Origin of the sequence: Chelatococcus composti, assembly GCF_014201415.1 — a bacterium.
GTDB lineage: Bacteria > Pseudomonadota > Alphaproteobacteria > Rhizobiales > Beijerinckiaceae > Chelatococcus_A > Chelatococcus_A composti.
This window is the reverse complement of sequence record NZ_JACHEH010000003.1, coordinates 390,231-445,947: the sequence shown is the minus strand read 5'-3', so window position 1 is coordinate 445,947 and position 55,717 is coordinate 390,231. Positions and strand designations below refer to the sequence as shown.

Annotated in this window: 51 protein-coding genes (2 of these 51 only partly in view); 27 read left to right on the top strand and 24 right to left on the bottom strand. The window is 68.2% G+C overall.

Annotated features, from left to right (window positions below; all coding sequences use genetic code 11):
* Both dnaG and HNQ73_RS08330 read right to left on the bottom strand, forming a co-directional pair.
* On the bottom strand, positions 1-1,731 hold the 5' portion of the coding sequence (gene dnaG, locus HNQ73_RS08335) for a DNA primase (protein WP_183334122.1). The gene continues 237 nt to the left of window position 1, outside the view; only the first 1,731 of its 1,968 coding nucleotides appear in the window; the start codon lies at positions 1,729-1,731; its stop codon lies off the left edge, out of view.
* Between the two features lie 195 nt (positions 1,732-1,926).
* Positions 1,927-2,379, bottom strand: coding sequence for a GatB/YqeY domain-containing protein (locus tag HNQ73_RS08330; protein WP_183334120.1), 453 nt, complete (start codon positions 2,377-2,379; stop codon positions 1,927-1,929).
* Between the two features lie 166 nt (positions 2,380-2,545).
* Here HNQ73_RS08330 and carA point away from each other — a divergent pair, with 166 nt between their 5' ends.
* From carA to HNQ73_RS08310, 4 genes are all read left to right on the top strand, one after another.
* Positions 2,546-3,754 carry a glutamine-hydrolyzing carbamoyl-phosphate synthase small subunit gene (gene carA, locus HNQ73_RS08325; protein ID WP_183334336.1) on the top strand — a complete coding sequence of 403 codons (1,209 nt, stop codon included), beginning with the start codon at positions 2,546-2,548 and terminating at the stop codon, positions 3,752-3,754.
* A 313-nt stretch (positions 3,755-4,067) separates the two neighbouring features.
* Complete coding sequence (carB, locus tag HNQ73_RS08320; protein ID WP_183334118.1) at positions 4,068-7,394, top strand: carbamoyl-phosphate synthase large subunit; 3,327 nt, start codon at positions 4,068-4,070, stop codon at positions 7,392-7,394.
* A 94-nt stretch (positions 7,395-7,488) separates the two neighbouring features.
* On the top strand, positions 7,489-7,962 hold the full coding sequence (greA, locus tag HNQ73_RS08315) for a transcription elongation factor GreA (RefSeq protein WP_183334110.1): 474 nt from the start codon (positions 7,489-7,491) through the stop codon (positions 7,960-7,962).
* Positions 7,963-7,984: 22 nt separating this feature from the next.
* A complete protein-coding gene (locus HNQ73_RS08310) occupies positions 7,985-8,539 on the top strand; it encodes a hypothetical protein (RefSeq protein ID WP_244649962.1) in 555 nt (184 codons plus the stop codon).
* A gap of 84 nt (positions 8,540-8,623) precedes the next feature.
* Here the strand turns inward: HNQ73_RS08310 and HNQ73_RS08305 are convergent, their stop codons facing one another.
* Positions 8,624-9,094: an Lrp/AsnC family transcriptional regulator gene (locus tag HNQ73_RS08305; protein ID WP_183334108.1), complete on the bottom strand. Its 471-nt coding sequence runs from the start codon at positions 9,092-9,094 to the stop codon at positions 8,624-8,626.
* A 114-nt stretch (positions 9,095-9,208) separates the two neighbouring features.
* On the opposite strand from HNQ73_RS08305, the gene HNQ73_RS08300 reads away from it, so the two are divergent.
* The 3 genes from HNQ73_RS08300 to HNQ73_RS08290 all read left to right on the top strand — a co-directional run bounded on the left by HNQ73_RS08300 (position 9,209) and on the right by HNQ73_RS08290 (position 12,168).
* Positions 9,209-10,213, top strand: coding sequence for a mitochondrial fission ELM1 family protein (locus tag HNQ73_RS08300; RefSeq protein ID WP_183334106.1), 1,005 nt, complete (start codon positions 9,209-9,211; stop codon positions 10,211-10,213).
* Between the two features lie 26 nt (positions 10,214-10,239).
* Complete coding sequence (trxB, locus tag HNQ73_RS08295) at positions 10,240-11,202, top strand: thioredoxin-disulfide reductase (protein WP_183334104.1); 963 nt, start codon at positions 10,240-10,242, stop codon at positions 11,200-11,202.
* A 75-nt stretch (positions 11,203-11,277) separates the two neighbouring features.
* Positions 11,278-12,168 (top strand): LysR family transcriptional regulator, encoded by an 891-nt coding sequence (locus HNQ73_RS08290; protein WP_183334102.1) that lies wholly within the window; start codon positions 11,278-11,280, stop codon positions 12,166-12,168.
* 578 nt (positions 12,169-12,746) lie between these two features.
* Here HNQ73_RS08290 and msrP read toward each other — a convergent pair.
* The 8 genes from msrP to HNQ73_RS08250 form a co-directional block, all read right to left on the bottom strand.
* Positions 12,747-13,694 (bottom strand): protein-methionine-sulfoxide reductase catalytic subunit MsrP, encoded by a 948-nt coding sequence (gene msrP / locus HNQ73_RS08285; RefSeq protein WP_183334100.1) that lies wholly within the window; start codon positions 13,692-13,694, stop codon positions 12,747-12,749.
* A gap of 88 nt (positions 13,695-13,782) precedes the next feature.
* The gene (locus HNQ73_RS08280; RefSeq protein WP_183334098.1) at positions 13,783-15,513 is read right to left on the bottom strand and encodes an AMP-binding protein; all 1,731 of its coding nucleotides are present in this window, start codon (positions 15,511-15,513) and stop codon (positions 13,783-13,785) included.
* A 246-nt stretch (positions 15,514-15,759) separates the two neighbouring features.
* A complete protein-coding gene (locus HNQ73_RS08275) occupies positions 15,760-17,814 on the bottom strand; it encodes an elongation factor G (protein ID WP_183334096.1) in 2,055 nt (684 codons plus the stop codon).
* Between the two features lie 116 nt (positions 17,815-17,930).
* Entirely contained in the window at positions 17,931-18,755 is an 825-nt protein-coding gene (locus HNQ73_RS08270) for an ABC transporter permease (protein WP_183334094.1), read from the bottom strand.
* Entirely contained in the window at positions 18,748-19,539 is a 792-nt protein-coding gene (locus HNQ73_RS08265; RefSeq protein ID WP_183334092.1) for an ABC transporter ATP-binding protein, read from the bottom strand. The genes HNQ73_RS08270 and HNQ73_RS08265 overlap by 8 nt, the downstream gene beginning before the upstream one ends.
* Before the next feature lie 72 nt (positions 19,540-19,611).
* Positions 19,612-20,646 carry an ABC transporter substrate-binding protein gene (locus tag HNQ73_RS08260; RefSeq protein ID WP_183334090.1) on the bottom strand — a complete coding sequence of 345 codons (1,035 nt, stop codon included), beginning with the start codon at positions 20,644-20,646 and terminating at the stop codon, positions 19,612-19,614.
* Between the two features lie 165 nt (positions 20,647-20,811).
* On the bottom strand, positions 20,812-21,324 hold the full coding sequence (locus tag HNQ73_RS08255; protein WP_183334088.1) for a DUF992 domain-containing protein: 513 nt from the start codon (positions 21,322-21,324) through the stop codon (positions 20,812-20,814).
* Positions 21,325-21,469: 145 nt separating this feature from the next.
* Positions 21,470-22,672: a pyridoxal phosphate-dependent aminotransferase gene (locus tag HNQ73_RS08250; protein WP_183334086.1), complete on the bottom strand. Its 1,203-nt coding sequence runs from the start codon at positions 22,670-22,672 to the stop codon at positions 21,470-21,472.
* A 296-nt stretch (positions 22,673-22,968) separates the two neighbouring features.
* Here HNQ73_RS08250 and HNQ73_RS08245 point away from each other — a divergent pair, with 296 nt between their 5' ends.
* Positions 22,969-23,187 (top strand): hypothetical protein, encoded by a 219-nt coding sequence (locus HNQ73_RS08245; RefSeq protein WP_183334084.1) that lies wholly within the window; start codon positions 22,969-22,971, stop codon positions 23,185-23,187.
* Between the two features lie 134 nt (positions 23,188-23,321).
* Positions 23,322-24,473: a PQQ-dependent sugar dehydrogenase gene (locus HNQ73_RS08240; RefSeq protein ID WP_183334082.1), complete on the top strand. Its 1,152-nt coding sequence runs from the start codon at positions 23,322-23,324 to the stop codon at positions 24,471-24,473.
* On the opposite strand, the gene HNQ73_RS08235 is transcribed toward HNQ73_RS08240, so the two are convergent.
* From HNQ73_RS08235 to HNQ73_RS08220, 4 genes are all read right to left on the bottom strand, one after another.
* Complete coding sequence (locus HNQ73_RS08235; protein ID WP_183334080.1) at positions 24,474-24,848, bottom strand: DMT family protein; 375 nt, start codon at positions 24,846-24,848, stop codon at positions 24,474-24,476.
* Between the two features lie 74 nt (positions 24,849-24,922).
* On the bottom strand, positions 24,923-25,807 hold the full coding sequence (locus tag HNQ73_RS08230) for a hypothetical protein (protein ID WP_183334078.1): 885 nt from the start codon (positions 25,805-25,807) through the stop codon (positions 24,923-24,925).
* Positions 25,808-25,940: 133 nt separating this feature from the next.
* On the bottom strand, positions 25,941-26,273 hold the full coding sequence (locus tag HNQ73_RS08225) for a SemiSWEET family sugar transporter (RefSeq protein ID WP_338077621.1): 333 nt from the start codon (positions 26,271-26,273) through the stop codon (positions 25,941-25,943).
* A gap of 89 nt (positions 26,274-26,362) precedes the next feature.
* Positions 26,363-27,022 carry a class I SAM-dependent methyltransferase gene (locus HNQ73_RS08220; RefSeq protein WP_183334076.1) on the bottom strand — a complete coding sequence of 220 codons (660 nt, stop codon included), beginning with the start codon at positions 27,020-27,022 and terminating at the stop codon, positions 26,363-26,365.
* A gap of 166 nt (positions 27,023-27,188) precedes the next feature.
* Here HNQ73_RS08220 and uvrB point away from each other — a divergent pair, with 166 nt between their 5' ends.
* Both uvrB and HNQ73_RS08210 read left to right on the top strand, forming a co-directional pair.
* Positions 27,189-29,792, top strand: a complete 2,604-nt coding sequence (uvrB, locus tag HNQ73_RS08215; protein WP_183334074.1) for an excinuclease ABC subunit UvrB — start codon at positions 27,189-27,191, stop codon at positions 29,790-29,792.
* Between the two features lie 133 nt (positions 29,793-29,925).
* Positions 29,926-30,486, top strand: a complete 561-nt coding sequence (locus HNQ73_RS08210) for an NADPH-dependent FMN reductase (RefSeq protein WP_183334072.1) — start codon at positions 29,926-29,928, stop codon at positions 30,484-30,486.
* Position 30,487: 1 nt separating this feature from the next.
* Here HNQ73_RS08210 and chrA read toward each other — a convergent pair whose 3' ends face one another.
* Complete coding sequence (gene chrA, locus HNQ73_RS08205) at positions 30,488-31,894, bottom strand: chromate efflux transporter (RefSeq protein WP_183334070.1); 1,407 nt, start codon at positions 31,892-31,894, stop codon at positions 30,488-30,490.
* A gap of 276 nt (positions 31,895-32,170) precedes the next feature.
* Here chrA and HNQ73_RS08200 point away from each other — a divergent pair, with 276 nt between their 5' ends.
* Positions 32,171-32,446: a hypothetical protein gene (locus HNQ73_RS08200; RefSeq protein WP_183334068.1), complete on the top strand. Its 276-nt coding sequence runs from the start codon at positions 32,171-32,173 to the stop codon at positions 32,444-32,446.
* A gap of 146 nt (positions 32,447-32,592) precedes the next feature.
* Complete coding sequence (locus tag HNQ73_RS08195) at positions 32,593-32,862, top strand: hypothetical protein (protein WP_183334066.1); 270 nt, start codon at positions 32,593-32,595, stop codon at positions 32,860-32,862.
* An 11-nt stretch (positions 32,863-32,873) separates the two neighbouring features.
* Here HNQ73_RS08195 and HNQ73_RS08190 read toward each other — a convergent pair whose 3' ends face one another.
* Both HNQ73_RS08190 and HNQ73_RS08185 read right to left on the bottom strand, forming a co-directional pair.
* Complete coding sequence (locus HNQ73_RS08190; protein WP_183334064.1) at positions 32,874-34,109, bottom strand: lytic murein transglycosylase; 1,236 nt, start codon at positions 34,107-34,109, stop codon at positions 32,874-32,876.
* Positions 34,110-34,196: 87 nt separating this feature from the next.
* Entirely contained in the window at positions 34,197-35,183 is a 987-nt protein-coding gene (locus HNQ73_RS08185) for a Tim44 domain-containing protein (protein WP_183334325.1), read from the bottom strand.
* 365 nt (positions 35,184-35,548) lie between these two features.
* Here HNQ73_RS08185 and HNQ73_RS08180 point away from each other — a divergent pair, with 365 nt between their 5' ends.
* Positions 35,549-35,701: a hypothetical protein gene (locus HNQ73_RS08180; RefSeq protein WP_183334062.1), complete on the top strand. Its 153-nt coding sequence runs from the start codon at positions 35,549-35,551 to the stop codon at positions 35,699-35,701.
* A gap of 677 nt (positions 35,702-36,378) precedes the next feature.
* On the top strand, positions 36,379-37,503 hold the full coding sequence (locus tag HNQ73_RS08175; RefSeq protein ID WP_244649964.1) for an extensin-like domain-containing protein: 1,125 nt from the start codon (positions 36,379-36,381) through the stop codon (positions 37,501-37,503).
* Here HNQ73_RS08175 and dapB read toward each other — a convergent pair whose 3' ends face one another.
* Positions 37,504-38,307, bottom strand: a complete 804-nt coding sequence (gene dapB / locus HNQ73_RS08170) for a 4-hydroxy-tetrahydrodipicolinate reductase (RefSeq protein WP_183334060.1) — start codon at positions 38,305-38,307, stop codon at positions 37,504-37,506.
* A gap of 170 nt (positions 38,308-38,477) precedes the next feature.
* Positions 38,478-42,074, bottom strand: a complete 3,597-nt coding sequence (locus tag HNQ73_RS08165; protein WP_183334058.1) for a hydantoinase B/oxoprolinase family protein — start codon at positions 42,072-42,074, stop codon at positions 38,478-38,480.
* Between the two features lie 217 nt (positions 42,075-42,291).
* On the opposite strand from HNQ73_RS08165, the gene HNQ73_RS08160 reads away from it, so the two are divergent.
* From HNQ73_RS08160 to HNQ73_RS08125, 8 genes are all read left to right on the top strand, one after another.
* The gene (locus tag HNQ73_RS08160; RefSeq protein WP_183334056.1) at positions 42,292-43,269 is read left to right on the top strand and encodes a TRAP transporter substrate-binding protein; all 978 of its coding nucleotides are present in this window, start codon (positions 42,292-42,294) and stop codon (positions 43,267-43,269) included.
* Between the two features lie 167 nt (positions 43,270-43,436).
* The gene (locus HNQ73_RS08155) at positions 43,437-43,994 is read left to right on the top strand and encodes a TRAP transporter small permease (RefSeq protein WP_183334054.1); all 558 of its coding nucleotides are present in this window, start codon (positions 43,437-43,439) and stop codon (positions 43,992-43,994) included.
* Between the two features lie 3 nt (positions 43,995-43,997).
* A complete protein-coding gene (locus HNQ73_RS08150) occupies positions 43,998-45,305 on the top strand; it encodes a TRAP transporter large permease (protein ID WP_183334052.1) in 1,308 nt (435 codons plus the stop codon).
* A gap of 20 nt (positions 45,306-45,325) precedes the next feature.
* The gene (locus tag HNQ73_RS08145; RefSeq protein ID WP_183334050.1) at positions 45,326-45,880 is read left to right on the top strand and encodes a winged helix DNA-binding protein; all 555 of its coding nucleotides are present in this window, start codon (positions 45,326-45,328) and stop codon (positions 45,878-45,880) included.
* An 84-nt stretch (positions 45,881-45,964) separates the two neighbouring features.
* Positions 45,965-46,447, top strand: coding sequence for a hypothetical protein (locus HNQ73_RS08140; protein WP_183334048.1), 483 nt, complete (start codon positions 45,965-45,967; stop codon positions 46,445-46,447).
* Positions 46,448-46,457: 10 nt separating this feature from the next.
* Entirely contained in the window at positions 46,458-47,156 is a 699-nt protein-coding gene (locus HNQ73_RS08135) for a ribonuclease T2 family protein (RefSeq protein ID WP_183334046.1), read from the top strand.
* Positions 47,157-47,169: 13 nt separating this feature from the next.
* Positions 47,170-48,018 (top strand): 23S rRNA (adenine(2030)-N(6))-methyltransferase RlmJ, encoded by an 849-nt coding sequence (locus HNQ73_RS08130; protein ID WP_183334044.1) that lies wholly within the window; start codon positions 47,170-47,172, stop codon positions 48,016-48,018.
* 144 nt (positions 48,019-48,162) lie between these two features.
* Positions 48,163-48,765 carry a glutathione S-transferase gene (locus HNQ73_RS08125; protein WP_183334042.1) on the top strand — a complete coding sequence of 201 codons (603 nt, stop codon included), beginning with the start codon at positions 48,163-48,165 and terminating at the stop codon, positions 48,763-48,765.
* Positions 48,766-48,869: 104 nt separating this feature from the next.
* Here HNQ73_RS08125 and HNQ73_RS08120 read toward each other — a convergent pair whose 3' ends face one another.
* Complete coding sequence (locus HNQ73_RS08120) at positions 48,870-49,547, bottom strand: outer membrane protein (protein ID WP_183334040.1); 678 nt, start codon at positions 49,545-49,547, stop codon at positions 48,870-48,872.
* 492 nt (positions 49,548-50,039) lie between these two features.
* Between HNQ73_RS08120 and HNQ73_RS08115 the strand changes: the two genes are divergently transcribed.
* Entirely contained in the window at positions 50,040-50,834 is a 795-nt protein-coding gene (locus tag HNQ73_RS08115; protein ID WP_183334039.1) for a glycosyltransferase family 2 protein, read from the top strand.
* Here the strand turns inward: HNQ73_RS08115 and pgeF are convergent.
* From pgeF to lgt, 3 genes are read right to left on the bottom strand one after another with little or no spacing between them, the layout of a single operon-like run.
* Complete coding sequence (gene pgeF, locus HNQ73_RS08110; RefSeq protein ID WP_183334037.1) at positions 50,824-51,633, bottom strand: peptidoglycan editing factor PgeF; 810 nt, start codon at positions 51,631-51,633, stop codon at positions 50,824-50,826. The genes HNQ73_RS08115 and pgeF overlap by 11 nt on opposite strands.
* Positions 51,630-52,742: a class I SAM-dependent methyltransferase gene (locus tag HNQ73_RS08105; protein ID WP_183334035.1), complete on the bottom strand. Its 1,113-nt coding sequence runs from the start codon at positions 52,740-52,742 to the stop codon at positions 51,630-51,632. The genes pgeF and HNQ73_RS08105 overlap by 4 nt, the downstream gene beginning before the upstream one ends.
* Positions 52,739-53,614 carry a prolipoprotein diacylglyceryl transferase gene (gene lgt, locus HNQ73_RS08100; protein ID WP_183334032.1) on the bottom strand — a complete coding sequence of 292 codons (876 nt, stop codon included), beginning with the start codon at positions 53,612-53,614 and terminating at the stop codon, positions 52,739-52,741. Before lgt ends, HNQ73_RS08105 begins: the two co-directional genes overlap by 4 nt.
* Before the next feature lie 244 nt (positions 53,615-53,858).
* Here lgt and HNQ73_RS08095 point away from each other — a divergent pair, with 244 nt between their 5' ends.
* The 3 genes from HNQ73_RS08095 to HNQ73_RS08085 all read left to right on the top strand — a co-directional run.
* Entirely contained in the window at positions 53,859-54,137 is a 279-nt protein-coding gene (locus HNQ73_RS08095) for an accessory factor UbiK family protein (protein ID WP_183334030.1), read from the top strand.
* A 69-nt stretch (positions 54,138-54,206) separates the two neighbouring features.
* Entirely contained in the window at positions 54,207-54,869 is a 663-nt protein-coding gene (gene nfi / locus HNQ73_RS08090) for a deoxyribonuclease V (RefSeq protein WP_183334028.1), read from the top strand.
* Positions 54,870-55,004: 135 nt separating this feature from the next.
* Positions 55,005-55,717, top strand: partial view of a MaoC family dehydratase gene (locus HNQ73_RS08085; RefSeq protein ID WP_183334027.1) — the 5' portion only. 307 nt of this gene lie beyond the right edge of the window; only the first 713 of its 1,020 coding nucleotides appear in the window; it begins with the start codon at positions 55,005-55,007; the stop codon falls past the right edge of the window.

Below are 55,717 nucleotides of genomic sequence, written 5' to 3'. Positions count from 1 at the left end.
GGCTTCCGATTCAAGTACCCAAGCGTCGCCGGGGCGCACTGCGCGGCGGAAGCGCTCCATCACGGGGCCAAGCCCGGCGCGCTCCAGCCGCGCGGCGATGACGGCGCCATCGCTGATCCCCTCCGCCGCCGCATCGACCAGCGCGGCCCTGAAGCGCTCTGCCTGGGCGTCAGCAAAATCGAGCGTGGCGATGGTCTCGCCATGCTCCTCCAGCAGGCGCGGATGGACGAGCAGCGTCATGAGGATCAAGGCCTCACGCGGGGAAACGGTCGGCTCGCTGGACGCGAACAGCGGATGGCGCGCAAGCAGCGGGCTCGCCTTCGGCATCGGGGCGACGGCGGCCGTGTGTGCGCCCGCGCCGCCCCGCCAGCCGCCCGCCGCGCGGCCATAGCCGCGCGCGCCGGCGCCCTCGCGCCCGCGCCAAGGCCTGCCGCGGCCGCCCGCGGCCACCGGCACGGCACCGGCAGGGGCGAGCTCCCCGAGGCGCGCCATCAATTCTGCGCGATAGTGCCGGCGAAGCACCTCGTCGCGGATCTGGCCGAGCACCTCGCCGATGCGCCGCTCCAGCGCCGCACGCCGCTCCGGCGTGTCGAACGGTCCGGCCTCCAGCTCCCGCGCCCACAGCATGTCGGAGAGCGGCCGCGCCTGCGCCAGCACAGCCTCCATCGCCGCCGGCCCGCGGCTGCGCACGAGGTCATCCGGATCCTGCCCCTCGGGCAGCAGTGCAAAGCGCAGCGATTTGCCGGGCTGCAGCACGGGCAGCGCCACGTCGATGGCGCGGAAGGCGGCACGCTGTCCGGCCTTGTCGCCGTCGAAGCACAGGATCGGCTCGTCAGCCATGCGCCACAAAAGGCCGAGCTGCTCCTCTGTCAGTGCCGTGCCGAGCGGCGCGACCGCGTGATGGATGCCCGCCGCGCTGAGGGAGATGACGTCGACGTAGCCCTCGACGGCGATGACCGTCCCCCTCTCGTGCGCCGCCTTGCGGGCGTGATGGTGGTTGTAGAGCAGCCGCCCCTTGTGGAAGAGCGGCGTCTCGGGCGAGTTGAGGTATTTTGCCGGCACGTCGGCGCTCATCGCCCGTCCGCCGAAGGCGACCACGCGCCCCCGCATGTCGGCAATGGGAAACATCACCCGGTCGCGGAAACGATCATAGGGGACGGCGACGTCCTCGCCCGTCACGAGCAGCCCCGCCTCGATCATCATCTCGGCCGGCACGCCCTTGCCGGCGAGGTGATCGCGCAGCGCGAAGCGGTCGGCCGGCGCATAGCCGATGCGGAAGCGCCGCTGGATTTCCGGCCCGAGGCCGCGGCCGGCGAGATAGTCCCGCGCCTTCGCCCCTTCGGGCCCGGCGAGCATCGCCTCGAAGAAGGCGGCGGCAAGTTCCAGCACATCGTGCAGGCTCTTGCGCTTCTCCTCCTGGGCCGCCGCCTCGCGCGAGGCCTTAGGCAGCGTCACCCCTGCCTCGGCCGCGAGCCGCTCCACCGCCTCGGGAAAGGAAAGCCCCTCTACCTCCATCAGGAAGGTGAAGATGTCGCCGTGCTTGCCGGAGGAGAAGCAGTGATAGAAGCCCTTCTGGTCGTTGACGTAGAAGGACGGGGTCTTCTCCGGGTTGAAGGGCGACAGGCCCTTCCACTCCCGTCCCGCCTTGATGAGCCGCACGCGCTTGCCCACCACCGCCGACACCGGCAGCCGCGCCCTGATCTCGTCGAGGATGGAAGGCGGAAAGCGCAACCCGCTTGTCTCCTGCAAATGCCGCCCGGCGCCTCATTCTAGCGTGGCCGGCGCGCTTGTCGCGTGCAGCCGGCGCACAACTGACTGTCCACACCGGAGCGCAGGCAGGTCCGCCCGCCAGCTGCTTTTCGGCAACGCCTTCGGCGCGTTATCCACTGAACTCACAGGCGCCGGAAAAAACCGGCCACCGCGGGGTCAGCCGGCGAGCTTGGCCTTCACCATGGCGCTCGCCTTGGCGAAATCCATGCGACCGGCATATTTCGCCTTCAGCGCGCCGATGACCTTGCCCATGTCCTTGATGCCGGCAGCGCCCGTCTCGGCAATGGCGGCGTCGATGGCCGCGCCGACCTCCGCCTCGTCCATCTGCTGCGGCAGGAAGGAGGCAATGACGGCGATCTCGGCCCTCTCCTGCTCCGCCAGCTCCGGCCGCCCGCCCTTCTCGTAGATCTCGGCCGACTCCTGGCGCTGCTTGATCATCTTCTGCAGCATGGCGAGGATCTCCTCCTCGCTCGCCTCGGTCCGGCCGGCGCCGCGCGCCTCGATGTCCTTCTCCTTCAGCGCGGCCTGGATGAGCCGCACGGTCGCGAGCCGTGGCTTGTCGCCCGCCCGCATGGCTTCCTTCATGGCCTCTGTGAAGCGTGCGCGCATGACGATCCTCTCTTGGTTGTGACATCCATCACGACAAGTACATTGACGCCGGCGCCCGCGCTTCTTAGGTTCCGCCGCCAGTGGCGCGGACGGTCGCAGGCGGCCGGCCCGATTTTTCATGGCCGGACGTGATGGCGTCGGCCGAGGGCTTAAACTGATCATGGCGATGCTGCAAGACGACGCAATGGCGGGCGGTTGGGAAGAGCCGCGCGCGACCGCTGTCCTCGTCCTGGCGGACGGCACCGTGCTCGAGGGCTTCGGCCTCGGGGCGATCGGGGAATCGACCGGCGAGGTCTGTTTCAACACCGCGATGACGGGCTACGAGGAGATTCTCACGGATCCCTCCTACGCCGGGCAGATCATCACCTTCACCTTTCCCCACATCGGCAATGTCGGCGTCAACGACGAGGATATCGAGACGGTCAACATGGCCGGCTCGGCCGAGGTGCGCGGCATCGTCGTCCACGCCGACGTGACAGAGCCCTCGAACTGGCGCGCTACACGCCACCTCGACGCCTGGCTCAAGGCACGCGGCATCGTCGGCCTGTCCGGCATCGACACCAGGGCGCTCACCGCCCTCATCCGCGAGAAGGGCATGCCCAATGCCGTCATCGCGCACGATCCCACCGGCAACTTCGACATCGAGCGCCTGAAGAAGCGCGCCGCCGAGGTCCCCTCCATGGACGGGCTCGACCTCGTGCCCCTCGTCGGCACCACGCAGCGATACGAGTGGGACGAGACCACCTGGACGCTCGGCAAGGGCTACGGCCGGCGTGAGGGCGAGGCGAGGCACCACGTCGTCGCCATCGACTACGGCGTCAAGCGCAACATCCTGCGCCTGCTTGCGGCGCGCGGCTGCAAGGTCACGGTGGTGCCGGCGACGGCGACCGCCGAGGAGGTGCTCGCCCTTTCGCCCGACGGCGTCTTCCTCTCCAACGGTCCGGGCGACCCGGCCGCCACCGGCGAATATGCCGTGCCGCTGATCCGCGCCCTGCTCGACCGCAAGGTGCCGACCTTCGGCATCTGCCTCGGCCACCAGATGCTCGGTCTCGCGGTGGGAGCGAAGACCGTCAAGATGCACCAGGGCCATCACGGCGCGAACCACCCGGTCAAAGACTACACCACCGGCAAGGTGGAGATCGTGTCCATGAACCACGGCTTCGCCATCGACCGCGACAGCCTGCCAGACAATGTGGAGGAGACGCACGTCTCGCTCTTCGACGGCTCCAACTGCGGCATCGCGCTGAAGGACCGCCCGGCCTTCTCTGTGCAGCACCACCCGGAAGCCTCGCCCGGCCCGCAGGACAGCCACTATCTCTTCGACCGTTTCGTCGAGATGATGGACAAGCACAAGGCCGCAGCCCGGCAGGGCTGAGGCACAGCGCCGGACCGGGGCAGGCCCGGCCCTTCCTGTCGCGTCAACGCTCGGGAACACGGCACGCGGCCTGCCCTGCTCCGCGGCCGACCGGACGCGCGACCGGGCCGGACCGGCCGCGCAGGCGCACCGCCCTTTCCACATCGGTGATTCTCGTCTAAGAGGGCCGGAACGTGGACGGAGCAGGACCCCGCCACGCTGCACACGGGGACGCGCTCCGGCTCTCATGGAAGGCCGACGGCGCGGCCTTTTTTTATGTGCCCGGCCGTGCCGCGCCGGGTGCCCAGATACGACGAAGACGCGAGCGACACGCATGCCCAAACGCACCGACATCGCCTCGATCCTCATCATCGGCGCCGGGCCGATCGTCATCGGACAGGCGTGCGAGTTCGACTATTCGGGCACCCAAGCCTGCAAGGCGCTCAAGGCGGAAGGCTATCGCATCATCCTCGTCAACTCGAACCCGGCGACGATCATGACCGATCCCGATCTCGCCGACGCGACCTATGTCGAGCCAATCACGCCCGAGATCGTCGCCAAGATCATCGAGAAGGAGCGCCCGGACGCGCTGCTGCCGACCATGGGCGGCCAGACGGCGCTCAACTGCGCCCTTGCGCTGAAGAAGATGGGCGTGCTCGAGAAGTTCGGCGTCGAGATGATCGGCGCCACAGCCGAGGCCATCGACAAGGCGGAGGACCGCGAGCTCTTCCGCGAGGCGATGACGCGCATCGGCCTCGAGACGCCCAAGTCGCACCACGTCGACAACCTGGCCGACGCGCTCAAGGCGCTCGACGACATCGGCCTGCCGGCCATCATCCGCCCCTCCTTCACCCTCGGCGGCTCGGGCGGCGGCATCGCCTACAACAAGGAAGAGTTCATCGACATCGTCGAGCGCGGCCTCGACGCCTCGCCCACCAACCAGGTGCTGATCGAGGAGAGCGTGCTCGGCTGGAAGGAGTACGAGATGGAGGTCGTCCGCGACAAGGCGGACAACTGCATCATCGTCTGCTCCATCGAGAACATCGACCCGATGGGCGTGCATACGGGCGATTCCATCACGGTGGCGCCGGCCCTGACGCTGACCGACAAGGAATACCAGATCATGCGGGACGCCTCGATCGCTGTCCTGCGCGAGATCGGCGTCGAGACGGGCGGCTCGAACGTGCAGTTCGCGGTCAACCCGGCCAACGGACGCATGATCGTCATCGAGATGAACCCGCGCGTCTCGCGCTCGTCAGCGCTGGCGTCGAAGGCCACGGGCTTCCCCATCGCCAAGGTCGCGGCCAAGCTCGCCGTCGGCTACACGCTCGACGAGATCGCCAACGACATCACGGGCGGGGCGACACCCGCCTCCTTCGAGCCCACCATCGACTACGTCGTCACCAAGATACCGCGCTTCGCCTTCGAGAAATTCCCGGGCGCCGAGCCGGTGCTGACGACCTCCATGAAGTCTGTCGGCGAGGCCATGGCCATCGGCCGCACCTTCCAGGAAAGCCTGCAGAAGGCGCTGCGTTCTCTTGAGACGGGCCTCACCGGCCTCGACGAGATCGAAATCCCCGGCCTTGGCCAGGGCGATGACAAGAACGCGATCAAGGCCGCCCTCGGCACGCCCACGCCCGAGCGTCTGCTCAAGGTCGCCCAGGCACTCCGGCTCGGCGTCGATCCCCAGCAGATCCACGAGACGTGCAAGATTGATCCGTGGTTCATTGCCCAGCTGCAGGGCATCGTCGAGACCGAGGCCAAGGTCCGCAAGTTCGGCCTGCCGACGACGCCCGGGGCCTTCCGCCAGCTCAAGGCCATGGGCTTCTCGGACGCACGCCTCGCCGTGCTGGCGGGCAAGAGCGAGGAGGAGGTGAAGACGCTGCGCCGCTCGCTCGGCGTGCGCCCGGTCTACAAGCGCATCGATACCTGCGCGGCCGAGTTCGCCTCGCCCACCGCCTACATGTACTCGACCTACGCCGCGCCCTTCGCCGGTGCCCCGGCGGACGAGGCCCGGCCCTCGGACGCGAAGAAGGTCATCATCCTCGGCGGCGGGCCGAACCGCATCGGCCAGGGCATCGAGTTCGACTACTGCTGCTGCCACGCGTGCTTCGCCCTCAACGAGGCGGGCTACGAGACCATCATGGTCAACTGCAACCCGGAGACGGTCTCGACCGACTACGACACCTCCGACCGGCTCTATTTCGAGCCGCTGACGGCGGAGGACGTGCTCGAGATCATCGAGACCGAGCAGCAGAACGGCACGCTGCACGGTGTCATCGTGCAGTTCGGCGGGCAGACGCCCCTGAAGCTCGCCCGCGCGCTGGAGGAGAACAAGGTGCCGATCCTCGGCACCTCGCCCGACGCCATCGACCTCGCCGAGGACCGCGACCGCTTCAAGCGGCTGCTCGACCGGCTCGGCCTCAAGCAGCCGAAGAACGGCATCGCCTATTCTGTCGAGCAGGCCCGGCTTGTGGCCGCCGAGGTGGGCCTGCCGCTCGTCGTGCGCCCGTCCTACGTGCTCGGCGGGCGGGCGATGGCCATCATCCGAGACGAGGACACGTTCGGCGACTACCTGCTCGGCACGCTGCCGGCGCTGGTGCCGCACGACATCAAGGCCCGCTACCCCAATGACAAGACGGGCCAGATCAACACCCTGCTCGGCAAGAACCCGCTGCTCTTCGACCGCTACCTCTCCGACGCCATCGAGGTGGATGTCGACTGCCTCGCCGACGGCAAGGACGTGTTCATCGCCGGCATCATGGAGCACATCGAGGAGGCGGGCATTCACTCCGGCGATTCTGCCTGCTCGCTGCCGCCGCGCTCTCTGTCGGCGGAAACGATTGCGGAACTCGAACGCCAGACGAAGGCGCTCGCGCTCGCGCTCGACGTCGGCGGCCTCATGAACGTCCAGTACGCCATCAAGGACGGCGACATCTACGTGCTCGAGGTCAACCCGCGCGCCTCGCGTACGGTCCCCTTCGTTGCCAAGGTCATCGGTGAGCCCATCGCCAAGATCGCGGCCCGCATCATGGCCGGCGAGAAGCTGGCCGACTTTGGCCTGAAGCCGAAGCAGCTGTCGCATATCGGCGTGAAGGAGGCGGTGTTCCCCTTCGCACGCTTCCCGGGCGTGGACGTCGTGCTCGGCCCGGAGATGCGCTCCACCGGCGAGGTCATCGGCCTCGACAGCTCCTTCGGCGTGGCCTTCGCCAAGAGCCAGCTCGGCGGCGGCACCAAGGTGCCCAAGGAGGGCACGGTCTTCGTCTCCGTGCGCGATGCGGACAAGGAGCGCATCCTGCCGGTGGTGAGGACCCTGGCCGAGCTTGGCTTCTCGGTGGTAGCCACGAGCGGCACCCAGCGCTTCCTCGCCGAAAACGGCGTGGCAGCCGAGCGCATCAACAAGGTACTCGAGGGGCGGCCTAACGTGGTCGATGCCATCAAGAACGGCTCGATCCACCTCGTTTTCAACACGACGGAAGGGGCCCAGGCGCTGCACGACTCGCGCGAACTGCGCCGCGCGGCCCTCTTGCATAAGGTCCCCTATTACACCACTCTTGCAGGTGCGGCCGCCGCTGCCGAGGGCATCAAGGCCTATCTCGCCGGCGACCTCAAGGTGCGAGCGTTGCAGGAGTATTGGCCGACCAGCTCGAAGAGCGCCTAGGAGACGCAGGCCGCAACACGTCGAGTTTCATCACGCGTCACGGGGTCCGGACTCCGGCCCCGGGCGGTGTCTTTGTTGTGAGAGAACGTACGCGATGGAAAAGATCCCGATGACCCCCTCTGGCTATGCGGCCCTTGAAGCGGAGCTCAGGCGCCGCCAGCAGGAGGAGCGTCCGCGCATCATCCAGGCGATCGCAGAGGCGCGTGCGCTCGGCGATCTGTCGGAGAACGCGGAGTACCACGCCGCCAAGGAAGCGCAGAGCCTCAACGAGGGCCGAATCCAGGAGCTGGAGAGCATCCTGTCCCGCGCCGACGTGATCGATCTCAGCAAGCTCAACGGCAAGACGGTGAAGTTCGGCGCCACCGTGACCCTCGTCGACGAGGACACGGAGGAGGAGAAGGTCTACCAGATCGTCGGGGAGCCCGAGGCCGACGTCCATTCCGGCCGGGTCTCCATCACCTCGCCCATCGCCCGCGCCCTCATCGGCAAGTCCGTCGGCGACAGCGTCGAGGTGGTGACTCCGGGCGGCGGAAAGTCGTACGAGATCATCAACGTCACCTTCGGCTGATCCGCCTTCCGGAGTTTTTCTGATGGCAGCGGTGTCGCGTCGTTACCTCCTCGGCCTGGCCGCGCTCGCCGGCACACTGGCGCTCGGCGCCTGTGTCACGCCGCAAACGTCACCGCTGCCGGCGGACGAGGCCGCGAACCTGCGCCTCTCTTCCATCTCGGTCGACGTCTCGGCGCTGGTCGCCCAGGGCCAGGGCCCCTTCGCCACGCTCGTCGGCGACCGGCTGTCGGATGCGCTCGCGAGCGCCTTCGCCGACCGGCTCGCCCCGCGCGACCGCACCGCTCCGCGCCTTGTGGTCCGCCTCAAGAGCCTCACCCTCTCGGCCTGGGCGGGTAGCAGCTCCATCCGCATCGGAGGGATAGACTACGCCGAGGGCGGCTCGGACAGCGACTATCTCGACGGCGAGGCGCTCATCGTCTCCCGCAGGGGCGACATCCAGGCCCGCTACCCGATCCTCTTCGCCCTGCCCTCCAGCTATTCCGGCCCCTGGTATCTCGCCGACAACGAGCAGCGGCGCGCGGCCACCATCGCCCAGCTCTACGCCGACTGGGTCAAGCGCCAGATCGTCGGGCGGTAGCCGGAGGAGATTCTCCGGGGCAGGGCGGCGGACAGCCGCCATCTGATGTCGGGCTCGGGAACGGGCGTTCCGCTAGCCCGCCCCCTACCCCTCGAGCACCGGGACGATAGGCTCGTCCTTGACGAGGTCGAGCGTCAGCGCCGTGCGCACGTTGCGCACGTTCGGCGTGGCCGTCAGCTCCAGCACGAACGACTGGAAGGCGCGCAGGTCCGGCGCCACGCACTTGAGGAGAAAATCCGTCTCGCCGGACAGGGTCCAGCATTCGCGTACCAGCGGCATCTGGCGGACGCGCGCGGCAAAGGCGTCAAGGTCGGCCTCGGCCTGGCTTGCGAGATTGACCATAGCGAAGCAGGTGACGTCGAAGCCGAGCAGCCGCTGATCGAGAATCGCCCGGTAGCCCCGGATGATGCCGGCCTCCTCGAGTGCCCGCACACGCCTGAGGCAGGGGGGCGCGGAGAGGCCGGCGCGCCGCGCCAGCTCCACGTTGGTGATACGGCCGTCTGCCTGGAGCTCCTTCAGGATCTTCCAGTCCGTCGCGTCGAGTTCCACGCGCAAGCGCGATTATCCTTCTCGCAGGTCCCGGACGATTGCGTCATGCGACGAGGCACGGGCACGGTGACTGCCTGATTTAGTATGATTCGGGCGACGAGTTCGCAAGAGAGTCCGACAATGTTGCACGCCGATAGCGCCTGGATCCTCACCGACGGCAAGGCGGGCGACGAGACTCAGTGCCTCGGCCTTGCGGCCGCCCTCGGTGTCGAGCCCGAGCTGCGCCGCGTGGCCCCGCGCGCCCCGTGGGTGTGGCTGATGCCGTGGGGGCCCATTGACCCGCGCGAGGCACCCGGCCGGCGGGCGAGCCCCATCGCGCCGCCCTTTCCCGATCTCCTCATCGCCTCGGGCCGCCGCGCCGTTCCCTATGTGCGCCAGGTCAAGCGCGCCTCCGGCGGGCGTACCTTCACCGTCATCCTGAAGGATCCCCGGACCGGCACCTCCGCCGCCGACTTCATCTGGGTCGGCGAGCACGACCGGCTGCGCGGCGAGAATGTGATGGCGACGCTGACCCCGCCACACCGGATCTCGGCCGCGCGCATCGCCGCCGCGCGGGCCGCCCCGCCTGCTGCCCTCGCCGCCCTGCCGCCGCCGCGCGCGGCGGTGCTCGTCGGCGGCGACAGCCGGCACCACACCTTCACCTCGGCGGATATCACCGGCTTCGTCGACCGCCTGAAGGCGCTGAGGGCAAGCGGCGTCTCGCTGATGATCACGGCCTCGCGTCGCACCCCCCCGGCGCTGCGCGCGGCGCTTGCCGAGCTTGCGCAGGAGGAGCGCGTGTATCTGTGGGACGGCAGCAGCGAGAATCCCTATGTCGCCATGCTGGCCCTCGCGGACGCAGTGGTCGTCACCGCTGATTCGACCAACATGGCCGGCGAGGCGGCCGTCACAGGCCGCCCGGTCCTCGTCTTCGAGCCGAGCGGCGGGCACCCGCGCCTCAAAGCGTTGCTTGAAGGTCTCAGGCACGCAGGAATTGTGCACGTCTTTCGGGGGAGACTTGAAGGAAGCGCATACCAACCCTTAGATTCAACACCGAGCATTGCAGAGGCTGTCGCCCGGGCTTACGAGGCCCACCGCAGGCGTTTCCTCTCCTCACCCCGCGACGCTTCTGTCGCAGACGCCTGAAAGGGCGAGCAGTCGATCGGTCCGCCATGACGCACACGCATGCTAAGGTCCTCATCCTGGGCTCCGGCCCGGCAGGCTACGCCGCGGCCATCTATGCGGCCCGTGCCATGCTGGAGCCGGTTCTGGTCACCGGTCTTCAGCAGGGTGGCCAGCTCACCATCACGACGGAGGTCGAGAATTACCCGGGCTTCGCCGAAGCCATCCAGGGGCCCTGGCTGATGGAGCAGATGCGCCTGCAAGCCGAGCATGTCGGCACGCGCATCGTCAACGATTACATCGGCGCCGTCGACCTGTCGCAGCGGCCCTTCCGCCTGACCGGCGACAGCGGCGACACCTACAGCTGCGACGCGCTGATCATCGCCACGGGCGCCCAGGCGAAATGGCTCGGCCTGCCCTCCGAGCAAGCCTTCCAGGGCTTCGGCGTCTCGGCCTGCGCCACGTGCGACGGCTTCTTCTTCCGCGGCAAGCAGGTCATCGTCGTCGGCGGTGGCAACACGGCGGTGGAGGAGGCGCTCTACCTCGCCAACATCGCCGCCAAGGTCACGCTGATCCACCGACGGGACGAGCTGCGCGCCGAACGCATCCTTCAGGATCGCCTGTTCCGGCATCCCAGGGTCGAAATCATATGGGACACGACGCTCGAGGAAATCTGCGGCGAGGGAACGCCTCCCTCGGTGACGCACGTGCGCCTCAGGAACGTCAAGACCGGCGCCGTGAGCGAGCACCGGACGGACGGCGTCTTCATAGCCATCGGCCACAAGCCGGCGAGCGACCTCTTCGTCGGCCAGCTCGACCTCACGCCGAGTGGCTACATCCGGACGGAGCCTGGCACGACGCGCACCAATATCGAGGGTGTCTTCGCCGCCGGCGACGTCACCGACGAGATCTACCGGCAGGCGGTCACGGCAGCCGGCTTCGGTTGCATGGCCGCGCTCGATGCCGAGCGCTGGCTCGCCTCGCGCGAGGCCACGCGCGAGGCGGCCGAATAGTTAGCGGAGAATCGGCTGGCAGCAACCTGCGGGCGCTGCCAGCACAACAGGCAGGAAAGGCCAGCGGGGGCGGCCGTGGATTGGGACAAGATCAGGATTTTTTACACTGTCGCTGAGGCGGGCAGCTTCACGCGCGCCGGCGATGACCTCGGGCTGAGCCAGTCGGCAGTCAGCCGACAGGTCAGCGCGCTCGAGCGAGAGCTGAAAGCCCCGTTATTTCACCGCCACGCCCGCGGGCTCATACTGACCGAGCAGGGCGAGCTGCTCTTCCGCGCCGCGCGCGACATGACCATGCGACTCGATGCGACGCGCGCCCGTCTCGCCGAATCGCGCGAGCGCCCCTCAGGCACCCTGCGCGTGACGACGACGCTCGGCCTCGGCACCAACTGGCTGACGCCGCGGATCGGCGAGTTCCTGGACCATTACCCTGACGTGCGTGTGGAGCTCATCCTCTCCGACGAGGAACTCGACCTGTCCATGCGCCAGGCCGACGTCGCCATCCGCCTGCGCCAGCCGGTACAGGGCGACCTCATCCAGCGCCGCCTGTTCACGGTGCATTTTCACGTCTATGCATCCACCGAATATCTCAAGCGCTTCGGCCAGCCGGAGAAGCTGGTGGACCTGGACAACCACCGCATCCTGTCGTTTGGCGGCTCTATGCCGCACTACCTGCTGGCGGTGCATTGGCTGGCCACGGCGGGTCGCGATCCAAAGGATCCGCGCCCCTATCATCTCGTTGTCAACAATATCACGGCGCTGAAGAAGGCAGTCGAGCGCGGGGCGGGCATCGCTGTGCTGCCCGATTACATCGTCGAGCCCGGGCTTGGTCTGGTGCAGATCCTCACCGACGTCGAAATGCCCTCGCTGGAGAGCTATCTCGTCTATCCGGAAGAGATGAAAAACGTCGCGCGGGTGCAGGTCTTCCGCGACTTCCTGATCAGCAAGGCCCAGCGCTGGACCTACTGAGCCCTAGTGGACCTCTGATATACTCAAGCGTTTGAAGCAGAATTGTGACGCACAGCCTGCCCAAACATGCGGCACCTGCATAGCAGACATGCCGCATGTTGCATTGCAAAAAGGCAGAAAAAGGCCGATATCAGTCGTGGCTGAAGGCGATGGGCTCCGCACCTCCTCCCGGCGTAGAGCCCATTTCGGCCGTTCCCCTCTGGAAGTGTTCCGATGTAGATCGGACATGACTTTAGGCCGGGTTCTTCGAGAACCCGGCCTTTTTTTCTTGGCATTTGCAACGTGTGCTTCGTCCGTCGCGCCTGTGGACGATGTCAACGCAGAATGCATGGCTGTCATGCCGAGTTTTGCATTGCGAAAAAACGGGCGAGGCCCCATATCCCCCGCGGCTGAAGGCGATGGGCTCCGCACCTCCTCCCGGCGTAGAGCCCATTTCGGCCGTTCCCCTCTGGAAGTGTTCCGACTTCGGTCGGACATGACTTCAGGCCGGGTTCCTTGAGGAACCCGGCCTTTTTTTCGCCGCGCCCTGCCCGATGGCGGGCAGACATCTCTCAGGCGCAGGCCCGGGGCCGACCTGGCTAAATGAACAGCGGTTCCCCCTCGAGGCCGCTGTAAAGGTGGGCAACGAACTCGCCATAGCCGTTGTAGATCTGCGTGCGGAACATCTCGCCTGTGCCGATCATCTCCTCCGCCGCCTGGCTCCAGCGCGGATGCGGCACCGCCGGGTTCACATTCGCCCAGAACCCGTATTCGGAGGGTTGCAGCGCCTGCCAGAAGCTCGTCGGCCGGGTTTCGGAGAAGGAGATGCGGTTGATCGACTTGATGGACTTGAAGCCGTATTTCCACGGCACCGCCAGCCTCAAGGGCGCGCCCATGACCTTCGGCAACGGCTTGCCGTAGGCGCCGGTGACGAGAAAGGCGAGCTCATTCGTCGCCTCGGCCATGGTCAGTCCCTCGGTATAGGGCCACGGATACCACGTCTGCCGCTGGCCCGGGGCGACCTTCGGGTTGTGGAAGCTCTGCATCACGACATATTTCGCCGAACCAAGCGGCCGCGCGCGCTCGACGAGGGCGGAAAGCGCGAACCCCGTCCACGGCACGGCCATGGCCCAGGCCTCGACGCAGCGGTGCCGATAGAGCCGCTCCTCCAGCGGCATGGTCCGCAGGAGCTCCTCGACGCCGATCTCGAAGGGCCGCTCGACGAGCCCGTCGACCCTGATGGTCCACGGATCGGTCGCCAGCGCCGCGGCCCCGGCTGCCACGCGCTTGTGGGATCCGAACTCGTAGAAATTGTTGTAGGCGGTGCTGATCTCCTCCGGCGTCACGCCCCGGTCGAGCACGAGCCGCTCGTTGCGCGGCGCCGGATACGGCCCGGCGGGCGCATCCTGTGCCCGCGCGGGGCGGAAGGCGCCCTCGATAGCGAGTCCTGCGACGCCTGCCAGGAAGGCGCGACGGTCGAAGAAGACGGCTTCGGGTGTCGCTGCGGCTTCCGGCAGGAGCCAGCCGGGTGGTGTCCTGATCAGCATGGGTGCGCTCCCGTGGCAGGTCCGCCCGCCCTGCAAAGGGGTAGAACCGCCCGCGGCCGGCGACAACTCACGCCTTCGGGAGCGACCTTCAGGCGGCGCCGTCCTGCCCGGCCCCTTCCCGCAGCGCCCGGCGCAGCACCTTGCCCACATTGGTCTTGGGCAGCGTGTCCCGGAACACGATGCGCCGCGGCACCTTGTAGGACGTGAGGTTCTCGCGCGCGAAGGCGCGCAGCTCGTCCTCCGTCAGGCTCAGGTCCCGCTTCACGACATAGGCCACCACCGCCTCACCCGAATGCTCGTCCGGCTGCCCGACAACCGCCACCTCGAGCACCTTCGGATGGCGAACCAGCACGTCCTCGACTTCGTTGGGATAGACGTTGAACCCGGAGACGAGCACCATGTCCTTCATGCGGTCGACAATGCGGAAGGCACCCTCCTCCGTCTCCACGGCGAGGTCGCCGGTGCGGAAATAACCGTCCGCCGTCATCGCCCTCGCGGTCTCGTCCGGGCGCTGCCAGTAGCCCGCCATGACCTGCGGCCCGCGCACGCACAGCTCCCCCACCTCGCCGAAGGGCACGTCGGTGTTGTCGGCGCTGCGGATGGCGACATCCGTCGACGGCAGAGGATAGCCGATGGTGCCGGTGAACTCCTCGATGTCGAGTCGGTTGGCGCAGACGACAGGCGACGTCTCGGAGAGGCCGTAACCCTCGATGATCGGCTTGCCGGTGATGTCCTTCCACCGTCTGGCGACGGCCGCCTGGGTGGCCATGCCGCCCGCCACGCACAGCTGCACGCGCGAGAAGTCGACCTCGCGGATGCCCTCATGGTTTGCGAGCGCGTTGTAGAGCGTGTTGACGCCGCTGATCATGGTGAAAGGGCGCGACTTCAGCGTCTTCACAAAACCGGGAATGTCGCGCGGATTGGCGATGAGCAGGCCACAGGCGCCGATGCGCATCATCATCATGCAGCACACGGTGAGGGAGAAGATGTGGTAGAGCGGCAGCGCCGTCACCATGACGTGGCGGCTCCCGTCCGTCTTCACCCAGCCCTCCAGCCACGCCTTCATCTGCGCGACGTTGGCGGCGATGTTGCCGTGGGTGAGCACGGCCCCCTTGGCGATACCGGTCGTCCCGCCCGTGTACTGCAGGAAGGCGACATCCTGCAGCGTGAGGGCCACCGGGTCGGGCGCCCGCCGCCGCCCCTCGGCAAGAACGGCGCTGAAGCGCACGGCGCCGGGAATGTTGTAAGGCTTCACTGCCTTCTTCACGTGCCGCGACACGAGATTGACGATGGTGCCCTTGAGGCCCATCAGGTCGCCGGGCGTGGCGATAACCACATGGTCAAGCTTCATCTGCGGCAGCGCCTCGGCCACCGTGTGGGCGAAGTTCTCCAGGACGACGAGTACGCGCGCGCCGGCGTCGTTCACCTGATGGGCGAGTTCCCGCGACGTGTAGAGCGGATTGACGTTGACCACCGTGCAGCCGGCGATGAGGACGCCGAACAGGGCCGCCGGATAAGCGAGCACGTTCGGCATCATGAGGGCGACGCGATCACTCTTGTTGATGCCCCGCGCCTGCAGCCAGGAGGCCACGGCTTCGGCAGCACTGTGCAGGTCGGCGTAGGAAACCTGCTTGCCGAAGCTCTCGAAGGCAGGCCGCTCGGCAAAGTCGCGCGTCGCATCATAGAAGAGATCGGCGAGCGTGCCGAGCTGGCTGGTGTCGATCTCGGCCGCAACCGTCGGCGGGTAGGACCGCAACCACGGCCGCTTCGCCATCAGCTGCTCGTCGGTCCCGTGCCGCGCCTCGCTCGCCCCCACCATGATGAACTGCCTCCCCTCGCTCTTCCGGCCGGTTCTGCCGGCTCTGGGTGCATTGTCATTCAGCAGGGAAAAACTGTCGATAGAAGCGGGTTTCGCCGCCCGATTGACCACATGAAAGCGCATGCAGCGTCCTTCCCGGCCGCGCTTCGCAAGCGGGGCGGCACGGGAACGGCGCAAAACGGGGAGAATCATCTCCCGCCCATTCGCGCCGGCGACGAGGGCGGGAGACGGCGGCGCGAGGGCCCCTCAGGCACTCGCGGCCGCTGCGCGGGCTGTGACGACCTGGTCAGCCGGCTTGCCGCTCAGTTCCGCGAGATGGTCGAAACGGGCCGAGAAGCTGCCGACGCCCGCGGTCGCCGAACGCAGCTCGACGATGAGGTCGTCCATCTCCGCCTCCGGGATCAGGGCATTCACCAGATCCCAGCCGAGCCAGCCTGGCCGGCTGTCGTAGCCGAGGATCTGCCCCCGCCGCGCCGAGATGATTGCCGTCGCCTTGGACATTGCCTCCGTCGGCACGGCGATCTCCACTGCCAGCATCGGCTCCAGCAGCACCGGCTTGGCCTGCGGCAGCATCTCGGCCATGGCGAGTTTCGCCGCGGCACGGAAGGCCATGTCCGAAGAATCGACCGAGTGGTAGGAGCCGTCCGTCAGCGTCACCTTCACGTCCACGACGGGAAAGCCGAGCGGCCCGCGCTCCGCCGCCTCGCGCACGCCGATCTCCACCGAGGGAATGTACTGCTTGGGCACGACGCCGCCGGTGATGGTGTCGGTGAAGACGATGCCCGAGCCGCGCGGCAGAGGCTCCACCCGCAGCACCACGTCGCCGAACTGGCCGTGGCCGCCCGACTGCTTCTTGTGGCGGCCGCGGGCCTGGGCCGCATGGCGGATGGTTTCGCGATAGGCGATCTGCGGCTTGCGCACGTCCACCGTGACGCCGAAGCGTGACGCGAGCCGCGCAACGGCAACGCGCAGATGCATCTCGCCCTGGCCGCACAGGCGCAGCTCGCCGAGATCGGGACGCTGCTCGAGGGCGAGCGAGGGATCCTCCTCGGCAATCTTGGCCAGCGCCGCCGTCAGCCGCACATCGTCCTTGCGGTCGCGCACGGCGAGCGCGAGCGAGAAGACGGGATCGGGTGGTGCGACAGAGACGATGACGCTCGGCCTGTCCTTGCCGACAGCGAAGGCATCGGAGGTCGCGACGTTATCGAGCCGCGCGAAGGCGACGGTCTCGCCCTCCCCGGCCGTTGCGCGCCGGTTCTGGCTCTGGCCTTTGAGATCCACGATGCCCGCGATGCGCGCGTCGCCCCCGCGCGAGGAAACGACGGTGTCGCCTTCGGACATGGAGCCGCGCAGCACGCGCGCCAGCGTCAGCTTGCCGCCCTGGCCGGTGTGGTTCGTCTTCATCGCGAATGCGAGAGGCGGCCCATCCGCCGGCACGCCGAGGCGCGCCCGCGTCTCCGCAAGCCGTGGCGCCTCGTGGCGCAGCGCCTTGAGAAGGCGCGTGACGCCATTGCCCCGCTCGGCCGAGCCGATCAGCACCGGCACCACATGCATGTCGCGCAGCTCGCGCGACAGGTCGTCGAACACCCGATCGCGCGGCGGCTCGATCTCCTCGACCAGGTCCTCCATCAGCTGGTCGTCATAGTCAGCGAGCCGCTCGAGCATCGAGAAGCGCGCCTCCTTCTCGCGGCTGATCTCGCTGAACGGCAGGTCGATCACCTCACTCGCCGCATATTCGCGGTAGACGAAGGCGCGCTCCAGCGCCAGGTCGATGAAGCCGATGGCAATGCCGTCCTTCCAGATGGGGATCTGGCGCAGCAGGAGCGGCGTGCGCGAGGCGCGCTGCAGGCTCGCCAGCGTCTCCCGCACGCGCCGGCTCGCCGCGTCGATCTTGTTGAGGAACAGGAAGCGCGGCACGTCCGCCTCCTCGAGCTCGCGCATGACGAGCTCAAGCGCCGGCACCTTGCGGTCGTCAGCCTCGCAGACAACGACGGCCGCATCGCAGGCCGGCAGCACAGTGCGCATGTCGTGCAGAAATTCCACCGAGCCGGGGCAGTCGACGAAGGTGAAGCGATCGCCGAGGAACTCACCGCTCGCAACGTTCGGCTCGGTGCTCATGCCCTGCGCCCGCGCCTCGGGCGAGGCATCCCCGACCGTGTTGCGGTCCGCGACCTTCCCCTGCCGGTCGATCGCTCCCATGCGCGCGAGACAGGCCTCCAAGAGGCTGGTCTTGCCACTCTGGTAGGGGCCGACGATGGCGATGCACCGAGGCCCCGCTCGTTCTCTGCCGCTGGCATCCATGGCGCCTCTCCCTCGCTTGGCGGCCGCTGCGGGCCATCGAGCGATGGTCACGCCGTAGAGCCTGCGAATCAAGCGCCGTGGTCCAGCAGTACCCGCAGCAGCAGCGGCAAGGCCCCTCAACGCCAGGCCAGCAAACGCTTTTCGATCGCTCCGATAAGGCCCGACACGGCGAGGCCGAGCAGCGAGAGAACGACCACCCCGGCGAGCAGACGGTCCGACTGCATGAGGTTGCCGGCCGCCAGCACCATGGCGCCGACCCCCTCGTTGGCGCCGATCATCTCAGCGGCGATGAGCAGCACGATGCCGATGGAGGAGGCGATGCGCAGGCCCGACAGGATGCCCGGCAGGGCGCCCGGCAGGATGATCTTGGAAATGATGGCGAAGGAGCTCAGCCCGAAGCTGCGGCCCATCCGTACGAGCGAGCGGTCGACGTTGTCCACGGCGCCATAGGTGGCGATCACCGTGGGGAAGAAGGTGCCGAAGGCGATGGTCGCGACCTTCGAGCTCTCGCCGATGCCGAACCACAGGATGAAGAGCGGCAGAAGCGCGATCTTCGGGATGGGGAAGAGCGCGGCGACCAGGGTCGCACCCGGTGAGCGCACGAGGCTGGACAGGCCGATGGCCATGCCGAAGGCAATGCCCGCCGTGACACCGATGGCGAAGCCGCCGGCAAGGCGCAGGAGCGAGGCCGACAGATGGGTGGCGAGCTCGCCGCTCAGCGCCATGCGCCAGAGGGCGTCAATCACCTCGCCGGGGCTCGGTGCGAGCACGGGGCTCACCCAGCCGAGGCTCGAGGCAGCCTGCCAAAGCAGGATGAGCGCGACAAGGGCGGCAAAGCCGATCAGGCGATGTGTGCGAGGCACGAAAAGGCCGCCGCGGAAGACCACAGGGCGGCTGGCGGCGGCGGGTGACGCTTGCAGGTCATGAACCACGTCAGCCATCGATCGTCTCCACATCGGCCAGTTCCCGGTCCGCCTCGGCGGCATCGGCCCGGATCAGCTCCCACAGTTCGCGCGCGCGGCGCACCAGGCCAGGGTCGTCGGAGCGCCGGGCCCGGCGGTCTGCCGTGATCGTCACTGTCTCGCGCACCCGCCCCGGACGACGCGACAGCACGAGGATGCGGTCGGCGAGACGCACCGCCTCGTCGAGATTGTGCGTGACATAGACCATGCCGAGCGCCTCGGCGCTGTCGCCCGAGACGAGTTCCACGAGGTCGTCCATCAAGAGCTCGCGCGTCTGCGCATCGAGGGCGGACAGGGGCTCGTCCATCAACAGCAGCGCCGGCCGCACCGCCAGCGCGCGGGCTATCCCCACGCGCTGGCGCATGCCGCCGGAGAGCTGCTTGGGGTAGGTTCTGGCGAAATCGGTGAGCCGCGTGCGGGAAAGAACGTCGCGGACCGTCTCATCCATCGCGGCCTGCGTCAGGCCGTGCCCTTCGAGCACCAGCCGCACGTTGCCCTCCACCGTGCGCCACGGCAGCAAGGCGAAGTCCTGGAACACGAAGGTGAGCGGGTTGAGCGAGGCCGACGGCGGCGCGCCGGCGACGAGCGCCCGCCCCGCCTGCGGCTTCTCGAGCCCGCCCAGGATGCGCAACAGCGTCGACTTTCCGCACCCCGACGGCCCGACGATGGCGACAACCTCGCCCGGTCCGACGGCGAAGGAGATGTCGTCCAGCACCGGCAAGGGGCCGTATGCGTGGGCGATGTGGTCGGCGATGAGCTGCATGGTCAGGACTTTCAAACGATTGCTGCGGCGGGAGTGCCGCCGCAGCAAGTAAGTCGCGTCTCGCGGGCCGTGTCAGTTGACGTTGGTATGGCCCTCGATGAAGGAGAGGTCGAGGATCGACTTGGCATCCACCGACGCGTCGACAAGGCCCTCGGCCTTCAGCCACTGCACCTGGGTGAGGATGTCCGCAACATCGAGCCGGGCCTTCTCGTCCACGAAGAAGGCCGAGGCCTTGACCTTGGCTGCCGCCTGGGCCGGCTCCTCGGACGGGTAGACGTGCTTAGCGACGAGCGCCGCCGCCGCGTCGCTGTCGGCCGTGTAGACGATGTTGCCCGAGGCATCCTTGGTGAGGAATGCCTTGGCATAGTCCTCCGCCCCCTTCTGGTAGGCGCGGACGAACTTCTCGACCGTGGCGCGCTTGTCCGAAATCATCTTGGTGCTCGTGAACAGGCCGCCGAACTGGTACTCGGTGACGTCGGAAACGCGGCCGATGAGCTTGGCCTCGCCGGAGGCGACGAGCGGCTTGGCGAGATGCGGCGCGATGATGATGGCGTCGACCTGCCCGCTCTTGATGCTCGCCACCATGTTGGGCAGCGACTGCAGCGGCTTGAGCTCAACCGCCTTGAGGTCGAAGCCGTTGGCGGTGGCAATCTGGCCAAGCTGGTAGTGGAAGGACGAGCCGACCTGCGTGATGCCGACGGACTTGCCGGCCAGCTTGTCCAGGCTCGTCAGGCCCTTCTCGTAGGCGGCGTTGGAGGCGAGCACCAGGTTGCCCTCATAGCCCTTCTTCTCGCGGGCCTGGGCGGCGATGATCTTGAGCGCGCCCTTGCCGGCGAGATTGTAGAAGCCGGCCGTGAAGGCGGTGACGCCGAACTCGGTGTCGCCGGAGACGACGGCGAGGGCGATGGGCTGCGCGGCCTCGAAGAACTTCAGCTCGACATCGAGCCCCTCGTTCTTGAAGTAGCCCTTCTCCACGGCGAGGAAGAGCCCGCCCGAGGAGACAAAGCGCAGCACGCCGACCGTCACCTTCTCCTGCGCGGCGGCCGGCAGCACGGAGCCTGCAAGGCCCACGAGGACGAACGCCGCCGCGGCGGCCTTGCGCCCCATCGATGCCAGACGCCAGCGCGCCGACAGCCGAGATCCATTCCCTGACATGAGCATCCCCCGTTTTGATGCGCCAGCGGCGCTGATGCGTTGGCACACCAATACGGGGACGGCTCGCTGCCGTAAATAAGGAAAACCCGGTTCATGCAGGGCTTGCGACGGGCTGCCTCAGCGCACGCTCTCGAGCCGCAGGTCTGCCACGCCCAGCGCGAGATTGAGGCCGGTCTGTCCCTGCACGGAAAGAGGCTGCAGGCTGATGGAGCGGTTGGAGCCGCCCACGAGGATATTGGCGCCCACGCCCGCACCCAGCGTCGCCTCGCCGCTTGCGCCGGCGTATTCACCCTGCAGGGCGCCGCGGCCGATCCGGCTCGTCGAGGAAGCCACGGCCCAGACGAGTACGCCGCGCGTCGTCGCACCGATGTCGAGGCCGAACTTGCGGATCGTGCCCGCATAGCGCTCCACCCGGCCGCGGTTGTCCGTGAAGCGGCAGCTCAGGGCGCGCCGGGACGTGACGATGAAGCCGACGCCGCCGGAGACGTTGCAGACCAGACGCCCGACCTCTGTCTTTGGCGCCGCCCGCACGGGGCGCGACTGTGCAAGCGCATCCTGCACGCCGATTGCCGCCACGCCGAGGGTCACTATTGCGGCCAGGCTCAGGGCTGCTGTGTGTCGCTTGTTCACGGGGATGCTCCCATTGCGAGGTCAGAATGGATGACAACGCGCCGCCCCGGTCGGCGGTTCCCATCCGTGTGCGCGCACCCGTGCAGGCGGCGCAAATAACAACGGGGCCCGAAGGCCCCGTCGCGTTGCACCGAAACGGCAAGGCTCAGCGCAGGCTGGCGCAGAAGCGCTGGATGCGCTCGCAGGCGTCGATCAGCTTCTCGTTCGAGGTTGCGTAGCTGATGCGGATGTTCGGGCCGAGTCCGAAGGACGAGCCGTGCACGGCCGCCACACCCTCCGTTGCCAGCAGCTCCATGACGAAGTCCTCGTCGGTCTCGATCTTCTTGCCCGACGGCGCGGTCTTGCCGATCAGCTCGGCGCAGGAGGGATAGACGTAGAAGGCTCCCTCCGGCGTGCGGCAGGAGAGGCCCTTGGCCTGGTTGAGCATGGAGACCACGAGGTCCCGCCGCTCCTCGAAGGCCTTGCGGAAGCGAGGCAGATGATCCTGCGGTCCGGTGAGGGCCTCGACGGCGGCCCACTGGGCGATCGAGCAGGCGCCCGAGGTCTGCTGGCCCTGGACGAGTTCCATGGCCTTGATGAGCTGCTCCGGGCCGGCCGCGTAGCCGATACGCCAGCCGGTCATGGCATAAGCCTTCGACACGCCGTTCATGGTCAGCGTGCGCTCGTAGAGCGCCGGCTCCACCTGCGCCGGGGTGACGAAGGTGAAGTCGCCATAGACGAGGTGCTCGTACATGTCGTCCGTCAGCACCCACACGTGCGGATGGCGCAGGAGCACGTCCGTCAGAGCCTTCATCTCGTCGAAGGTGTAGGCCGCGCCGGAGGGGTTCGACGGCGAGTTGAGGATGACCCACTTCGTCTTCTTGGTGATGACCCGCTCAAGCTCCTCGGGCTGGAGCTTGAAGTTGTGCTCCAGCTTCGTCTGGGCGAACACCGGCTTGCCACCGTTGATGACGACCATCTCCGGATAGCTCACCCAGTACGGGGCGGGAATCACCACCTCGTCGCCGGGGTTCAGTGTCGCGACAAGGGCGTTGTAGATGACGTGCTTGCCGCCCGTGCTGACGATGGTCTGCGACGGCTTGTAGTTGAGGCCGTTCTCGCGCTTGAACTTGGCCACGATGGCCTCGCGCAGCTGCGGAATGCCGGGAACGGGCGTGTACTTGGTCTCGCCGCGCTCGATGGCGGCGATGGCCGCCCGCTTGATGTTCTCGGGCGTGTCGAAATCCGGCTCGCCGACGGACAGCGAGATCACGTCCCGCCCTTCGGCTTTGAGATCCCTCGCCTTCTGCGTGAGCGTGATGGTCGCGGACGGCTTGATGCGGGACAAAGCGTCGGCGAGGAAGGCCATGAAACGTCTCCGGATTGACTGGTGTCGGACCCGCGCGCGCGGGGCGCCGTTCGTGTAGTGCCGCGGGCCGCCGAGAGCAAGCCAAACGTGCTCATACCGCCGATAACGTAACCGAATGCGTCGCCGCGGCCACGGCGGCTGGAACAAATGCGGCCGGGACAGCATTGGACAGGCAAGACGCCCGCCTGCCGGGAAAGACTGACCTGCTCGGCACATGTGCGCCAACGCACGGCGCCGCGGGCGCATGAGCGGCACGATCACACCGTCCACGAACCGTGGGCACGGAGTAAGGAACCATGAACGCCAACGATCCGATCCGCCTCTCGGACATCCGCCGCCCCCGCGCCGTGGCTGCTTCCGTCGCGCGCGTCGAGGCGGAGCGCCAGTTCAAGTTTTCGCTCGCTCTTCTGGTCGTCCTGGCTCTCGGCACGGCGGCCGTCGCGATCGGCACCAGCATCGGCACAAGCGAGACCATCGCCCGCGAGCCGGCCATCATCGTGCATCCCGTTTCCTGACGCCTGCAACCCGGCACGTTGCTGTGGCCTCTCGCAGCAACGTGACCTTGCAGCCATTGACCGTCCGTGACCGGTTCTTAGCCTGACGTCAGGCTTTGCAGGGCCCGAAGGGCCCGCGATCACGGAGGCGAGACATGCCCATCGGCCCGTGCGCCCGGCTCCTGGCGGCAATGCTGCTTCTCCTGCCGGCCCTCGGCGCGACAGCCCAGCAGAGCACCGAGCTGCTGCGCACGAGAACACTCGCGGGCGAGATGGTCGTCGAGACGGTAGCCTCGGGCCTCGACCATCCATGGGGTCTCGCCTTCCTGCCGGACGGCGCCATGCTCGTCACCGAGCGCTCGGGCAACCTCCGCAGGATCTCGGCGGACGGAGCGGTGTCGAACCCGCTCGCCGGCGTGCCGGACGTTGCCGCCAGAGGCCAGGGCGGCCTCCTCGACATCGCGCTCGATCCGGCCTTCGCCGACAACCGCACGCTCTACATCACCTATGCCGAGCCGCGTCCGGACGGCGCGGGCACGGCCGTTGCGCGCGCCCGCCTCAGCGAGGACGCGAGCGCACTCCGCGACGTGACGGTCATCTTCCGGCAGGTGCCGTCCCATTCCGGCGGCAACCACTACGGCTCCCGCCTCGCCTTCGCACCGGACGGCACACTGTTCGTGACGCTCGGCGAACGCTTCAACCTGCGCGATAAGGCGCAGGATCTCACGACCCATCTGGGCAAGGTGGTGCGGATCAGGCCGGACGGCTCGGTCCCCGCCGACAATCCGTTCGTCGGCCGGCAGGATGCCCGGCCGGAGATCTGGTCCTATGGCCACCGCAACCCGCAGGCCGCGGCCATCAAACCCGACACCGGAGAGCTCTGGACGGTGGAGCACGGCGCCCGCGGCGGCGACGAGGTCAACATCACCCGCAAGGGCCGCAACTATGGCTGGCCAGTCATCACCCACGGTGTCGATTATTCGGGGGCCAGAATCGGCGAAGGCACGGCCCGCGAGGGTATGGAGCAGCCGCTGTATTACTGGGACCCCTCCATCGCGCCCTCGGGCATGGCCTTCTACACGGCCGACGCCTTCCCGCAATGGCGCGGCAGCCTGTTCGTCGGCGCGCTCGCAGGCCGGATGCTGGTGCGCCTCGAGCTGCGGGGCGACCGCATCGTGGGCGAGGAGCGGATGCTGCGCGACCTCGGCGAGCGCATCCGCGACGTGCGGCAGGGGCCGGACGGCCTGCTCTACCTTCTCACCGACTCGCCCGAGGGCCGCGTGCTCAGGCTGCGCCCGGCGAGCTGATCAGCCAAGCGGCCCGCGAAAGATGAAGAAGGCGCCGGCGGCGATGAGCGCGAAACCGACAAGGTGGTTCAGCGTCAGCGCCTCCCTGAGATAGAGCACCGAGAAGGCGGCGAAGACGACGAGGGTGATGACCTCCTGCATCGTCTTGAGCTCGGCCGCCGAATAGACCTGGTGGCCGATGCGGTTGGCCGGCACGGCAAACCAGTATTCGACGAAGGCGATGGCCCAGCTCGCGCAGACCGCGACCCACAGGGGCGAGGTCTTGAACTTCAGGTGCCCGTACCAGGCGAATGTCATGAAGACGTTCGACAGGACGAGAAGTGCAACCGGCGCAACGTGGGGAATGGAAACCTGAGGAATGGAAAGGGCGGGCATGAACGGACCGGATATGGTTGGAGCGCGCCCTCATGCGCCATCCCTGCCCCGGGCGCAAGGGCATTCGCCGGGCCTCAGCCTCCCGGCCGGAAGATGAGGTTGAGCCGCGTCGCCGCCGACAGGCCGGCCGCATCCGCGCCGACCGGCACCGCGTAGCCGACGGAGGATTCCAGATAGAGCCTGAGCCGCTCGTCGGCCGACCGCAGCATGTCCACCCTGGCCTTGACCTCCGGCGTCAGCGTGGCCTGCCAGCGATCACCCCCATAGCTCGTGTAGGCCGTGCTGACGGAGAGGCCCGGCATCAGGGACCACGCGCCCTCGCGGAAGCGGCGGCCGAGCGTCAGATCGACTGTCTGCGAATAGGGTGCGCGACCGACGGGCAGGCCCCCGCCCACACCGGCGGCCCAGACCCAGCCCTCGTCCGCCGGCAGATGGCGGGCGACGCGCCAGGCGAGGCGGGTGTCGACCGGTTGCCACGATCCCTCGCCGCTGGCGAACTCGGTGGAGATCGAGACACGCTCTCCGGCCTTGAGCCGCAGGCCAAAGGCCTTCTCCCGCGGGGCGGCGAGCGGCCCCACGAGGCGCGCCTCGCCCTCCGTATGCCCTCGCGCGACCGGCGCCAGCGTCAGGATGGGCGCGATCGCGCGCTTGCTGCTGCGCCGGAGCATCTGCGCGGCGACCACGGACAACTCGGCCCAGACCGGCTCCCGCGGCCCGTCGGTCCACATGTCGGCGTTGAACGACAGGGATTGGTCCAAGGCCTGCCATTCCCCGAGCGGCACCGCATCGCCGCCGGGCGCGGGCCGCGGCGGCGGCAGCGGCGCGACGGAAGGCACACCCGCGAGGGTCGACGGACAGAAGGCGACGACGAACGCAAGGACCGACAGCCGGCCCCGCACGCGCAACGCACGGATGCGCGCAAGGCGGCCTTGTCCGCAGCTTCCGGTTCTACGTGTCATGTCCGTCGTCTCGTTGGCAGCACGACACTGGCCCCCTCTCGAGGAGCGGCAGACGCCCTTCCGGGCGGAGCGGAACGGCTGAAACCGTCCCCTGTCGTGATGAACGAAACCTTAACGTCCGGGCGGCGTGCCGTCACCCGTAGCGCAGCTTCATCGTCAGGATGACGCTGAGCAGGACGAGCGTGATGGCGTTGGAGCCGATCAGCGGCCAGCTGCCGATGAAAATTCCGTACACGAGCCACAGCACGACCCCGCAGGTCAACGCAACCTGGGTGGTCAGAGAGATGGCCCGCGTCTCGCGCGTGCGGATGACCCGCGCCGCCTGCGGAATCCAGCACAGCGTGGTGAGCACGGCCGCGACGGCGCCGATGGCTTCAATCGAGAACACGGGAAGGAAACCGTCGGCCATCGCTGCGGCGCTTTCGGATAAACTGTTGGCCTTGCCAGCCCCGTCTTCGGCATGCACTTGCGGCCGCGTCCAGTCAACGGCGCGCAATGCATGCCGGGGCTGCGACCACGCATGGCGTTGCGCCTTGCGCGTGAACGGCCGCGGCCTCACACACGCAGGTCGCGTCGCCGCACCACGAAGATGCTGGAACCGGTGAAATCGCGCCAGTGATGCTCGGGAATATTGGCCTCGCGCAGCACCTCTGGCGGAAAGTCCCGCGTCAGGTCGTAGTCGGATGGCATGTCGAAGATCATGCCCAGCGTCTCGGCGATGAACTTGCGACCGAAGTGGCGATAGTGGCGAAAGGCGCCGAAGCGCGCCGCCTTCTCCTCGTCGCTCGCATCGACGATGGCGTCGGTGAAGTCGTCGCCGACGATCGGCACGCTGAACAGCATGGCGCCCTCGTCGCTCAGCGCCTGGGCGAGCCGGATGAGAACGACGGAGTAGTTGCACTCGATGTGCTCGAGCACGTGGTTGAGGACGATGAGATCGTAGCGGCCGCGCGGCAAGGTGAACACATCGCGGCACAGGTCGAACGGCTCGACGGCGATGCCGAGATGGGCATAGCGCGGCGGATCAATGTCGACGGCGCGATAATTGTCGCCGGCGATGTCGCGCAGGAGCCGGGACAGCCCCTGCTCCGGCGCGAAGTGCAGCACGTGCGCACCCGGCCGTGGCCGCACCAGCTGCGTGATCTTGAGAGCAGCGACCCGCGTGCGCTCCAGCGAGCGGCAGGTGGTGCAGCGCGCCAGAGGGCGCTTGGGCATGTCCTCGAAAACGGTCCCGCCGCAGATATTGCAATGCATCAGTTGTCGCTCTCCCGGCCCCGTGGCGGCGCCGTTGTGCACCGGTCCGGCCGCGGGGGCAACCGCGCATCACCCGGCGGCGCAAGACCCCTTCCGTCGCGCGCAGACTCGTACCATATTCGTTCTCATGGCCCGCAAGTCGTCTTCCCCCCGCTCCAAGGCCGCCAGGCCGGAGCTGAAATCGCTCGACCCGTTCCTCGCGGATCTGCTCAACCCGGCCCTCAACAAGGGCACTGCCGGGCCGGGCGGCGCCGCCGCTGGCTTCGGCGAGGCGCCGCAGGCGCGCTTCGAGCCCGAGGCCGAGGCCGAGGAGCGGTCGCGCCGTCGCAGCAAGCGGTCACAGGCGCCCGCGGCAACGGAGGGGGAGGCTGCGGCGAGCGGCGTCTCGGCCACCGTCGCGGCGCTGTCGAAACTGCTGGAGGGCGGCAATCCGCTGTTCAAGGACGGCAAGCTGTGGACGCCGCACCGGCCGCCACGGCCGGAGAAGTCCGAAGGCGGCATCCGCTTCCGCATGAAGTCCGACTTCGAGCCGGCCGGCGACCAGCCGCAGGCGATCAAGGAACTGGTGGCCGGTGTCCAGGCGGGCGAGCGCGACCAGGTGCTGCTCGGCGTCACCGGCTCGGGCAAGACCTTCACCATGGCCAAGGTCATCGAGGAGACTCAGCGCCCGGCGCTGATCCTCGCCCACAACAAGACCCTGGCTGCCCAGCTCTACGGCGAGTTCAAGGCCTTCTTCCCGGACAACGCCGTCGAATACTTCGTCTCCTACTACGACTATTACCAGCCGGAGGCCTACGTCCCGCGCTCGGACACCTATATCGAGAAGGAATCGTCGATCAACGAGCAGATCGACCGCATGCGCCATGCGGCGACGCGCGCCCTGCTCGAACGCGATGACGTCATCATCGTCGCCTCGGTCTCGTGCATCTACGGTATCGGCTCTGTTGAGACCTATACCGCCATGACCTTCTCGGTGAAGGTGGGCGAGACCATCGAGCAGCGCCAGCTCATCGCCGACCTCGTCGCGCTGCACTACAAGCGCACCCAGCTCGATTTTACGCGCGGCACCTTCCGCGTACGCGGCGACGTCATCGAACTCTTCCCGGCGCACTACGAGGACCGGGCCTGGCGCATCAGCCTCTTCGGAGACGAGGTGGAGTCGATTGTCGAGTTCGATCCGCTCACGGGCGAAAAGACGGCCGACCTCTCCTTCGTCAAGGTCTACGCCAATTCACACTACGTGACGCCGCGTCCCACGCTCATCCAGTCCATCAAGGGCATCAAGGAGGAGCTCAAATCGCGTGTCGACGAGTTGACGCGCATGGGCCGCCTGCTCGAGGCCCAGAGGCTGGAGCAGCGCACCACCTTCGACCTGGAGATGATGGAGGCGACCGGCTCCTGCCCCGGCATCGAGAACTATTCGCGCTATCTGACGGGCCGCAAGCCCGGCGAGCCGCCGCCGACGCTGTTCGAGTACCTGCCCGACAACGCCCTCATCTTTGTCGACGAGAGCCACGTCACGATACCGCAGATCGGCGCCATGTACCGCGGCGACTTCCGCCGCAAGGCGACCCTCGCCGAATACGGCTTCCGCTTGCCCTCGTGCATGGACAACCGGCCGCTGCGCTTCGAGGAATGGGACGCCATGCGGCCGCAGTCGATCTATGTCTCGGCGACGCCGGGCAGCTGGGAGATGGAGCGCACCGGCGGCGTCTTCGTCGAGCAGGTCATCCGCCCGACGGGCCTCGTCGATCCGCCGGTCGAGATCCGCCCGGCGCGCACCCAGGTGGACGATCTCCTCGGCGAGGTGAAGGCCGTGGCGGCGCAGGGCTATCGCTCGCTCGTCACCGTGCTCACCAAGCGCATGGCCGAGGACCTGACGGAATACCTGCACGAGAACGGCGTGCGCGTGCGCTACATGCACTCCGACATCGACACGCTGGAGCGCATCGAGATCATCCGCGACCTGCGCCTCGGCGCCTTCGACGTGCTCGTCGGCATCAACCTGCTGCGCGAGGGCCTCGACATTCCCGAATGCGCCCTCGTCGCCATTCTCGACGCCGACAAGGAGGGTTTCCTGCGCTCGGAGACGTCGCTCATCCAGACCATCGGCCGCGCTGCGCGCAACGTCGACGGCCGCGTCATCTGCTATGCTGATACGATGACGGGCAGTCTGGAGCGGGCTATCGCCGAGACCAACCGGCGCCGCGAGAAGCAGCTCGCCTACAACGCCGAGCACGGCATCACGCCGCAGTCGGTGAAGAAGAACATCGCCGACATCCTCGACTCCGTCTACGAGCGCGACCACGTGCGCGTCGACACCGGCCTCGCCGAGAAGGCCGCCGTCGGCCACAACCTCAAGGCCGTCATGGCCGACCTCGAGAAGCGCATGCGCGAGGCGGCCGCCAACCTCGAGTTCGAGGAGGCCGCGCGCCTGCGCGACGAGCTGAAGCGCCTCCAGGCGACAGAGCTCGCCATCGCTGACGATCCGCTGGCACGGCAGGAGGAGATCGTCGACAAGGCCGGCAGCTACGCGGGCGAGCGCAAGTACGGTGCCAAGGCCAACCTGCCGCCGGCGCAGGGCGGCTCACGCGCGCGCAAGCCGACGCTCGACGAGATGGGGCCCGGCCGCGAGGTGCTGCCGCGCGCCGCTGGCCCTGCCCCGCGCCTCGACGACGACTGGGCCGGCACGGCCAAGGTCAAGAAGGGCGGGCGACGTCGCAAGGGCTGAGGCCGCTGCCTCGGTCGCTGTGCTTCGCGCACATGGCGGCCCTTCCGCCCTGCGCCTTGTTGCCGCCTCGGGGGCGGTCAATGCTGTCCGCAGCCGTCATGGCGGTCGGCCCCTCCAACCCAAGGGAGACTTCATGCTGCGTCTCAACGTCATCATCGCCAGCACTCGCCCCGGTCGCGTCGGCCCCTCCGTCGCCAGGTGGTTCCACGAGTTCGCTGTGAAACAGGGCCTGTTCGACACCCATCTCGTCGATCTGGCCGACTTCGACCTGCCGGTCTACGATGAGCCGAACCACCCGCGCCTCGGCAAGTACGAGCATGCGCACACGAGGCGTTGGAGCGAGAGCGTGGCGGCGGCCGACGCCTTCGTCTTCGTCACGCCCGAATACAACTACGGCCCCACGCCCGCGCTCCTCAATGCACTCAACTACGTCTATTCGGAATGGGGCTACAAGCCCTGTTCCTTCGTCAGCTACGGCGGCGTCTCGGGCGGCCTCAGGGCGGTGCAGATGACGAAGCTCACCATGTCCGCCCTGCGCCTCGTGCCCATCGTCGAGGCCGTCACCATCCCGATGGTGAACCAGCACCTCAAGGACGGCGTCTTCGAGCCCAACAAGCTGCACATCGAGAGCGCCGAGGCGCTCCTCGTCGAGCTGAAGCGGTGGGCCGAGGCGCTGAAGCCCCTGCGCGGCTGACCTAGGCCCCGAGGCCGGCGAGCTGCAGCGCGATGCCGGCCGCGGCGCTGAGGGCGAGCACCGTCATCATGCCACACCGGAGGCGGAAGACGGCGAGCAATGCAAAAGCCGACAGCGCCGCCGCCACCGGCCGGATGCTCCCGGGCTCCGGCACGGCGAGCCTCATGCCCAGCCCCTCGACAGTGCGGACCTCGCCGAAGACGACGTGCAGCGCGAACCAGACGGCGAGGTTGAGGATGACGCCCACCACCGCGGCCGTGATGGCGGACAGCGCAGCCGCGAGCGCCCGGTTCTCGCGCAGGCGCTCCACATGGGGCGCGCCGAGGAAGATCCACAGGAAGCAGGGCGTGAAGGTGACCCAGGTGGTCAATAACCCGCCGAGGATGCCGGCGGCGAGCGGCGGCAGGCCGCTCGGATCCCGGAAGGCCCCCATGAAGCCGACGAACTGCGTGACCATGATCAGCGGGCCCGGCGTCGTCTCGGCCATGCCGAGCCCGTCCAGCATCTCGCCGGGCGCCAGCCAGCCGTAGGTGCCGACCGCCTCCTGCGCCACATAGGCAAGGACGGCATAGGCCCCTCCGAAGGTCACCAGGGCCATCTGGCTGAAGAACAGCGCGATGTCGGCAAAGACATTGCCCGGCCCGAGGAGGGCGAGCAGCGCCGCCACGGGCCCAAGCCACAGCACGAGCAGGACCGCCGCCACGGTCAGCGCCCGCATGCCGCCGGCGCGGGCGTGGACGGGGATGGCCTCGCCCAGCGCCGTTCCGGCGTCATCATTCTCCAGGGGCGCTCCGGCCCCGAGCCCGCCGTTCGCGAAGGCCACCAGTCCCGCACGGCGGCCGAGATAACCGAGAAGGGCTGCCGCCGCGATGATGAGCGGGAAGGGCATGGCAAAGGCGAAGATGGCGATGAAGGACGCCGCCGCCAGCGCGACCATCGCGGCGTTGCGCAGGGCGCGCCGCCCGATGCGCAGCACCGCATCGAAGACGATGGCGAGCACGGCCGCCTTGAGGCCGAGGAACAGGCCCTGCACGACCGCAACCTTGCCGTAGAGCGCATAGACCACGCTGAGCGCCATGATGGAGACAAGCCCTGGCAGCACAAAGAGCGTGCCCGCCACGAGGCCGCCGGCCGTGCGATGCATCAGCCATCCGATATAGACCGCAAGCTGCTGCGCCTCGGGCCCCGGCAGAAGCATGCAGAAGTTGAGCGCGTGCAGGAAACGCCGCTCGCCGATCCATCGCTTCTCCTCCACGAGGATGCGATGCATCACCGCGATCTGCCCCGCCGGCCCGCCGAAACTGAGCGCAGCGATGCGCGCCCAGGTGCGCACGCCTTCCGAAAAGCCGGGGAAGTGGCCTTCGGCGGTCGCCTCCCCATTCCGCGCGCCCTGCAACGTCCTGACCATGGTGTGCCTTTTGCCCCGTTTCTCGCGCAACCGGACGCGCCGATACCATGCGCCGGTCCCTGCGAGAGATGCATCATAGAGAACGAGGCTGGCCGCGACCCACAGAATGCGGCACGGACCGGCCGGCCCGCGGCTTCGTCGGCGCGCCGTCACATCTGCGTGAGCGAGGGGCCGCATCGGGGCCGGCGAGGCGTCGGGCGCCGGGCCGCGGGGTGACGTGGAGCGCAGCGGGAGCCATCCTTTTCGCATGCGTAACATGCCCCACGGAGTTGCCCCATGTCGCTGCGTCACCTGCTCGCCGCCTCCGCGTTCTTGGCGGCCACGGGCTTGCCCGCCCTCGCCCAGCAGGGCCCCATTCCGTCACGCAGCCTGACGTGCGCCCAGCTGCAGGCCCTGGTGCAGCGGCAGGGGCGCGTCCTGATCTCGACCGCGCCCCACATCTACGCCACCTACGTCAACAACTGCGCGCCGCGCGACATCCCCAGCCCTGGCTATGTTCCCGCCCGCGACACCCCCCAATGCGTCGTGGGCTACACCTGCCTCGCCAAGTAGCGTCCAGCGCAACCGTCCCTGCGGCAAAGTTCAATTTGCGCATTGCGTCATGCAGCACGAGCATGGCTGCGCTGATGACGTTGGCGAAGTGACACCCTATCTCCACGCGGGGGCGCCGATCTTTCAAATTCCAAGGAGATCGCGCAATGATCTTTCGGAACGTGCTGTTCGCCTCGGTCCTTCTTGCCGCAGCCGCCGCCCCCGCCCTCGCGCAGCAGACGCCCATCCCCTCCCGGGCACATAGCTGCGCGGAGCTGCAGGAGCTGGTGCAGCAGAAGGGGCGCGCCGTGATTTCCCGTGGCCCGCACCTCTACACCGCCTACGTGTCCAACTGCTCGCCGGGCGACTTCCCCGTGCCCGAATATGTGCCGACCAGGGACAAGGACCAGTGCTTCGTCGGCTACACCTGCCGCTGATCCGCTGACGGTCAGTTTCCGCCGAGGCGGGCGATGAGTTCGGCGGTGGGGAAGGAATCAGCCGGCAGGCCAAACTCCATCTGGGCCTTCTTCACCGCCGCGCGGGTCGCTGCGCCAAGCTTGCCGTCCACCGGCCCGGGGTCGTAGCCGCGCTGCGCCAGCAGGCGCTGCAGCCGCGCAATGTCCCTGGCGCCAAGGGTCGCTACCTGCCCGCTGCCGCGCGAGACCGGAGGGGCGCCGGCGAGCCGCGCAGCGAAATAGGCGGCCGTCGTCGCATAGACGAAGGACTGGTTCCACCGCAGGAAGACGCGAAAATTGTCATAGGCGAGGAAAGCCGGCCCGTTGCGGCCCATCGGCAGCAGCAGTGAGGCGTTGCCGGGCGGCAACGTTCCCGTACGCGGTGTCACGCCCCAGCGCAGCCATTGCGAAACAGGGTGGCGGATCTCGAGGTCCGCTTCGTGCCAGGGCAGGTCCGCCGGCACCTTAACCTCGACCAGCCACGGCTCGCCGCGCCGCCAGCCCAGGCTCTTCATGAAATTGGCCGCCGAGGCGAGCGCGTCCGCTGTCGAGCGCAGCAGGTCGACGCGCCCGTCGCCATCCGCGTCAACGCCGTACTTGTAGTAGAGCGACGGCATGAACTGCATCTGGCCGAGCTCGCCCGCCCAGGCGCCGCGCATCTCTGATGGCTTGAGGTCGCCACGCGCCACGATGCGCAGGGCATCCATCAGCTCTGCGCGGAACAGCTCGGGCCGCCGGCAGTCGTAGGCGAGCGTCGCCAGCGCCTTCAGCGTCGGATCCTTGCCCATGTTGGCGCCGAAGTCTGTTTCAAGGCCCCAGAAGGCGACGATCGGCTCCGGCGGGACACCGTACTGGCGCTCGATGGAGGCGAAAAGGCCGGCGTGCTGCCGGATGCGGCTGGCGCCCGTCTTCAGCCGGTAGTCGGCCACCATGCGCCCGGCGAACTGCAGGAAGCTCTGCTGGAAGACGCCCTGCCCCCGGTCGCGCGAAATGATGGCCCTGTCGTAGGAGACGCCGTCGAGGCTCGCCGCCACGACAGAGGCGGGAATGCCCGCCGCCACCGCCTGCTGGCGGAAGGAGGCGAGCCAGGCGGGAAAGCCGCTGCCGTCCCGCCCGCAGCTCTGCGCCCAGGCGGGCGCTGCACCGGCGAGCGCAAGGCCAATGACCGAAACGGCAGCAAGGGCTGCCGCCTGCACCTGTCGCGAGACACCCCGGAATGCCTGTGGCATCGCTCCCTCCCTCTCGACGGCAACGATGCTACGGTGTCGGGCGGCCCGCGCCAAGGCACGCGGCCGCCCGTGGCAGTGCCGTGCCGGTCAGGCCTGCTGGATGGCGGAGAGCAGCCACGGCCCGCCGCGGCTGCGGCGGAAGGTCCACAGCTCCGTCGCCTCCACCGGCTCGCTCGTGCTGCCCTCGACAAGGGCGCCGCTGGCGCGGTCCACCTTGTAGTCGATCAGCGAGAAGCGCATGGCAACGGTGGCATATTCGTCGTCCCCTTCGCGCCAGGCTTCCGCCAGGTCGCCCTGCAGCAGCTTGGTGTCGGAGAGACGGTTGACGACGCCCGCCTTGGCGTTCTCCGCCAGATCCTCGGAGAGGAAGGACACCATCTCCGGCGTGGTCAGGCGCCGCAGCGCCGCGATATCCTCGTCCGAGAAGGCCTTCTGCACGTCGTAGAGTGCCTGCTCGAAGGCATCGAAGTCCGCCGCGCTGAGGACGACTTCCTCCGTTGCCGGAGCGCCGCCGGCGGCCATGCCGCCCGCCAGCCCGCCGAGGCCGCCTCCAAGGCTGCCCAGGCCAGGCAGCGACGAGCGGGCGGCGCCCTGCGCCTGGCCGGCTCCCGCCCCGGCGAAGGCCGGCTGCTCGCGGCGACGGAAGAAGGACATCGCGAGCCACACGAGGCCGCCGATGAGCGCAAGCTGCATCAGAAGGCCGAAGATCGAGCCAAGACCGCCGAGACCGCCGAAAAAGCCCGCACCGAACAGCGCACCCAGAAGGCCCGCACCCAGAAGGCCGGCCAGGAACCCGGTGCCGAAGCGCCGCTGCGGCGCGGCCTGGGCCGTGGCGCCGGGGCGCGGGGCGGTGATGCCCGGCGTCACCTGGCCGGGCTGCGTCATAGACCGCTCGATCGGCTGGGCAGGGCGCGGCGCCGTGTTGGTCACCGGAGGAGCGCTGAAGGTGCGCATGCCGCGGCTGCCGAAACTCCCTCCCCGTCCAGCTCTCGCCTCGGCCATGTCGGCCGCCGCGAAGACGGCTACCACCGCGATGGCGGCGATGCGAGCAAACCGCGCAAAAGAAGAAAGCATCGTCAGCATGTCCTCCCGAATTCCATGTGCCTGCGATATAGGCACGCCCCAGCGAAACGAACAGGGCCTACGTCGATATTTCGACACCGCGCCGCAGGCAATGTCTTGACCCGCAGGCGGGGCGGCGCGACCCTTCCAGAGGGGCAGCAAGGCGAGTGAAGGCCATGGCTCTTTGCTCCATTGGCCGGGCGGGGCAGGCGCCCGGCACGTCCGGCCCCTCTGCGGCGGGCCTCTGCCGTCTTGCGGCTGGTGGCCTGATCCTCGGCTGGACGGTTGTTGTGATGCCCCCTGCCGCCGCGCAATCGCCCCCCATGCCGCCGGCCGACACCGGCCATCCGGCGGCAGGGCCGGCATCGCCGATGACGATGCCCTGTACGTGTCGCGCCCAGGGACGCGACTACGAGATCGGCGCAGTTGTCTGCCTGTCCACCAGCGCGGGACCGCGCCTTGCCACCTGCGGGATGGAACTGAACAATACCTCCTGGAAGCTGACGAGCGAGCCCTGCCCGGACGCCTGAGTGCCGGAGCCCCCTGGCGGCAGCCACGGCGAAAGGGCCGCCGCTGACTGGCGGCGACCCTTGGGCGTGGTCGAAGCTTGGTGGCACGCACCGGCCCGGAAGGGATCGGTCACGAGGCTGTCGGAAGAAGGAAGCCCCCCTCGCACCGGGATCCCCGCTCTCGATTGCTTGTCTGAAATGCTGTGTGGAACGCTGTCGGTCATGGCGGCCACGAGGCCGCTCAGAGTGCCCCAATGATGATGGCACCGACGAACAGAAAGGCGGCGCCCATCACCACGATGTTCAAACGTGACAGCAGTGTCAGGCCCATAGGTGACCTCCATGGGTTTGACCTTGGTTCCCGGAATCTAGCAGCAACGGGGGGCCTTGCGAAGCGCTAAATGTTGTGCAGCGCGCAACCGCCTCCGTACTATGTCCTTTATCATTCGTTAAATGGTTCATTTGCTTTCGCTTTCCGGCGGCCTCAGGTTGGGGATTACGGTCGCTGACGAAAAAGCTCCGACGGATCGGTTTCAGTAATTCTGGAAACCACTTCGTGCCGATTTAGCAATATTGTTTCACGATCCTGGCCACGGAAATTCTGCGTATGACTGCGAAGGTTCTGTCAACGTTGAAGAAACGTTAGGACAATCGCTGCATCCTCCGCCGCCAGAGGGGGCGCGCGGAGAGTTGCGTACATGGCGCGCAGGGTTGCGACATTCGCCGCGACGATGCTGGCTTGCGCCGGAATCGCCGGCTGCGGACTGATGACGTTCGAAAGGCGTGAAGCCTGGCGCAGCCAGGCCGAATCGGCCTGTCTCGCGCAGAAGCTGGTGCAGCCGTCGGCCTTCATCGAGCCGATGAAGCCCATCTCCGGCCCCGGCGCCTGCGGCATGGATTATCCCTTCCGGGTCAAGGCTTTCGCCGGTGGCCAGGTGGCCCTTGCATCGAAGGCGGTGCTCGCCTGCCCGGCGATCTCCACCTTCGACCGCTGGCTCATGGAGGTCGTACAGCCGGCCGCAGAGCTCTATTTCGGCGCCACGGTGACCGAGCTCAGGGCCGGCTCCTACTCATGCCGCTCGATGAACAACCGGCCGGGCGCGCGCCGGTCGGAGCATTCCTACGGCAATGCGGTCGACGTCATGGCCTTCCACCTGTCGGACGGCCGCAAGATCACCGTTGCCAAGGGATGGAAGGGCGATCCGGTGGAGCAGGAATTCCTGCGCGAGGTCTTCGTCGGCTCGTGCCGCTATTTCTCGACGGTCCTCGGCCCCGGCTCGGATGCCTACCACTACGACCATTTCCATCTCGACCTCGCCCGCCACGCGAAGGGCAGGAAGATCTGCAAGCCGGTCATCAAGTTCTCGCCGCGCCTGGAGCCCGGCCGCTACGATGCCGTGCCCCGGCAGGCTGCGCCCCGCGCCGAGCCCGCCTACACGCCGCTTCCCACCGGTCCGGTCTACAAGGGCTACGACCGGCCCGGCGGCAGCGACTACGACCGGCCCGGCGGCAGTCCGATGATCATCCACGGCCAGCCACTCGGCGAGGAGGAGGACAGCGGCGCCTCCATGATCGACGAGGAATATCTCGGCATGACGTCCAGCGGCACGCCGCCAGGCTGGCACGTGGGGCCTGCTCCGGCTGGCGTGCAGGCAACAGCGATGCGCCAGACCGCGCCGGGCTGGGGGCAGGAGCCCCCCGCAACCTATGACAGTCAGCCGGCCTATCCTGTGCATCCGCCAGCCTATGCCACACCGCCTGCGCGCCCGCAGGCCGACAACACCCTCGGCGTGCTGCGCCCTCCGGGTCGCGTCGGTGGCTGATCAGTCCATGATGCTGTCGAGGCCGCGCCGCAGCCCCGGCTTCTCGGCCACCTTGCGCACGGCAAGCAGCGTGCCGCCGACATAGGGCGCAGCGGATGAGCCCGCATCGTGACGCAGTGCGAGGCGCTCGCCGTCGAGGCCGAACAGCACCTCGCAGGACAGGAGGTAGCCCGGCATGCGCACGGAATGCACCTGCACCGGCGTCGACAGGCCGATGGCGCCGCCACGCGTCTCGCGGATGCCGGTCAGCTCGTCGACGGGCCGCGAGGTCGGATGCTGACGCTCGAAGGACAGGGTCTCGGCCAGCTCCCGCGCCGTGCCCGACGGCACGTCCGGCTTCTGCGCCGACGCAAAGTCGATGATCTCGACATCCGGCACGTACTTTGCCGCCTCAAGCGCGAAACGCTTCATCAGCGTGGCGGTGATGGAGAAGTTGCCGGCGGCGATGACGCCGACGCCCCGCCCCTCGGCGGCATCGTCGATCTCCGCATAGTCCTCCGCCCCGAGGCCGGAGGTGCCGATCACCACGTGGCAACCCGCGGCGATGGCCTTGAGCGCGTGCTCCTTTACGGCATTGGGCTTGGTGTAGTCCACGAGGACGTCCGCCTTCATCGCGAGCGCCGTATCGACATCGGGCACGATCTTCACGCCGATGGGTCCGATGCCGGCCACCTCGCCCGCATCGCGTCCTGCCGCCGAGCGCGCCACGCCAGCGACCAGCGCAAGATCCGGCGCCTCATGCACGGCTGCGACGAGCGCCTTGCCGACCCATCCCGACGCGCCCGCGATGATGACCCTGATCATCTGTCCTCGTGCTCCTTTGCTGCGATGCCGAATAGGGACGAATCGCGATGATAGAGGAGCAGCTGGCGCAGAGACAGCGGCAAGGGCAGGCGCGCTCCCTGCCCCACACCTGGGACGCACCGGCTGCGAGGATGGACGCCTGCAGCCGGTGCCTGGCCGGGAGGCGGCGGTCACGCCCTGCCGTAGCCACCGCCCGTTGGCGTGATGATGGTGATCGCCTCGCCCGCCTCGATCAGTGTCTGGTCGCAGCCGCCCAGCTCCTCGATGCGGCCGTCCTTGCGGCGCACGAAGTTGCGGCCCACCTCGCCCGGCTCGCCGCCGCACAGCCCGAAGGGCCGCACGCGGCGATGGCCGGAGAGGATGGCGCAGTCCATCGTCTCGCGGAAGCGGATGGTGCGGCTCGTGCCGTTGCCGGCGCACCAGCGCCCCTTGCCGCCCGAGTTCGGCCGGATGTGGAAGTCCTCCAGCACGACGGGGAAGCGCGTCTCGAGGATTTCCGGGTCGGTGAGGCGCGAGTTGGTCATGTGCGTGTGCACCCCGTCCGCGCCGTTGAAGCCCTCGCCCGCCGGCGCGCCCGAGCAGATCGTCTCGTAGTACTGGTAGCAGTCGTTGCCGAAGGTGAGGTTGTTCATGGTGCCCTGGGCAGCGGCGAGCGCACCGAGCGCACCGAACAGGCAGTTCGTCACCGCCTGGCTCACCTCGACATTGCCGGCAACCACCGCCGCCGGATAGCGCGGAGACAGCATGGAGCCCTCCGGCACGATGATGTTGATGGGCCTGAGGCAGCCGGCGTTCATGGGGATGTCGTCGTCCACCATCACGCGGAAGACGTAGAGCACGGCCGCCCGCGTCACCGGCGCCGGGGCGTTGAAGTTGTCATCACGCTGCGGCGAGGTGCCGGTGAAGTCGACGGTGGCCTCGCGCCTCTGCTTGTCCACGGTGATCTTCACGCGGATGAAGCAGCCCTGGTCCATCTCGTACTCGAACGAGGAGTCGTGCAGCCGGTCGAGCACGCGGCGCACACTCTCGGCTGCGTTGTCCTGCACGTGGCCCATGTAGGCCTCGACCACGTCGAGCCCGAAGTGGGCGATCATCTTCTTCAGCTCCGCCACGCCCTTCTCGTTGGCCGCGATCTGCGCCTTGAGGTCGTTGACGTTCTGGACGACGTTGCGGGCCGGATACTTCGCGCCGAGGAAGAGGTCGATCAGCTCCTTCTCGCGGAAGTGGCCCTGGTCGACGAGCTTGAAGTTGTCGATGTAGACGCCTTCCTCCTCGATGGTGCGCGCCCGCGGAGACATGGACCCCGGCGCCGTGCCGCCGACGTCTGCGTGATGGCCGCGGCTCGCCACCCAGAAGAGGATGTTCTCGCCCTTGTCATCGAACACGGGCGTGCAGACCGTGATGTCCGGCAGGTGCGTGCCGCCGTTGTAGGGAGCGTTGAGCACGTAGACGTCGCCGGGGCGGATCACCGGGTTCTGGCGGATCACCGTCTCCACCGAACGGTCCATCGAACCGAGATGCACCGGCATGTGCGGCGCGTTGGCGACAAGCCGCCCCTCGCGGTCAAAGACCGCGCAGGAGAAGTCGAGCCGCTCTTTGATGTTCACCGAATAGGCCGTGTTCTGCAGCGTCACGCCCATCTGCTCAGCGATGGACATGAAGAGGTTGTTGAAGATCTCGAGCATCACCGGATCAGCCTCGGTGCCGATGGCATTTCGCTTCGGCAATGCCTTCACCCGCTCGAGCACGAGATGGTCCTTCTCGGTAAGGCGCGCCTCCCAGCCGTCCTCGACAACGACGGTCTGGTTCGGCTCGATGATGATGGCCGGTCCCGGCACGCGCGCGCCGGGACGCAGCGACTCGCGCAGGAAGACGCCCGCCTCGTGCCAGCGGCCCTGGCTGAAGAAGCGCGTCGTGCGATGCGGTTCGGCGACGAAGGGCTCGCAGGCCTCCACGGCGGCCTCGGCGAAACGGGCCCCGCCGCCCACGGTCTCCACCTCGACGGCCTCCACCACGAGCCCCTTGGTGCCGTCGATGAAGCCGAAGCGCCGGCGATGGGCCTCCTCAAAGGCCGCCTGCATGGCAGCGGCATCACCCGCCGGCACGGCGAGCGACGTGTCGGTGCCGGCATAGCGCACGTGGGCGCGCACGAAGACCTCGGTGCTCGAGCGGTCAATGCCCTGGCCCGCAAGCTCGGCGAAGCATTCGGCGGCAAGCTCGTCGCCGAGCTTCGCGACGGCGGCAGGCGCGGCGTCATCGAGCGGCACGTCGAGCGCCTTCTGGCGCGTGGCGCGCACGTCGGCTAGCCCCATGCCATAGGCCGAGAGCAGGCCCGAGAAGGGATGCATCAGCACCTTCGTCATGCCGAGGGCGTCGGCCACCAGGCAGGCATGCTGGCCGCCGGCCCCGCCGAAGGAGTTGAGCGCATAGGACGTGATGTCGTAGCCGCGCTGCACCGAAATCTTCTTGATGGCCTCGGCCATGTTGGCAACGGCGATCTGGATGAAGCCGTCGGCCACCTCCTCGGGGCTGCGCCCGTCGCCGACCTCCGCGGCCAGCTTCTCGAAGGCGGCGCGCACCGCCTCGCCGTCGAGCGGCTCGTTCTGCTCGGGCCCGAAGATCTTCGGGAAGAACTCGGGCATCAGCTTGCCGACCATGACGTTGGCATCGGTCACGGCGAGCGGCCCGCCGCGCCGGTAGCACTTGGGGCCGGGGTTGGCTCCCGCCGAATCGGGGCCGACACGGAATCGCGAGCCGTCGAAATGCAGGATGGAGCCGCCGCCCGCGGCCACCGTGTGAATGAGCATCATCGGAGCGCGCATGCGCACGCCCGCCACCTCGGTCTCGAAGGCGCGCTCGTACTCGCCGTCGAAATGCGCCACGTCCGTCGACGTGCCGCCCATGTCGAAGCCGATGACCCGGTCGAAGCCAGCGGAGCGACCCGTCTCGGCCATGCCGACGACGCCGCCGGCGGGCCCCGAGAGAATGGCGTCCTTGCCCTGGAACAACTCGGCGGCGGTGAGGCCGCCCGACGACATCATGAACATGAGGCGCGCGCCGGTGCGCTCGATGTCCAGCTCCTCAGACACCTGCGCCACGTAGCGGCGCAGAATCGGCGAGAGATAGGCGTCGACCACGGTGGTGTCGCCGCGGCCCACGAGCTTGATGAGCGGCGAGACCTCGTGGCTGACCGAAACCTGCGAGAAGCCCATGCGCCGGGCGAGATCGGCCACCTGACGCTCGTGCTCCGGATAACGGTAGGCATGCATGAAGGTGATGGCGAGGGCGTCGATGCCCTCGGCCTTCACCGCCGCGAGCTGGGCCTCGACCCCGGCGAGATCAGGCGCGATCTCGACGGTCCCGTCCGCCAGCACGCGCTCCTCGATCTCGACGACCGTCTCGTACAGCTCCTCGGGCTTGATGATGTTGCGCGCGAAGATCTTCGGCCGCGCCTGGTAGCCGATGCGCAGCGCGTCGCGAAATCCCTTGGTCGTGACGAAGGCGACCCGGTCGCCCTTGCGCTCCAGCAGCGCGTTGGTGGCAACGGTGGTGCCCATGCGCACGTCGCCGATGACCCCGGCGGGGATGGGTTCACCCTTCGCCAGCCCCAGGTGGTCCCGGATGCCCTGGACGGCAGCATCGCGGTAGGCTTCCGGGTTCTCGGACAGGAGCTTGCGCGCATGCAACCTCCCCTGCGGGTCGCGCGCGATGACATCCGTGAACGTGCCGCCGCGATCGATCCAGAAATCCCACCGCCCTGCCATCATGCTCTCCCGATGTCTTGAAAAACGCGCTGGGCTTGTTGCCGGCCCCGCGGCCCGCCGGCCGCTCCCACCGTCCCTTCGGCCCCCCTCGGGCCGCAGCGCGACATGAGAGAAGCAAGACGATGACAAAACGTCAACAATTTGTTGACATGAATTTCGGGCCCGTTAGCATGCCCCCACCGGCGCGCAAAGGGGAGCGCGCCGCAAGGGAGAGACAGTCATGAACCTTCTGACGCGCGCCGCCGCGGGCCTCGGCCTTGCGGCGTTTCTGGCCTCGCCGGCCATGGCCCAGACCAAATGGGACCTGCCTACGCCCTATCCGGACGGAAACTTCCACACCAAGAACATCGTCCAGTTCGCCGAAGAGGTGAAGGCGGCGACCGGTGGCTCCCTGCAGATCACCGTCCACTCCAACCAGTCGCTGATCAAGCATCCGGACATCAAGAATGCCGTGCGCAGCGGCACGGTGCCGGCCGGCGAGCTGCTGGTGTCGCGTCTCGCCAACGAAAGCCCGATCTACGAGGTCGACTCAGTGCCCTTCCTCGCGTCGAGCTATGACGCGGCGAAGAAGCTCTATGCTGCCCAGAAGCCGATTCTGGAGAAGAAGCTCGCCGAGCAGGGCCTGATGCTGCTGTTCTCGGTGGCATGGCCGCCGCAGGGCATCTTCGCCAAGCAGGAGCTCAACACGCTGGCCGACCTCAAGGGCGTCAAGTTCCGCGCCTATTCGAAGTCGACGGAGCGCGTCGCCCAGCTCGCCGGCATGGTGCCGGTGCAGATCGAGGCCTCCGACCTCGCCACCGCCTTCGCCACGGGCCGGGTCGGGGCGATGATCACCTCGCCCTCCACCGGCACCGACTCCAAGGTGTGGGACTTCCTGACGCACTACTACGACACGCAGGCCTGGCTGCCGCGCAACATGGTCATCGTCAACAAGGCCGCCTTCGACAAACTGAGCGACGCCGAGAAGCAGGCGGTGCTCGAAGCCGCCAAGCAGGCCGAAGAGCGCGGCTGGGAGATGAGCATGGTCGAGACCAAGGAAAAGACCGACATGCTCGCCCAGAACGGCATCAAGGTCTCCGCCCCCTCCGAGGACATGAAGAAAGGCTTCGCCGAGATCGGCGCGACAATGGCCGCCGAGTGGGAGAAAGCCGCGGGCGAGGACGGCAAGGCCATTCTCGAAGCCTTCCGCAAGAACTAAGAGAAGCCGCGTCGGACGCCCGGTCGCGGATCGGCCCGCGCCGCGGGCCAGTCGACATTCCCCTCCCCCGCTGCGGGGAGGGGCAGTAGCTGCCGGCCGCCTCCCGGCACGGCGCTCCGCTCCGGCGTCACACGCGCCTTCGTCATCTGCCGGCAGGAGGAGGCCCCATGCGCGCGGCCCTCGACCGTCTCTATTCACTCTCGCTCTGGCTGGCGGCGCTCTGTCTCGTCGCCATTGCCGTCCTCGTCGGCCTTCAGGTCGGCGCCCGGATGCTCGACAGCATTCTCGATACGCTGGGGCTCGAGCAGACCGGCTTCATCGTGCCCTCGCTCGCCGAAATCGGCGGCTTCCTGCTCGCGGCAGCAAGCTTCCTGGCACTCGGTGCCAGCCTCAAAGCCGGCAGCCATATCCGCGTCACCATGCTTCTCACTCTCGTCGGCGAGAAGCGCCGGCGGCCGCTGGAGCTGTTCGCGCTCGGCATCTCCGCGCTCGCGAGCGCCTACAGCACCTGGTACACGGCCAAGCTCGCGCTCGACTCCTGGGCCTTCAACGAAAAATCATACGGCATCATACCCGTGCCGCTCGTCATTCCGCAGGCGACGCTCGCCATCGGCTTCGCCGTCCTCACCATCGCTCTCCTCGACGAACTGCGCGAGACCGCGGCGAACGGCCGTCCGTCCTTCCGCGCTGCGGAGGATGCCATCACCGTAGGCAAGGAGGGCTGAGCGATGGACCCCGTCGCGCTCTCGAGCCTGCTCATCGTTGTCCTTTTCCTGGTTCTCGGCACCGGTATCTGGATCGCGCTGGCACTTGGCATCGTCGCCTATGCCGGCATGGCCATCGCCGTCTCCGCACCGCCCGGCCAGGTGCTCGCCACCTCCATCTGGGGTGCCGCCACGTCGTGGGATCTTACCGCCCTGCCGATGTTCATCTGGATGGGCGAGATCCTCTATCGCACGCGCCTGTCGCAGGACATGTTCGCGGGCCTCGCACCGTGGATGCGGTCCCTGCCGGGGCGGCTCCTGCACGTCAACGTCGTCGGCTGCACGATCTTCGCCGCCGTCTCCGGTTCCTCCGCCGCCACCTGCGCTACCATCGGCCGCATCTCGCTGCCCGAACTGCAGAAACGCGGCTATGACGAGCGCCTCGCCATCGGCACGCTCGCTGGCGCCGGCACCCTCGGGCTGCTCATTCCGCCGTCGCTCATCATGATTGTCTACGGCGCGGCCACGGAGCAGTCGATCGCACGCCTGTTCATCGCCGGCGTCGTCCCCGGCGTCGCCCTCGCGGGGCTCTTCATGCTCTACGTGGCCGGCTGGGCCCTTCTCAATCCCCGCCGCATGCCGGCGCCAGATCCCGCAATGCCGCTGGGCCAGCGCCTTGCCGCCGCCCGCAGTCTCATTCCGGTGGTGCTCCTCATCGTCGGCGTCATCGGCTCCATCTACGGCGGTCTCGCCTCGGCCACCGAGGCCGCGGTGGTGGGCGTCGCCCTGTCTCTCCTGATGTCGCGCGCCATGGGCACGCTCGACTGGGCGAATTTCCGTGACGGCCTGCTCAGCGCCACGCGCACCTCGTGCATGATCGCCTTCATCCTCGCCGGCGCCGCCTTCCTGACGACGGCGATGGGCTTCACCGGCATCCCGCGGGCGCTCGCCGAGTGGATCGGCGCCATGAACCTCAGCCCCTGGCAGCTTCTGCTGGCGCTGACGCTGTTCTATATGGTGCTCGGCTGCTTCCTCGACGGCATCTCCATGGTGGTGCTGACGACAGCCGTGATCATGCCTCTGGTCGAGGCAGCCGGCTTCGATCTCATCTGGTTCGGCATCTATATCGTCATCGTGGTGGAGATGGCACAGATCACCCCGCCGGTCGGCTTCAACCTCTATGTGTTGCAGGGCATGACCGGACGCTCCATCTTCCGCATCGGCCTCTATGCCCTGCCCTTCTTCCTCATCCTCGCCCTGATGGTCGCCCTGCTCGCGGTCTTCCCGGATCTCGCGCTGTGGCTGCCGCGGCACATGCTGGAGGCGGGCTGAGACCCGGCGGAGGAAACGCCATGGCAAGAAACATCACCGACAGCCTGCCGGCGGAGGCTCAGGATCCGCCGGCGCTCGGCCCCATCGTCTCGTCGGCCCATCTCGCGTCCGGCGCGCTGCCAGCGCTGTCCGAGTTCGAGTTCGGTCTCATCCTCGTCAGTCATGCCTTCCACCGCTGGATGGTGCGTGGCATGGCCGCCGCGGGCGTGCCGGACCTGTCGCCACTCGACGTGCTCGTCCTGCATTCCGTCAACCACCGCGGCAAGCCCAAGCGGCTCGCGGACATATGCCTCGTCCTCAATGTCGAGGACACCCACCTCGTGACCTATTCGGTCAAGAAGCTCGAGCGGCTCAGGCTGGTGAAGAGCGGGCGCAAGGGCAAGGAGAAGACGGTGGCGGTCACGCCCGAGGGTGAGAGGGCCTGCCTGCGCTACAAGGCCATCCGGGAGCAGCTGCTCGTGCGCGCCGTGCGCGGCCTCGGCTTCGACGAGAACGTGCTGTCGCAGATCGCCAGCAACATGCGGGCCCTGTCCGGCCATTACGACCAGGCCGCGCGCTCGGCCGCATCGCTGTGAAGCGGCGCTGCGCGGCTTGACCTTGGCCGCCGCGCCGCGCATCGTCCGCCACGACCTGTTCATTCGATGCCTGTGGGGAGAGCGATGCGAGCCTTGTCTGCCCTGATCGTCGCAGCCGTGACGTTGAGCTCCACGGCCCTGGCCGCTGACTACGGCGGATCTGTCGCCTATCGTGGCGGTGCGGCCCACCCCTACGACTCGGTACCGGCAGAGCGGCGTGAGGTGCCCTGGACCGGCCGGGTTCCGGCCTGCGACGACCCCGCCGTCCTCTCCCGCATCCGCGAGCGCTTCGCCTCCACCGAGGCGCGCTATTGGTCCTCGTCGCTCAACATCACCAGTTTCGAGCACATCCGCTCACTGGGCTACCGGCCCTGGGGGGCGAGCTACATTCCGCGGCGCTTCTGCGAGGCGCGCTCCCGGACGTCAGACGGGCGCAAGCGCACCGTCTACTACTCGGTGCGCGAGGATCTCGGCCTTGCCGGCTGGGGCTGGAGCGTCGAGTGGTGCGTCAGCGGGCTCGACCGTTCCTATGCCTATGACGGGCACTGCCGCGCTGCGCGTCCCTGAAAGGGCTCCGATGCGCGGATCGGGACGGCGACCTCGTCTTGCAGGCCGTGGAGCGGCGCTCGCTGCCCTTACGGCGCTTGGCCTCTTCCTCGGCACAGGCAGCGCCAGCGCCGCAGGGCCCGAACGCGGAGCCCGGCCCGGCTCCTTCGACTTCTACGTCCTCGCCCTCTCCTGGTCACCAGGCTTCTGCGCGCTGTCGGACAAGGCGGACGAGCGCGAGCAGTGCCGCGATGGGGCCGAGCTCGGCTTCGTGGTGCATGGACTCTGGCCACAGCGCGAGCGCGGTTATCCGACCGATTGCGCAGGCATGCCGCGCAATCCTTCGCGCGCGGCCGTCGCTCAGGCGGCCGGACTCTTCCCCGACGAGGGGCTCGCGCGCTACCAGTGGCGCAAGCACGGCACCTGCTCCGGCAAGAGCCCGAGCGACTATTTCGCCGACGTGAAGCGCGCGCGCGACATGGTGACGATCCCGCCGCAGCTGCAAGACACGGCCGCAGACCAGAGTTTCACGCCCATCGACCTCGAGCGCGCCTTCGTCGCCGTCAACAAGGGCCTCAGGACGGACATGATGTCGGTCGTCTGCCGTCGCGGCGTGTTGCAGGAGGTGCGCATCTGTCTGTCGAAGGACCTGCGCGGCTTCGTCTCCTGCCCCGAGATCGACCGCAGCGGCTGCCGTTTCGGCGACCTGAAGGTCAAAGCGCCACGGTGAGGGCCTTTTTGAGATGAACTATCGCCACGCCTATCACGCCGGCAACTTCGCCGACGTGATGAAACACGCACTGCTTGCGCGGATCCTCACCCACCTTCTCAAAAAGGACACGCCCTTCCGCGTCATCGACACCCACGCCGGCATCGGCCTCTACGACCTGTCGGGCGAGGAGGCGGAAAAGACGGCGGAATGGCGCAACGGCATCGGCCGGCTCGACGCGGCGCCACTGCCGGAAGCGGCAGAGGCGCTCATCGCCCCCTACCGCGCCGCCATCGCCGCCGTGCGCGCGCGCCACGGCGCCACCACCTATCCCGGATCCCCGCTGCTCGTCTCGGCCATGCTGCGCCGGCAGGACCGCGCCCTCGCCATCGAGAAGCACCCGAAGGACGCCGAGACGCTGACCCGCGTCCTCACCTACGATCCGCGCATCAAGGCGATTGAGCTCGACGGCTGGACGGCGCTCAACGCCATGATCCCGCCACCCGAGCGGCGCGGCCTCGTCCTCATCGACCCGCCGTTCGAGGTGCCGGGCGAGCTGGAGCGGCTGGCAGACGAGATCGCCAGGGCCTGGAAGAAATGGTCCACCGGCATCTTCGCCGGCTGGTATCCGATCAAGGACAGGCGTGCCGTCGACGCCTTCGCCGCGCGCCTGGCCGCAAGCGGCACGCGCAAGGTGCTGCGCCTCGAGCTGATGGTGACGGACGGGCGCGACGAAAGCCGCCTCAACGGCTCCGGCCTGGTCATCGTCAACCCGCCGTGGACACTGAAGGACGAGGCCGAGATCCTGCTGCCCGCCCTCGCCGAACGCCTGGCGCAGGGCACACGCGCCGGTTTCCGCGCCGAGTGGATCGCGGGCGAGTGAAGGCCGCCCACGCCGGCTCCGCTCGCCCGCCATGCATCGCACGCGCTTGCCGGCGCAAGGCCCTGTCGTCACGGTGAGCGCGGCCGGCCAGCCGGCCACCGTCGATTCGTCCCGAGAACAACACCCGAGGAGAGGCCCAAGCTCATGCTCGTCCTGCGCTCGTCCCCCGCATCGCCCTTCGGCCGCAAGGTCAAGATTGTTGCCGACATCCTCGGCCTGTCCGACCGGATCGAGATTGTCCCGGCCGACACGACAGACCCCGCCGACTCCATCCGCCAGCAGAACCCGCTCGGCAAAATCCCTGCCCTCATCCTCGAGGACGGGCGGGTGCTCTTCGATTCACGCGTCATCGCGGAATATCTCGATCACCTCGCCGGGGGCCGCCTCTTCCCCGCGGGCGAGCGGCGCTTCGATGCGCTCACCCGCCAGGCGCTCGCCGACGGCATCATGGATGCCGCCATCCTGCAGGTCTACGAGACCCGCTTCCGCAGCCCCGAGAAGCACGAGCCGAAATGGCTGGAGCACCAGGCGGGCAAGGTCTCGCGCGCCCTCGCCGCGGCCGGGGCAACGCCGCCGAGCCTCGCCGACGGCATCGACATCGGCCACATTGCCCTCGCCTGCGCCCTCGGCTACCTCGACCTGCGCTTCGGCGGCGCGTGGCGCAACGATCATCTGGCCCTCGTCGCCTGGCTCGACGACTTTGCCGCCCGTGTGCCCACCTTCGAGAAGACGAAGGTCAAGGCCTGACATCGCCGCCGGCGGGCTCGCCCATCGGCCTGCATATCCAGCGACAAAAAACCCGGCGACCGAGGTCGCCGGGTTTCGAGAAACCGGTTTGAACCGGAAGCCGATTAGAACTTGTAGTTCAGACCGGCGCGGACGACCGAGAACTTGGTCTCGGCCTTGTTGGCACCGTAGTAACGGTTGTCGCCGAGATCGACGTAGAGGTACTCGGCCTTGGCCGTGATGTTGTCGGTGAAGGCGTACTCGAGGCCGCCACCGATCGTCCAGCCAGCCGTCGTCTTCGACTTAGAGAACGAGAGGCCAGCCGTCGTGTCGAGGCCGCGGAACTTCGTCTCGCCGTAGGCCAGACCGCCCGTCACGTAGATGAGGGCGCGGTCAAAGGCGGCACCGATGCGGCCACGGACCGTACCGAAGTACTCGACCTCACCGCGGCCGACGCCAACGTTGCCGTCAGCGAACGTCACGGGACGGGTCTTGCCCGACAGATCGGAGTACTGGATGTCCGTCTCGAGACCGACGACGAACTGGCCGATCTGGTAGTTGTAGCCGATCTGGGCACCGCCGACGAAGCCGTCCGGATCGTCGAAGCCGGGAGCCTTCGAGAACTCGCCCCAGCCGTAGCCGGCGTTCACACCAGCGTAGAAACCGGTCCAGGTGAAGATCGGAAGAACCGGGGCCGGAGCGACAGGAGCGACATTGCGGCTCGGGAGGTCGGCAGCGAACGCCGCAGCGCCGGAAGCGATCAGGCCGGCAGCAGCAACACCCGCGAGAAGAATCTTTTTCATCATTCAACTCCTTAATGCTTCCCACGGACCAGGGCCCGCCCGGAAGTTGCCCCCTTCTAAACGAACCTCCCACCGATGTCTGTTGCTGCGCCGCCACACGGCCTTGAGGGACTTGGGCGAAAAAGTGACAGAACCCGGGAAAAAAATGGGACCGCCCTGCGGCCGTCCGTGCAGATACGAATGGCGCCCTCCGCGAGCATGCAGCAAGATATTGATATGTATTGTCTTTCGTCCCCGGAACGACCATTTACCAGTCGTTCAGAATTCGCCACTTTCCGGGCATCCCGTGCAGCCTGCACCGGCCTTTTACGCTCATGCTGCATTGCAGCTATGCCTAATGAACCATTAACGGTGCACGCCATGAGAGCCGGCGGCGGCCAGCCAACCGGACCGACGCCTGCAACGGACCGGCGGAGCCCCCACACGATGCAGCGCTCTTGCCGTGCGGGGCCCCCGCATGCCAAAGGCTGGCGAGAACCCGGGGTGTGACACGTGAGCCTGCCGCTTTCCATCTTTGTCATCGCGCACAACGAAGCCGACCGCATCGGCCGAACTCTCGCGGCGGTGCGGCACCTGACCGACGATCTCGTCGTCGTCGATTCAGGCTCGACGGACGAGACCGTCGCGGTTGCCGAAGCCCACGGGGCCCGCGTCATCTTCAATCCCTGGCCCGGCTACGGTCCGCAGAAACGTTTCGCGGAGGACCAGTGCCGCCATCAGTGGCTGTTCAACATTGATGCGGACGAGGTGGTGCCGCCGGACCTCGCGGCGGAAATCGCCGCCCTCTTCGCCAATGGCGAACCGCCGGCAGACGCCTACGAGACGCGGATCGCGGAGATTTTCCCGGGCGAGGCCGCGCCACATCGCTTCGCCTACGCCCTGGCGCCGGTCCGGCTCTACCGGCGCGACAAGGGGCGCTATTCCGATTCGACGGTGCACGACCGTGTCGTGCTGGCCCCCGGCGCGCGCGTGCGCCGGCTCAAGGGCACCATCCACCACTTCTCGGTGCGCTCCCTCGGCGACCAGCTCGCCAAGCTCAACAGCTATACCGACGCCCAGGCAGACAACCTGGAGGAGCGCGGCGAACGGGTCTCGATCCTGCGCCTCTACCTTGAGTTCCCGGCCGCCTTCCTCAAGGCCTACATCGGCCGCAGGCATTTCGTGCGCGGCGTCTACGGCTTCATGACGGCGATGAACTTCGCCTTCTACCGCTACCTGCGCATCGCCAAGCATATCGAGCGGCGCCTGCTGGCCGAGGCCGCCCGCAAGGGCAGGCTCACGCAGTGAGCGTGATCGCCGCGATCAGGCGGCCGTAGTCCGGCTCGCCGCGGTGCGTCGCCCGCCGGTAGCTGTAGAAGCGCTCCTCATCGGCATAGGTGCACAGGCCGAGGTTGACGAAGCGCCCGACACCAGCCGCAGCCATGCGTGCCCCGATGAAGCCCGGCAGGTCGAACATGGCGTGCGCCGGCCGCTCTGCGGGCGAGAAGAAGCGCGCGTAGGCGGGATCTGCGGCGCAGAACCGTTCGACGAACTCGGGGCCGACCTCGTAGGCCGCGGCGCTGATCGTCGGGCCGAGCACGGCAGTGATGCGCCCGCGTTCCGCCCCGAGCGCCTCCATTGCCTCGACGACGGCCTCGACGATGCCGGACAGGGCACCCCGCCAGCCCGAATGGGCGGCGCCGATGACGCGCGCCTCGGGGTCGGCGAAAAGCAGCGGCCCGCAATCGGCGGTGGAGATGCCAAGGCCGATGCCAGGCACGCGGGTGACGCAACCGTCCGCCCTCGGCCGGGCATCCGCCGGCCACGGTGTCTCAACGGTCACCACATCGGGCGAGTGGACCTGGTGGAGCCCCAGAAGCCGCTCCGGCGGGAGGCCGAGCCGGGCGGCCATGCGGCGGCGGTTTTCGTGCACGGCGGCCGCGTCGTCGCGCGATCCGACGCCTCCGTTGAGCGAAGCGTAGATGCCGCCGGAGACGCCGCCGCGGCGCGTGAAGAAGGCGTGGCGGATGCAGTCGAAGGCGCCGAGCGCCTCCGCCTCGATCGCCTCGGCCGCGCTGTCGCCGAAAGCTCTGTCCGGTGCATTCATGGCTCTTCCCCGCTTGCCCTGGCCGGTGTCGTCAGGCGGTCAAACCCCGGCAGCATCGGCAGGTCCGGATGCGTCACCGCCATCACCTTGAACAGCTCGCCCATTCCGGTGCGCCCGCCTTCCACCAGGCGCTGATACTGGCCAGCGATGGCACGGGCCTGCTCCGGCGTGGCCGACCGCTGCAACCGCTCGGCCCGCACGCCGAGGCCGAGCGCCTCGAGAAAGACCCGCTGCGTAACGGGCCCCTGCAGCACAGCGCCGGCTGCGAGCGCCGCCCGCCCGAGCGCGGCGAAATCCACATGTGCCGTCAGGTCAGCCTCGCCCGGCTCGGCCAGCGGGTCGACGGGCTTGTGATTCTTCATCGCCTGCAGGGTGTCGCCCGTCCCTGTCGCCACATGGCCGTAGTCGATGGCGAGCAAAGCCCCGCCATCGCTGACGAGGCGCTGGGCGAGGGTGCGCATGATGCCGTGGCCGACGAGCGGCACCTCAAGCACCGCCCCCTCTCTCGCCTGCTGGGTGAGGCGCGGCTCTGGCTCCGCCGCGAGGCCGAAGACCAGGCGCCCCTCGGCATCGAGGCCGACGAGTCGCTCGCGCCAGACGCCGCCCTGGCGCACGAACTGGCGTACCGGCAGGGCGTCGAAGAACTCGTTGGCGACGATGACGGCCGGGCCGGGCGGCAGGTCCTCGACGCGATCGTGCCAGTGCGCGGTTGCGACGCGCCCGGCGAGGGACGCCTTCTGCGCCGCGCGCAGCACCGGGCTCGTCTCGACGAGATGCACCTCGGCCGCCTCGATGAAGCCGGGCATCACGCGGCCGGCGCGCAGCAGATCGGCCATCAGCGTGCCGCGACCGGGCCCCAGCTCGACAAGGATGAGCCTCTCCGGTGCGCCCATCGTCTGCCAGACGGACGCTGCCCACAGGCCGATGAGCTCGCCAAACATCTGCGAGACTTCCGGCGCCGTGATGAAGTCCCCTGCCCGGCCGAAGGGGTCCCGCGTCATGTAGTAACCGTAGCGGGGATGCCCGAGGGCGAGCGCCATGAAACGCTCCACCGAAATGGGCCCCTCGGCGGCGATGATGGCCGCGATCTCGTTTCTCAGCTGGCTCATGCCGTCGCTCCCGTGCCGCCTGCGGCAGGCAGCGGCTCGCGCCGCATGGCCTGCCAGATGAGGAAAAGGCCGGCAAGAAGCAGCGGCAGGCTGAGCAGCATGCCCATGGTCACGCCGCCCTCGAGCGCCGAGACCTCGCGGCCGAAGAGAAAGCCGAGCTGCGGGTCCGGCTCGCGGAAAAACTCGCATGTACCGCGCGCCACCGCATAGCCGGCGGCGAAGATGCCGGCTACGAGACCGGGGCGGCGAAAGCCGGCGATGCGCACCGCAAGCGCCAGCAGCACGAACAGCAGGAGCCCTTCGGAGAAGGCCTCGTAGAGCTGGCTCGGGTGGCGCGGCACCGGCCCGGCGCCAGGAAAGACGACAGCATAGGGGAAGTCCGGCGCCGGGCGCCCCCACAGCTCAGCGTTGATGAAATTGGCGATGCGGCCGAAGAAGAGGCCGATCGGCGCGACGGTCGACGCCAGATCGAACATCGTGAGCACCGACAGCCCTCGCCGGCGCGCCAGCAGGAAGACGCCGAGCGCCGCCCCGATGAGCCCTCCGTGGAAGGACATGCCCCCCTTCCATACGGCGAAGATCTCCGCGGGCTGCGCAAGGTAGTGCTCCAGGTTGTAGAACAGTACGTAGCCGAGGCGCCCGCCAACGACGACGCCGACCGCTGCATAGACCAGCAGGTCGTCGAGGTCGGTCTGCGTCGGGCGCCGGCCTGTCCCGCCCCACAGGCCCGGCTGGTTGACCAGGAGGCGCGCATACCACCATCCGCCAAGCAGCCCCACGATGTAGGCAAGCGCATACCAGCGCACGGCGAACGGCCCGATGCTGATGGCGACCGGGTCGATCATGGGAAAGGCGATGGCGAAGGCTGGCATCTCGATCTCGTCGGCCGGTCGTCCGGGTTCTCGCGCGACTTTCCCGACCGCGGACGCCGCGTCAACCCCACGCCGCGCAGGCTCGCGACGACAGCGCCAGTCCTAGCACGGGACCGAGGCCCAAGTGCGACGATCTTTGCGACGATCTTTGCGACGATCTTTTGCAAGGATCTTTTTGCGGCAGATCACCGTTGCGCGGCCTCACTTGTGCTATAGGCGAGTCGAACTGTGCGAGGAGGCATCCATGACCCAGACCACCGGCCGGATTTTCGACGACATCGCCCGCCTCGTCACCGACGCCGCCGGCATGGCCGAAGGAGCCCGGCGCGAGGTGGAAACCATCGTGCGCGCCCAGATGGAACGCTTGCTGCGCAGCATGGACGTGGTCAGCCGCGAGGAGTTTGACGCCGTGCGCGACATGGCCGCTGCCGCCCGCGACGAGAACGAGCGCCTCGCCGCCCGGATCGCGGCACTCGAGGCACGTCTTGCCCGCGACGAGCAGGAACTGACAGAGCGGGACTGACGCCACCCGGCAGCGCCGACCGGGGGCAAGCCCGCCCATTGCGCCGCCCTGCCCTGCCGCGAGGGGCCCATGCAGCTCCACCCCCGCCACGCCTGGACCGTGACGCCGCGCGAGGCGGTCTCCCTACAGCATGATCTGCGAGGCGAGATCGACACCGCCCGCACGCTGCCCCTCGCCGAGGTCCGGCTCGTCGCGGGTGTGGACGTCAGCGTCAAGAACGGCATGTCCCGCGCGGCTGTCGTCGTCACGCGCCTGCCGGACTTCGCCATCGTCGAGACCGTCCTCGCCACGCGGCCGACGCCCTTTCCCTACGTTCCGGGCCTACTGAGCTTCAGAGAGGGGCCGGTTCTGGAAGAGGCCTTCAGCCGGCTGGCCTCCGCCCCCGACGTCTTCATCTTCGATGGCATGGGGATCGCCCATCCGCGCCGCATCGGCATCGCAAGCCACATGGGCCTGTGGCTGGAGAAGCCGACCATCGGCTGCGGCAAGACGCTGCTCGTCGGCCAGTTCGGCCCTCTCGGCCCCGAGAAGGGAGCCACCGCCCCGCTCGTCGACAAGGGGGAGACGATCGGCGTCGCCCTGCGCACGCGCGAGCGTGTCAGCCCCGTCTTCATCTCCCCCGGCCATCGCATCGACCTGGCGAGCGCCGTCGCCGTGACGCTCGCCGCAACGACCCGCTTCCGGCTGCCGGAGCCGATTCGTTTCGCCCACGCCGCCGCCGGCACTCTCTGATCGGCAGCGAGGGTGTGCATTTGGCCAAGGGCGGCCTTGCTCCCGCGCCTGTCGTGCAACTGCGGCCTTTCCGCTATAGCCCTTTGTCGGGGCCCGCTGCCCGGCAATACCGGGCTTTCGATCGGGGAGGTGTTCATGGCGCTCACCCATTACGAGGATTTCGAACCGGGCACTCGCCTGTCCTTCGGCCCCCGCCGCATCACCGCCGAGGAAATCATCGCCTTCGCGCAGCAGTACGATCCGCAGCCGATGCACACGGATCCCGAAGCGGCGAAGCAGAGCATCGCCGGCGGACTGATCGCCTCGGGCTGGCACAGCTGCAGCATCATCATGCGCATGATCGCCGACGGCTTCATCCTCGGCTCCACAGGCCAGGGAGCGCCGGGCGTCGATGAGGTGCGCTGGCTGCGGCCGGTGCGCCCCGGCGACGACCTGACGCTCACGGTCGAGGTGCTGGACCGCCGCCCCCTGCGCAGCCGCTCCGGCATCGGCATGGTCCGCTTCCGCCTGACGCTCGCCAATGGAGCGGGCGAGGATTTGGTGCAGCAGACCAACTGGGTCATGTTCAAGCGCCGCGAGCCGGGCGAACCCGCCGAGGCACCGGCCGTGGCTCAGACGGAGAGACGCCGCGCCGCGGCCCCCACCCTTCCCGAGGCCCGTACAGCCCCGAACCATGCGCGCTTCCTCGACGACCTCGTGCCCGGCGAGGTCGCGCAGCTCGGCTCCTACCGCTTCACGCCGGAGGAGATCGTCACCTTTGCGCGCGCCTATGATCCGCAGCCGTTCCACGTCGATGCCGAGGCGGCGCGGCATTCCCTGTTCGGCGGGCTCTGTGCCTCTGGCTGGCA

What these genes read in the sequence shown, in the direction of transcription:
- HNQ73_RS08155 (WP_183334054.1), top strand. Translation starts at nt 43,437, where the DNA reads ATGCGCGCGGCCCTCGACCGTCTCTATTCACTCTCGCTCTGGCTGGCG.
- HNQ73_RS08145 (WP_183334050.1), top strand. Translation starts at nt 45,326, where the DNA reads ATGGCAAGAAACATCACCGACAGCCTGCCGGCGGAGGCTCAGGATCCG.
- dapB (WP_183334060.1), bottom strand. Translation starts at nt 38,307, where the DNA reads ATGATCAGGGTCATCATCGCGGGCGCGTCGGGATGGGTCGGCAAGGCG.
- HNQ73_RS08280 (WP_183334098.1), bottom strand. Translation starts at nt 15,513, where the DNA reads ATGGTGGGGGCGAGCGAGGCGCGGCACGGGACCGACGAGCAGCTGATG.
- carB (WP_183334118.1), top strand. Translation starts at nt 4,068, where the DNA reads ATGCCCAAACGCACCGACATCGCCTCGATCCTCATCATCGGCGCCGGG.
- lgt (WP_183334032.1), bottom strand. Translation starts at nt 53,614, where the DNA reads ATGCCAGCCTTCGCCATCGCCTTTCCCATGATCGACCCGGTCGCCATC.
- HNQ73_RS08220 (WP_183334076.1), bottom strand. Translation starts at nt 27,022, where the DNA reads ATGCCCAAGCGCCCTCTGGCGCGCTGCACCACCTGCCGCTCGCTGGAG.
- HNQ73_RS08195 (WP_183334066.1), top strand. Translation starts at nt 32,593, where the DNA reads ATGATCTTTCGGAACGTGCTGTTCGCCTCGGTCCTTCTTGCCGCAGCC.
- HNQ73_RS08150 (WP_183334052.1), top strand. Translation starts at nt 43,998, where the DNA reads ATGGACCCCGTCGCGCTCTCGAGCCTGCTCATCGTTGTCCTTTTCCTG.
- HNQ73_RS08125 (WP_183334042.1), top strand. Translation starts at nt 48,163, where the DNA reads ATGCTCGTCCTGCGCTCGTCCCCCGCATCGCCCTTCGGCCGCAAGGTC.
- HNQ73_RS08175 (WP_244649964.1), top strand. Translation starts at nt 36,379, where the DNA reads ATGGCGCGCAGGGTTGCGACATTCGCCGCGACGATGCTGGCTTGCGCC.
- HNQ73_RS08310 (WP_244649962.1), top strand. Translation starts at nt 7,985, where the DNA reads ATGGCAGCGGTGTCGCGTCGTTACCTCCTCGGCCTGGCCGCGCTCGCC.
- HNQ73_RS08210 (WP_183334072.1), top strand. Translation starts at nt 29,926, where the DNA reads ATGCTGCGTCTCAACGTCATCATCGCCAGCACTCGCCCCGGTCGCGTC.
- HNQ73_RS08235 (WP_183334080.1), bottom strand. Translation starts at nt 24,848, where the DNA reads ATGCCCGCCCTTTCCATTCCTCAGGTTTCCATTCCCCACGTTGCGCCG.
- msrP (WP_183334100.1), bottom strand. Translation starts at nt 13,694, where the DNA reads ATGCTGATCAGGACACCACCCGGCTGGCTCCTGCCGGAAGCCGCAGCG.
- HNQ73_RS08095 (WP_183334030.1), top strand. Translation starts at nt 53,859, where the DNA reads ATGACCCAGACCACCGGCCGGATTTTCGACGACATCGCCCGCCTCGTC.
- carA (WP_183334336.1), top strand. Translation starts at nt 2,546, where the DNA reads ATGCTGCAAGACGACGCAATGGCGGGCGGTTGGGAAGAGCCGCGCGCG.
- HNQ73_RS08245 (WP_183334084.1), top strand. Translation starts at nt 22,969, where the DNA reads ATGAACGCCAACGATCCGATCCGCCTCTCGGACATCCGCCGCCCCCGC.
- HNQ73_RS08330 (WP_183334120.1), bottom strand. Translation starts at nt 2,379, where the DNA reads ATGCGCGCACGCTTCACAGAGGCCATGAAGGAAGCCATGCGGGCGGGC.
- trxB (WP_183334104.1), top strand. Translation starts at nt 10,240, where the DNA reads ATGACGCACACGCATGCTAAGGTCCTCATCCTGGGCTCCGGCCCGGCA.
- HNQ73_RS08135 (WP_183334046.1), top strand. Translation starts at nt 46,458, where the DNA reads ATGCGCGGATCGGGACGGCGACCTCGTCTTGCAGGCCGTGGAGCGGCG.
- HNQ73_RS08160 (WP_183334056.1), top strand. Translation starts at nt 42,292, where the DNA reads ATGAACCTTCTGACGCGCGCCGCCGCGGGCCTCGGCCTTGCGGCGTTT.
- uvrB (WP_183334074.1), top strand. Translation starts at nt 27,189, where the DNA reads ATGGCCCGCAAGTCGTCTTCCCCCCGCTCCAAGGCCGCCAGGCCGGAG.
- HNQ73_RS08200 (WP_183334068.1), top strand. Translation starts at nt 32,171, where the DNA reads ATGTCGCTGCGTCACCTGCTCGCCGCCTCCGCGTTCTTGGCGGCCACG.
- greA (WP_183334110.1), top strand. Translation starts at nt 7,489, where the DNA reads ATGGAAAAGATCCCGATGACCCCCTCTGGCTATGCGGCCCTTGAAGCG.
- HNQ73_RS08130 (WP_183334044.1), top strand. Translation starts at nt 47,170, where the DNA reads ATGAACTATCGCCACGCCTATCACGCCGGCAACTTCGCCGACGTGATG.
- HNQ73_RS08190 (WP_183334064.1), bottom strand. Translation starts at nt 34,109, where the DNA reads ATGCCACAGGCATTCCGGGGTGTCTCGCGACAGGTGCAGGCGGCAGCC.
- nfi (WP_183334028.1), top strand. Translation starts at nt 54,207, where the DNA reads ATGCAGCTCCACCCCCGCCACGCCTGGACCGTGACGCCGCGCGAGGCG.
- HNQ73_RS08250 (WP_183334086.1), bottom strand. Translation starts at nt 22,672, where the DNA reads ATGGCCTTCCTCGCCGACGCTTTGTCCCGCATCAAGCCGTCCGCGACC.
- HNQ73_RS08180 (WP_183334062.1), top strand. Translation starts at nt 35,549, where the DNA reads ATGCCCTGTACGTGTCGCGCCCAGGGACGCGACTACGAGATCGGCGCA.
- HNQ73_RS08265 (WP_183334092.1), bottom strand. Translation starts at nt 19,539, where the DNA reads ATGCAGCTCATCGCCGACCACATCGCCCACGCATACGGCCCCTTGCCG.
- HNQ73_RS08270 (WP_183334094.1), bottom strand. Translation starts at nt 18,755, where the DNA reads ATGGCTGACGTGGTTCATGACCTGCAAGCGTCACCCGCCGCCGCCAGC.
- HNQ73_RS08165 (WP_183334058.1), bottom strand. Translation starts at nt 42,074, where the DNA reads ATGATGGCAGGGCGGTGGGATTTCTGGATCGATCGCGGCGGCACGTTC.
- HNQ73_RS08140 (WP_183334048.1), top strand. Translation starts at nt 45,965, where the DNA reads ATGCGAGCCTTGTCTGCCCTGATCGTCGCAGCCGTGACGTTGAGCTCC.
- HNQ73_RS08185 (WP_183334325.1), bottom strand. Translation starts at nt 35,183, where the DNA reads ATGCTTTCTTCTTTTGCGCGGTTTGCTCGCATCGCCGCCATCGCGGTG.
- pgeF (WP_183334037.1), bottom strand. Translation starts at nt 51,633, where the DNA reads ATGAATGCACCGGACAGAGCTTTCGGCGACAGCGCGGCCGAGGCGATC.
- HNQ73_RS08240 (WP_183334082.1), top strand. Translation starts at nt 23,322, where the DNA reads ATGCCCATCGGCCCGTGCGCCCGGCTCCTGGCGGCAATGCTGCTTCTC.
- HNQ73_RS08120 (WP_183334040.1), bottom strand. Translation starts at nt 49,547, where the DNA reads ATGAAAAAGATTCTTCTCGCGGGTGTTGCTGCTGCCGGCCTGATCGCT.
- HNQ73_RS08230 (WP_183334078.1), bottom strand. Translation starts at nt 25,807, where the DNA reads ATGACACGTAGAACCGGAAGCTGCGGACAAGGCCGCCTTGCGCGCATC.
- HNQ73_RS08275 (WP_183334096.1), bottom strand. Translation starts at nt 17,814, where the DNA reads ATGGATGCCAGCGGCAGAGAACGAGCGGGGCCTCGGTGCATCGCCATC.
- HNQ73_RS08260 (WP_183334090.1), bottom strand. Translation starts at nt 20,646, where the DNA reads ATGGGGCGCAAGGCCGCCGCGGCGGCGTTCGTCCTCGTGGGCCTTGCA.
- HNQ73_RS08105 (WP_183334035.1), bottom strand. Translation starts at nt 52,742, where the DNA reads ATGAGCCAGCTGAGAAACGAGATCGCGGCCATCATCGCCGCCGAGGGG.
- HNQ73_RS08300 (WP_183334106.1), top strand. Translation starts at nt 9,209, where the DNA reads ATGTTGCACGCCGATAGCGCCTGGATCCTCACCGACGGCAAGGCGGGC.
- chrA (WP_183334070.1), bottom strand. Translation starts at nt 31,894, where the DNA reads ATGGTCAGGACGTTGCAGGGCGCGCGGAATGGGGAGGCGACCGCCGAA.